This window comes from Streptomyces sp. NBC_01471 (assembly GCF_041438865.1).
Lineage (GTDB): Bacteria > Actinomycetota > Actinomycetes > Streptomycetales > Streptomycetaceae > Streptomyces.
This window is the reverse complement of record NZ_CP109450.1, coordinates 169,696-226,352: the sequence shown is the minus strand read 5'-3', so window position 1 is coordinate 226,352 and position 56,657 is coordinate 169,696. Positions and strand designations below refer to the sequence as shown.

Annotated in this window: 54 protein-coding genes and 2 pseudogenes (2 of these 56 only partly in view); 28 read left to right on the top strand and 28 right to left on the bottom strand. The window is 69.0% G+C overall.

The window, feature by feature from the left end; genetic code table 11:
* The 4 genes from OG285_RS01080 to OG285_RS01065 all read left to right on the top strand — a co-directional run.
* Positions 1-137: the 3' portion of a hypothetical protein gene (locus OG285_RS01080; protein ID WP_356835452.1), read on the top strand. It extends 88 nt beyond the left edge of the window; 137 of the gene's 225 nt are visible here — the last part of the coding sequence; its start codon lies off the left edge, out of view; it ends in the stop codon at positions 135-137.
* On the top strand, positions 121-1,248 hold the full coding sequence (locus OG285_RS01075; protein ID WP_371789841.1) for an FAD-dependent oxidoreductase: 1,128 nt from the start codon (positions 121-123) through the stop codon (positions 1,246-1,248). The genes OG285_RS01080 and OG285_RS01075 overlap by 17 nt, the downstream gene beginning before the upstream one ends.
* A 73-nt stretch (positions 1,249-1,321) precedes the next feature.
* A complete protein-coding gene (locus tag OG285_RS01070; protein ID WP_371789840.1) occupies positions 1,322-1,960 on the top strand; it encodes a TetR/AcrR family transcriptional regulator in 639 nt (212 codons plus the stop codon).
* A gap of 164 nt (positions 1,961-2,124) precedes the next feature.
* Positions 2,125-3,108, top strand: coding sequence for a DMT family transporter (locus OG285_RS01065; RefSeq protein WP_371789839.1), 984 nt, complete (start codon positions 2,125-2,127; stop codon positions 3,106-3,108).
* A gap of 70 nt (positions 3,109-3,178) precedes the next feature.
* Here the strand turns inward: OG285_RS01065 and OG285_RS01060 are convergent, their stop codons facing one another.
* From OG285_RS01060 to OG285_RS01015, 10 genes are all read right to left on the bottom strand, one after another.
* Positions 3,179-4,414 (bottom strand): amidohydrolase family protein, encoded by a 1,236-nt coding sequence (locus tag OG285_RS01060; RefSeq protein ID WP_356835460.1) that lies wholly within the window; start codon positions 4,412-4,414, stop codon positions 3,179-3,181.
* A 175-nt stretch (positions 4,415-4,589) separates the two neighbouring features.
* Positions 4,590-6,164 (bottom strand): phytoene desaturase family protein, encoded by a 1,575-nt coding sequence (locus OG285_RS01055; RefSeq protein ID WP_371789838.1) that lies wholly within the window; start codon positions 6,162-6,164, stop codon positions 4,590-4,592.
* Positions 6,165-6,556: 392 nt separating this feature from the next.
* Positions 6,557-7,405, bottom strand: a complete 849-nt coding sequence (locus tag OG285_RS01050) for an ABC transporter ATP-binding protein (protein WP_371789837.1) — start codon at positions 7,403-7,405, stop codon at positions 6,557-6,559.
* The gene (locus OG285_RS01045) at positions 7,402-8,400 is read right to left on the bottom strand and encodes an ABC transporter ATP-binding protein (RefSeq protein ID WP_371789836.1); all 999 of its coding nucleotides are present in this window, start codon (positions 8,398-8,400) and stop codon (positions 7,402-7,404) included. The genes OG285_RS01050 and OG285_RS01045 overlap by 4 nt, the downstream gene beginning before the upstream one ends.
* Complete coding sequence (locus OG285_RS01040; protein ID WP_356835468.1) at positions 8,397-9,317, bottom strand: ABC transporter permease; 921 nt, start codon at positions 9,315-9,317, stop codon at positions 8,397-8,399. Before OG285_RS01040 ends, OG285_RS01045 begins: the two co-directional genes overlap by 4 nt.
* Positions 9,302-10,243, bottom strand: coding sequence for an ABC transporter permease (locus tag OG285_RS01035; RefSeq protein ID WP_371789835.1), 942 nt, complete (start codon positions 10,241-10,243; stop codon positions 9,302-9,304). The genes OG285_RS01040 and OG285_RS01035 overlap by 16 nt, the downstream gene beginning before the upstream one ends.
* The gene (locus OG285_RS01030) at positions 10,240-11,919 is read right to left on the bottom strand and encodes an ABC transporter substrate-binding protein (protein ID WP_371789834.1); all 1,680 of its coding nucleotides are present in this window, start codon (positions 11,917-11,919) and stop codon (positions 10,240-10,242) included. Before OG285_RS01030 ends, OG285_RS01035 begins: the two co-directional genes overlap by 4 nt.
* Positions 11,920-12,830: 911 nt before the next feature.
* Positions 12,831-13,322, bottom strand: coding sequence for a transposase (locus OG285_RS01025; protein ID WP_371789833.1), 492 nt, complete (start codon positions 13,320-13,322; stop codon positions 12,831-12,833).
* Entirely contained in the window at positions 13,319-13,510 is a 192-nt protein-coding gene (locus OG285_RS01020; RefSeq protein WP_371793425.1) for a winged helix-turn-helix domain-containing protein, read from the bottom strand. The genes OG285_RS01025 and OG285_RS01020 overlap by 4 nt, the downstream gene beginning before the upstream one ends.
* 431 nt (positions 13,511-13,941) lie before the next feature.
* A complete protein-coding gene (locus OG285_RS01015) occupies positions 13,942-14,862 on the bottom strand; it encodes an NADP-dependent oxidoreductase (RefSeq protein ID WP_356835476.1) in 921 nt (306 codons plus the stop codon).
* Between the two features lie 83 nt (positions 14,863-14,945).
* Here OG285_RS01015 and OG285_RS01010 point away from each other — a divergent pair, with 83 nt between their 5' ends.
* Complete coding sequence (locus OG285_RS01010; RefSeq protein WP_371789832.1) at positions 14,946-15,515, top strand: TetR/AcrR family transcriptional regulator; 570 nt, start codon at positions 14,946-14,948, stop codon at positions 15,513-15,515.
* A 21-nt stretch (positions 15,516-15,536) separates the two neighbouring features.
* Here OG285_RS01010 and OG285_RS01005 read toward each other — a convergent pair.
* From OG285_RS01005 to OG285_RS00995, 3 genes and pseudogenes are all read right to left on the bottom strand, one after another.
* Positions 15,537-16,342 (bottom strand): annotated as a pseudogene (locus OG285_RS01005) (IS5 family transposase).
* A 286-nt stretch (positions 16,343-16,628) separates the two neighbouring features.
* Positions 16,629-17,684, bottom strand: coding sequence for a hypothetical protein (locus OG285_RS01000; protein ID WP_371789831.1), 1,056 nt, complete (start codon positions 17,682-17,684; stop codon positions 16,629-16,631).
* Between the two features lies 1 nt (position 17,685).
* Positions 17,686-17,838 carry a hypothetical protein gene (locus tag OG285_RS00995; RefSeq protein ID WP_371789830.1) on the bottom strand — a complete coding sequence of 51 codons (153 nt, stop codon included), beginning with the start codon at positions 17,836-17,838 and terminating at the stop codon, positions 17,686-17,688.
* Positions 17,839-18,858: 1,020 nt separating this feature from the next.
* On the opposite strand from OG285_RS00995, the gene OG285_RS00990 reads away from it, so the two are divergent.
* Entirely contained in the window at positions 18,859-19,950 is a 1,092-nt protein-coding gene (locus tag OG285_RS00990; RefSeq protein ID WP_371789829.1) for a polyprenyl synthetase family protein, read from the top strand.
* Between the two features lie 209 nt (positions 19,951-20,159).
* On the opposite strand, the gene OG285_RS00985 is transcribed toward OG285_RS00990, so the two are convergent.
* Positions 20,160-20,681, bottom strand: coding sequence for a TerD family protein (locus OG285_RS00985; protein ID WP_356835484.1), 522 nt, complete (start codon positions 20,679-20,681; stop codon positions 20,160-20,162).
* A gap of 129 nt (positions 20,682-20,810) precedes the next feature.
* Between OG285_RS00985 and OG285_RS00980 the strand changes: the two genes are divergently transcribed.
* A complete protein-coding gene (locus OG285_RS00980) occupies positions 20,811-20,978 on the top strand; it encodes a hypothetical protein (RefSeq protein WP_371789828.1) in 168 nt (55 codons plus the stop codon).
* A gap of 266 nt (positions 20,979-21,244) precedes the next feature.
* Here OG285_RS00980 and OG285_RS00975 read toward each other — a convergent pair whose 3' ends face one another.
* The 4 genes from OG285_RS00975 to OG285_RS00960 all read right to left on the bottom strand — a co-directional run bounded on the left by OG285_RS00975 (position 21,245) and on the right by OG285_RS00960 (position 26,303).
* Complete coding sequence (locus tag OG285_RS00975) at positions 21,245-22,453, bottom strand: glycoside hydrolase family 1 protein (protein WP_371789827.1); 1,209 nt, start codon at positions 22,451-22,453, stop codon at positions 21,245-21,247.
* A 33-nt stretch (positions 22,454-22,486) separates the two neighbouring features.
* Positions 22,487-23,845: an MFS transporter gene (locus OG285_RS00970; RefSeq protein ID WP_371789826.1), complete on the bottom strand. Its 1,359-nt coding sequence runs from the start codon at positions 23,843-23,845 to the stop codon at positions 22,487-22,489.
* A 98-nt stretch (positions 23,846-23,943) separates the two neighbouring features.
* The gene (locus OG285_RS00965) at positions 23,944-25,710 is read right to left on the bottom strand and encodes a sulfatase-like hydrolase/transferase (RefSeq protein ID WP_371789825.1); all 1,767 of its coding nucleotides are present in this window, start codon (positions 25,708-25,710) and stop codon (positions 23,944-23,946) included.
* Positions 25,707-26,303 (bottom strand): PadR family transcriptional regulator, encoded by a 597-nt coding sequence (locus OG285_RS00960; RefSeq protein WP_356835494.1) that lies wholly within the window; start codon positions 26,301-26,303, stop codon positions 25,707-25,709. The genes OG285_RS00965 and OG285_RS00960 overlap by 4 nt, the downstream gene beginning before the upstream one ends.
* A gap of 55 nt (positions 26,304-26,358) precedes the next feature.
* On the opposite strand from OG285_RS00960, the gene OG285_RS00955 reads away from it, so the two are divergent.
* Positions 26,359-27,300 carry a formylglycine-generating enzyme family protein gene (locus OG285_RS00955; protein ID WP_371789824.1) on the top strand — a complete coding sequence of 314 codons (942 nt, stop codon included), beginning with the start codon at positions 26,359-26,361 and terminating at the stop codon, positions 27,298-27,300.
* Here OG285_RS00955 and OG285_RS00950 read toward each other — a convergent pair.
* Entirely contained in the window at positions 27,275-27,868 is a 594-nt protein-coding gene (locus OG285_RS00950; protein WP_371789823.1) for a TetR/AcrR family transcriptional regulator, read from the bottom strand. The genes OG285_RS00955 and OG285_RS00950 overlap by 26 nt on opposite strands.
* 210 nt (positions 27,869-28,078) lie before the next feature.
* On the opposite strand from OG285_RS00950, the gene OG285_RS00945 reads away from it, so the two are divergent.
* The 4 genes and pseudogenes from OG285_RS00945 to OG285_RS00930 all read left to right on the top strand — a co-directional run bounded on the left by OG285_RS00945 (position 28,079) and on the right by OG285_RS00930 (position 33,553).
* The gene (locus tag OG285_RS00945; protein ID WP_371789822.1) at positions 28,079-29,293 is read left to right on the top strand and encodes an MFS transporter; all 1,215 of its coding nucleotides are present in this window, start codon (positions 28,079-28,081) and stop codon (positions 29,291-29,293) included.
* A gap of 85 nt (positions 29,294-29,378) precedes the next feature.
* Positions 29,379-31,667 carry a glycoside hydrolase family 3 C-terminal domain-containing protein gene (locus OG285_RS00940; protein ID WP_371789821.1) on the top strand — a complete coding sequence of 763 codons (2,289 nt, stop codon included), beginning with the start codon at positions 29,379-29,381 and terminating at the stop codon, positions 31,665-31,667.
* Positions 31,668-31,969: 302 nt separating this feature from the next.
* Positions 31,970-32,144 (top strand): annotated as a pseudogene (locus OG285_RS00935) (type III effector protein); the annotation flags it as partial.
* A 164-nt stretch (positions 32,145-32,308) separates the two neighbouring features.
* The gene (locus OG285_RS00930; protein ID WP_371789820.1) at positions 32,309-33,553 is read left to right on the top strand and encodes an aromatic acid exporter family protein; all 1,245 of its coding nucleotides are present in this window, start codon (positions 32,309-32,311) and stop codon (positions 33,551-33,553) included.
* A 144-nt stretch (positions 33,554-33,697) separates the two neighbouring features.
* Here OG285_RS00930 and OG285_RS00925 read toward each other — a convergent pair whose 3' ends face one another.
* Entirely contained in the window at positions 33,698-34,789 is a 1,092-nt protein-coding gene (locus OG285_RS00925) for a PP2C family protein-serine/threonine phosphatase (RefSeq protein ID WP_371789819.1), read from the bottom strand.
* A gap of 395 nt (positions 34,790-35,184) precedes the next feature.
* Between OG285_RS00925 and OG285_RS00920 the strand changes: the two genes are divergently transcribed.
* The 7 genes from OG285_RS00920 (at position 35,185) to OG285_RS00890 (ending at position 41,241) form a co-directional block, all read left to right on the top strand.
* Positions 35,185-35,340 (top strand): hypothetical protein, encoded by a 156-nt coding sequence (locus OG285_RS00920; protein ID WP_327299419.1) that lies wholly within the window; start codon positions 35,185-35,187, stop codon positions 35,338-35,340.
* A 719-nt stretch (positions 35,341-36,059) separates the two neighbouring features.
* Entirely contained in the window at positions 36,060-36,470 is a 411-nt protein-coding gene (locus OG285_RS00915) for a hypothetical protein (protein WP_356832810.1), read from the top strand.
* A gap of 1 nt (position 36,471) precedes the next feature.
* Entirely contained in the window at positions 36,472-37,317 is an 846-nt protein-coding gene (locus OG285_RS00910) for a hypothetical protein (protein ID WP_371789818.1), read from the top strand.
* A 101-nt stretch (positions 37,318-37,418) separates the two neighbouring features.
* A complete protein-coding gene (locus OG285_RS00905) occupies positions 37,419-37,562 on the top strand; it encodes a hypothetical protein (protein ID WP_371789817.1) in 144 nt (47 codons plus the stop codon).
* A 717-nt stretch (positions 37,563-38,279) separates the two neighbouring features.
* Positions 38,280-38,618, top strand: coding sequence for a MerR family transcriptional regulator (locus OG285_RS00900; RefSeq protein WP_371789816.1), 339 nt, complete (start codon positions 38,280-38,282; stop codon positions 38,616-38,618).
* A gap of 585 nt (positions 38,619-39,203) precedes the next feature.
* Complete coding sequence (locus OG285_RS00895) at positions 39,204-39,407, top strand: cold-shock protein (RefSeq protein WP_266854017.1); 204 nt, start codon at positions 39,204-39,206, stop codon at positions 39,405-39,407.
* A 319-nt stretch (positions 39,408-39,726) separates the two neighbouring features.
* Entirely contained in the window at positions 39,727-41,241 is a 1,515-nt protein-coding gene (locus tag OG285_RS00890) for a DEAD/DEAH box helicase (RefSeq protein WP_371789815.1), read from the top strand.
* Between the two features lie 36 nt (positions 41,242-41,277).
* On the opposite strand, the gene OG285_RS00885 is transcribed toward OG285_RS00890, so the two are convergent.
* Entirely contained in the window at positions 41,278-42,669 is a 1,392-nt protein-coding gene (locus OG285_RS00885) for an IS4 family transposase (protein ID WP_371789814.1), read from the bottom strand.
* Positions 42,670-42,797: 128 nt separating this feature from the next.
* On the opposite strand from OG285_RS00885, the gene OG285_RS00880 reads away from it, so the two are divergent.
* From OG285_RS00880 to OG285_RS00850, 7 genes are all read left to right on the top strand, one after another.
* Positions 42,798-43,202, top strand: a complete 405-nt coding sequence (locus OG285_RS00880) for a hypothetical protein (RefSeq protein ID WP_371789813.1) — start codon at positions 42,798-42,800, stop codon at positions 43,200-43,202.
* 50 nt (positions 43,203-43,252) lie between these two features.
* A complete protein-coding gene (locus OG285_RS00875; RefSeq protein ID WP_356832820.1) occupies positions 43,253-43,564 on the top strand; it encodes an SCO5918 family protein in 312 nt (103 codons plus the stop codon).
* Between the two features lie 175 nt (positions 43,565-43,739).
* A complete protein-coding gene (locus tag OG285_RS00870; protein WP_371789812.1) occupies positions 43,740-43,973 on the top strand; it encodes a hypothetical protein in 234 nt (77 codons plus the stop codon).
* Positions 43,974-45,185: 1,212 nt separating this feature from the next.
* Positions 45,186-45,386, top strand: coding sequence for a cold-shock protein (locus tag OG285_RS00865; protein WP_356832822.1), 201 nt, complete (start codon positions 45,186-45,188; stop codon positions 45,384-45,386).
* Between the two features lie 421 nt (positions 45,387-45,807).
* Positions 45,808-46,611, top strand: a complete 804-nt coding sequence (locus OG285_RS00860) for an alpha/beta fold hydrolase (RefSeq protein ID WP_371793424.1) — start codon at positions 45,808-45,810, stop codon at positions 46,609-46,611.
* Positions 46,611-47,888 (top strand): SpoIIE family protein phosphatase, encoded by a 1,278-nt coding sequence (locus OG285_RS00855; protein WP_356833085.1) that lies wholly within the window; start codon positions 46,611-46,613, stop codon positions 47,886-47,888. Before OG285_RS00860 ends, OG285_RS00855 begins: the two co-directional genes overlap by 1 nt.
* Complete coding sequence (locus OG285_RS00850) at positions 47,885-48,226, top strand: STAS domain-containing protein (RefSeq protein ID WP_371789811.1); 342 nt, start codon at positions 47,885-47,887, stop codon at positions 48,224-48,226. The genes OG285_RS00855 and OG285_RS00850 overlap by 4 nt, the downstream gene beginning before the upstream one ends.
* Before the next feature lie 467 nt (positions 48,227-48,693).
* Here OG285_RS00850 and OG285_RS00845 read toward each other — a convergent pair whose 3' ends face one another.
* On the bottom strand, positions 48,694-49,386 hold the full coding sequence (locus OG285_RS00845; protein ID WP_356832828.1) for a sigma-70 family RNA polymerase sigma factor: 693 nt from the start codon (positions 49,384-49,386) through the stop codon (positions 48,694-48,696).
* A 256-nt stretch (positions 49,387-49,642) separates the two neighbouring features.
* A complete protein-coding gene (locus tag OG285_RS00840; RefSeq protein ID WP_356832830.1) occupies positions 49,643-50,392 on the bottom strand; it encodes a hypothetical protein in 750 nt (249 codons plus the stop codon).
* Positions 50,393-50,962: 570 nt separating this feature from the next.
* Here OG285_RS00840 and OG285_RS00835 point away from each other — a divergent pair.
* Together OG285_RS00835 and OG285_RS00830 are read left to right on the top strand one after the other, a co-directional pair.
* Complete coding sequence (locus OG285_RS00835; RefSeq protein WP_371789810.1) at positions 50,963-51,574, top strand: DUF2975 domain-containing protein; 612 nt, start codon at positions 50,963-50,965, stop codon at positions 51,572-51,574.
* Complete coding sequence (locus OG285_RS00830; RefSeq protein WP_356832834.1) at positions 51,574-51,822, top strand: helix-turn-helix transcriptional regulator; 249 nt, start codon at positions 51,574-51,576, stop codon at positions 51,820-51,822. Before OG285_RS00835 ends, OG285_RS00830 begins: the two co-directional genes overlap by 1 nt.
* 129 nt (positions 51,823-51,951) lie before the next feature.
* Here the strand turns inward: OG285_RS00830 and OG285_RS00825 are convergent, their stop codons facing one another.
* The 5 genes from OG285_RS00825 to OG285_RS00805 form a co-directional block, all read right to left on the bottom strand.
* Positions 51,952-52,455, bottom strand: a complete 504-nt coding sequence (locus OG285_RS00825) for a copper chaperone PCu(A)C (RefSeq protein WP_371789809.1) — start codon at positions 52,453-52,455, stop codon at positions 51,952-51,954.
* Complete coding sequence (locus OG285_RS00820) at positions 52,452-54,764, bottom strand: heavy metal translocating P-type ATPase (RefSeq protein WP_371789808.1); 2,313 nt, start codon at positions 54,762-54,764, stop codon at positions 52,452-52,454. Before OG285_RS00820 ends, OG285_RS00825 begins: the two co-directional genes overlap by 4 nt.
* Positions 54,764-54,988 carry a hypothetical protein gene (locus tag OG285_RS00815; RefSeq protein ID WP_356832840.1) on the bottom strand — a complete coding sequence of 75 codons (225 nt, stop codon included), beginning with the start codon at positions 54,986-54,988 and terminating at the stop codon, positions 54,764-54,766. The genes OG285_RS00820 and OG285_RS00815 overlap by 1 nt, the downstream gene beginning before the upstream one ends.
* A gap of 152 nt (positions 54,989-55,140) precedes the next feature.
* A complete protein-coding gene (locus OG285_RS00810; RefSeq protein ID WP_356832842.1) occupies positions 55,141-55,809 on the bottom strand; it encodes a DUF5134 domain-containing protein in 669 nt (222 codons plus the stop codon).
* Positions 55,806-56,657, bottom strand: the 3' portion of a protein-coding gene (locus tag OG285_RS00805) for a PepSY-associated TM helix domain-containing protein (protein ID WP_371789807.1). 606 nt of this gene lie beyond the right edge of the window; only the last 852 of its 1,458 coding nucleotides appear in the window; its start codon lies beyond the right edge, outside the window — the gene reads right to left on this strand; it ends in the stop codon at positions 55,806-55,808. Before OG285_RS00805 ends, OG285_RS00810 begins: the two co-directional genes overlap by 4 nt.

Sequence of the window (56,657 nt, the reverse complement as noted above, 5' to 3'; positions counted from 1 at the left end):
AGTACGGCGCCACCCCGCGGGAGGCCGCCCCGGGCGTGGCCGATCGCAGCACGGGTGGGATCGGGGCCTGCTTCGGCCGGCCGGGCGAGCCCGCCGCGGCGCACACGGAGGGAGCCGGCCATGGCGACCCGCGCTGAACTCCTCGTGATCGGCGGTGGCCTGATGGGCGCCGCCACGGCCTGGGCCGCCTCACGCCGCGGGCTGTCGGTGGTCCTGCTGGAGCAGTTCGGCCCCGGGCACGCCCTGGGCAGCTCGCACGGCAGCTCCCGCATCGTACGGCGCGGCTACGAGGACGCGCTGTACACGGAGTTGACCGGGCGGTCGTTCGAGCTCTGGCGGGAACTGGAGCTGGACTCCGGCACGTCACTGCTGCGGATGCTCGGCAGCGTGGACTTCGGGACGCGCCCGTACGCCGCGTCGGTCGCCGCCCGGCTCGCCGCCGCGGGCGTGAAGCACGAGATACTCGGCGCGGACGAGGCGGAACGCCGCTGGCCGGGCATGCGCTTCCAGGGTCCGGTCGTCCACCACGCACAGGGCGGCACCATCGATGCCGCCTCGGCGGTGGCCGCGTTCATGGACGGCTCCGTACGGCGGGGCGCGGTCGTCCGCCACGGCACCGCCGTGACATCGCTGGAGAGGACGGAGGGTGGGGCCCTGGCCCACCTGGCCGACGGTGACACGGTCCTCGCCCGTCATGTGGTCGTCGCCGCCGGAGGGTGGACCGCGGAGCTGCTCGCGGGGCACGTCGAGCTGCCACCGCTGACCGTCACCCAGCAGGACACTTTTCACTTCCCGCGGTGGGATCCGGCCTCGCCGGCCTGGCCCAGCGTGCTTCATGAACAGGGTGCGGGGATCTACCACCTGGCGGGCGGACGGGACGGCGGCCCGGCCGACGACCGCAAGATCGGCGAGCACTACAGCGGCCGGAAGACGACAGCCGCCAACCGGGACGGCGTGATCACCCCGGAGTCCCGGGCGCGGGTCGTCGACTACGTCGAACGATGGCTGCCGGGGCTGCGAGCCACCCCCCGGACCGAGACCAGCTGCCTGTTCACCTTCACGCCGAGCGAGGACTTCCTGCTGGACCGGGCCGGGCCGTTCGTCGTCTGCTCACCCTGCTCCGGGCACGGGGCGAAATTCGCCCCGCTCATCGGCGAACTCACCACCGGTCTGGTGACCGGGGACGGGGCGGTTCCCGAGCGCTTCCGGCTCGCCGCCCACGTACCGCGCGTGCCCGGCGCGCGCTGAGTGGCCGACCGCTCCCGGCGGGCGGGTATCCCCTTCCTGACACGCCAGTCAGGAAGACCGGTATGGTGTCCCCGTGGTGCGCAAACAAGTTGTCCTGCGGCGAGAGGAAATCCTCGACGCGACGGTGGAGCAGATCAAGCAGCGCGGCATCGCGGCGACGCGCGTCGCGGATGTCGCGGCTGCGCTCGGTGTGAGCAGCGGCCTGCTCCACTATCACTTCGCGACGAAGGAAGCGCTGGTCGAGGAAGCCTTCTCCCATGCGGCACAGCGGGAGATGACGGCCCTGCGCGCCGCTGTCGCCCGCTCCGCGCCCGCCGTGACGCGCATGAAGGCGCTGCTGCGGCTGTACGCGCCGACGGGACAGGTAGCCGGATGGCGGCTGTGGATCGACGGCTGGTCGGCCGGCATGCGGGACACGGGGCTCCACGACGTGATGCGCACGATGGACGACGAATGGAAGTCCTCCATCAGCCGTCTGGTCCAGGAGGGCATGGACAGCGGTGAGTTCCGGTGCACCGACGCGCGGCACACGGCCTGGCGGATCACCCTCTTCCTGGACGGGCTCGCGGTGCAGCTCGTCGCCCGTCGCGGCGTCCTGGACAAGGCGGAGGCCGCGCGGTGGGTCCGCGAGCACGTCGCCGGGCAGCTCGGCATCGCCCCTGCGGACCTGGCGGCGCGCGCTGCCAAGTCGCGTCAGTCCGCCGCCTCCTGAGGCGCTGAGCGGACCGGACCCGGACTTCCTGGGAAGACCTGTCCTGAGATGTCGGACGGCTCGGCCATCGGCCACTTATTGACTGATGAATCAGTCAATATCTAGGCTACGGTGGGCCCGTCGGCGCCCAGAGCGCCGTCGTACCCGGGCAGAGGGGGGACACCGTGACCACCACTCAGCAGACAGACGTACGCAGCGGCCGTGCAGGCTCAGGGCGGCGCATCGCCATCGTCGCCCTGACCTGCGCCACCGCCGTCTGGGGCTGGAGCTATCTGGCAACGGCATGGCTGCTGCCCGAGATGAAGACGCCGAGCCTGGTCGCCGTCCGCTTCCTGCTCGCAGGCCTGATCATGGTCGCCGTACGCCCCCGCGCGCTCGGTTCGCTCGGCCGCCGCCACACACTGGCCGGACTGGGTCTCGCCCTCTTCCTGGCCTCCGGCACCCTCCTCCAGGTCGAGGGTCAGCACTTCATTCCGGCGTCCCAGTCCGGATTCCTCGTCTCGCTCTTCGTGGTCCTGACGCCGCTGGTGTCGCGGATCCTGTTCAGGACGAAGGTGACGAAGGGAGTGTGGGCCGGTGTGGTCGCCGCGACCGCGGGCCTGGCCGTGATCTCCTTCAACGGGGTCGCGCTGAGCCTCGGCAGCTGGCTGACCCTGGCCGCCGCACTGTCGTACTCGGTCCAGGTCGCGCTGCTGTCGGAGTACTCCACGCCCGACAAGGTCTACGGCCTGGCCACTCTGCAGATCCTCGGTACCGGGGTGATCGCCGCCTGCTGGGCGGTGCCCGCGGGGATCGACCTGCCGGACACCGCGGCGGGCTGGGGATGGCTCTCCTATTCCACACTGCTGGCGACGCTCGGCATGTACGGGGTGCAGACCTGGGCGCAGTCCCGTGTCAGCGCCGCCGGCGCGGCGGTCGTCCTGGCCTGCGAACCGCTGTTCGTGGCCGTCTTCAGCCTGCTTACCGGGGCCTCCCTGGCGGGCCGGACGATCACCGGCGGCATGCTGATCCTGGTGGCGATGTACCTCGTGGTCTCCGCCGACCGCCCGGCCCCGCCACCGTTCGCAGATCCTCTCGCGCTCCCCGAGCCTCGCACGGCCCTCCGCCACGAGGGGCCCCAGGATGCGCCGGGACCGCGCCAACCGTAGGAGTCCGTCCGCACCGACGCGGGCCGGGTCCGCCACGGAGCAATCCGCGGCGGACCCGGCCCGGCTGAGCTCAGTGCCCTTCCGTCAGCTCGTTCTTGACGACCTGTCCGCCCTTCATGACGAAGCGGACGTCCGTGAACGCCGACACGTCGCCGGACGTACCGGGGACGGCGATGAGGTCGGCGTACTTGCCCGGCGCGATCGAGCCGATACGGTCCTCCCGGCCCATGCACTCGGCACTGGTGAGCGTCGCCGCGCGCAGCGCCCCCATCGGCGTCATCCCGTACTCGCACATGGTGGCGAGCTGACGGGCCTGCATGCCGTGCGGGAAAGCTCCGGCGTCGGTACCGAAGCCGATCCTCACCCCGGCGCGCACCGCCTTGGCGAATGCCTCGCGCTGTGCGCCGGTGGCGTGGTCGTTCTTGGCCTGGGTCTCCTCGTCGAAGCCCGCGGCATCCGCGTTCTCCGCGAGCCAGTCGCTCCACCAGATGTCCGCGGAGAGATACGTGCCGTGCTGGAGCATGAGCTCGATGCCCTCGTCGTCGAGGTAACAGCCGTGCTCGATGGAGCGGACACCGGCCCGGACCGCCATTTTGATGCCCTCGGTCCCGTGCGCGTGGACGGCGACGTACGCGCCGTAGTAGGACGCCTCTTCGACCGCGGCCCGCATCTGCGCCTCCGTGAGCTCGGGGGCACCGGGGGCGGTGCCGGCGGCCATGACAGCGCCGGTACCGATCAGCTTGATCACGTCGGCGCCGCCGTGCAGGATCTCCCGGACCCGCTCGCGGGTGTCGTCCACGCCGCGCACGGAGCCGAAGCGGAACTCCCTGGGCAGCTGGACGTCGTGGGCGAGTCCCGTGATCATTCCGCCGCCGGTGGAGACGGTGACGTAGGCGCCGGCGACGGCCATGCGGGGGCCGAGGACGGTGCCGTTGTCGATGGCGTCCCGCAAGGCCGTGTCGACGAATGCCCGGTAGGCGCCGAGATCACGGACCGTGGTGAATCCGGCCAGCAGGGTGTCGCGCGCATGGCTGATCGAAGCGAACGCCTGCTGTGCGGCGGTCTGCTTGATCTCCTGCGCGGGGTCACCGCAGGCGGAGATGCCGATCAGATGGGTGTGCAGGTCGACCAGGCCGGGACTGAGCGTGGCCTCTCCCAGGTCGACGACCTCCACGCCCTCGGGGACCGGAGCCGCGGCGGGCTGCACCGCGGCGATGCGCTCCCCTTCCACCATGACGGTCCGGGCAGGCAGCACTTCACCTGCTTCGACATCGATCAGCCGGGCGCATCGCAGCGCGAGGGCCATCAGTCCTCCTCGACGGGTCGGGCTCGCAGCCGGGACACTCCCGGCTGCGCGAAGTGCACGTCCTGTCGCTCACAGGCGGTGCGTACGACGGGGACGGGGGAGGGGGAAAAGCCGTCCGGACAAGGACCGGGCTGCGGGCGGCTCCCCGCATGCCACCCCCAGTGTCAGGGCCGGCTCACTGCTCCAGCACGGCCATGGCCGCGTTGTGCCCGGGGATCCCGCTCACACCGCCGCCTCGCACGGCGCCTGCGCCGCAGAGCAGCACGTTCTTGTGCGCGGTCTCGACGCCCCAGCGGCCGGTGCTCCTGGACTCGTCGACGAACGGGAAGGCCAGCGACCGGTGGAAGATGTTCCCCCGGGGCAGCCGCAGCTCGCGCTCCAGGTCCAGGGGGCTCTTGGCCTCGACACATGGCCTGCCCTCACCGTCCAGCGCCAGGCAGTCGGCTATCGGCTCGTCCAGCACCGCGTCGAGCTCCGCGAGGGCGCCCTTGAGCAGGGCCTCCCTCGTCGCGTCGTTGTCCTCGGCGAACAGGTTCGCGGGCGCGTGGAGCCCGAACATCGTCAGTGTCTGATAGCCGCGCTCGACCAGTTCCGGGGCCAGGATGGTCGGGTCGGTGAGCGAATGGCAGTAGATCTCCGAGGGTGGCGCGGACGGCAGCGCGCCCGCGGCGGCCTCCCGGTAGGCCGCGTCCAACTGCCCGTAGCCCTCAGCGATGTGGAACGTGCCGGAGAACGCCTCGCGCGGGTCGATGGAGGTGTCGCGCAGCCGGGGCAGCCGGCGCAGCAGCATGTTGACCTTGAGCTGGGCGCCCTCGGCCCGTTCACCGGCCGCCTCGTCGCCGATGAGCTCCGCGAGGGCCTCGGGGGACGCGTTCACCAGGACCTTGCGGGCCGCGACGCTGCCCTCGCCGGCCGCGGTGCGGTAGGCGACCACGGAGTCCGGGTCTCCCGGATCGATGCGCAGGGCCTCGTGACCGGTGACGATCTCGGCCCCGGCCGCGCGGGCGGCGCGGGCCAGTGCGTCGGTGAAGGCGCCCATGCCTCCGACCGGGACGTCCCAGTCTCCCGTGCCCCCGCCGATGACGTGGTACAGGAAGCAGATGTTCTGCGCGAGTGACTCGTCGTGCGCGTTGCTGAACGTGCCGATGAGGGCGTCGGTCAGAACCACACCCCGCACCAGGTCGTCCCGGAAGCGCTCCTCGATCGTCACGCCCAGCGGCTGCTCGAAGAGCATGTTCCAGGCGGCTTCGTCGCCGATCCGGGCGCGCAGGGTGGCGCGAGTGGGCAGCGGCTCGGTGAGCGTGGGGAAGATACTGCGGGCGACGCTCCCGGTCGTGGCGTAGAAGTCCTCCCACGCCTGGAAGTCGGCATCGGATCCGGTGAGGGCGCGGAAGGAGGCGCGGGTGCGCTCCTTGCCTCCGCCGACGAACAGTCCGGTGGGCCTGCCGTCGCGAACCGTGGGCGTGTAGGAGGAGACCGAACGCTTCCGCACGGCGAAGTTCAGCCCGAGGTCGTCGACGATCTTCGACGGCAGAAGCGATACGAGGTACGAGTAGCGGGACAGGCGCGCGTCCACACCGGCGAACGCCCGCGTCGAGACGGCCGCGCCGCCGGTGACGTCGAGACGTTCGAGGACGAGCACGGAGCGCCCGGCCCGGGCGAGGTAGGCGGCGGCGACGAGCCCATTGTGACCACCACCGACGATGACGACGTCGTAGACGTCCTGGGAGACTTCGGCTTGTGCTGGCATGACTCTTGGTAACACGCTCTCGTCGTGCACCGCAAGCTATTCTGCGTTATTTCGCGGGAGTTGGTCGATTATCCTGACTCACCAGACAGGATAATGAGCGTCGCGGCACACCCAGAATATCGACACAACTCCAGTTCACAGCAGGTTTGTCGGATTCTGTGCGCAGCCTGAACCCGCATACAAGACCTGGTGACACGCAGAATTGCTGATTGACTCAACAGTCAGTACGAGCACGTTCAACAACCGGGCGCGCCTCTCCCTCCTGCTACGGAGCGTGTCCGTTGTCAGGGTTGGCGTGTGTGCCCGCGCGGACGCGCCACGGCGCCACGGCGCCACGGCGCCCGGGGTCCGTGGGCGCCGAGGCACCGCGCTTCACGCCGAGGCGCCCCGCTTCACACCGAAGCGTGGTCCTGACCGTCCGTCACAGCCGGGGCTGCGGCGGCCAGACGCCTGCCGATGCGCCGTTCCCGGGGCGAGATGGCGGGCACCGCGCCCAGCAGACGCCGGGTGTACTCGTGCTCGGGGCGGCTGGTGACCCGCTCCGCGCTGCCCCGTTCCACGACCGTGCCACGCAGCAGGACGTCGACCTCGTCGCTGATCCGGCGGACCACGTCGAGGTCGTGCGTGATGAACAAGTACGAGAGCCCGCGCCGCTGTTGGAGGTCGAGGAGCAGGTTGAGGATCTGCGCCTGGATGGAAACGTCGAGCGCGGAGGTGGGCTCGTCGCAGATGACCAGTTCGGGGTCGGTTGCCAGGGCACGCGCGATGCAGATGCGCTGCCGCTGGCCGCCCGAGAACCGGTGCGGCAGATCGCCGGGATCCACCCCCTCCATGCCGACGGAGTCCAGCAGTTCCCGGACCCGTCCGGCGCCGTCCCGGCGGTAGAGGCCGTGGGCGCGCAGCGGCTCCGCGACGACCTCGCCGATCGTCAGCCGGGGATCGATCGATTCGTACGGGTCCTGGAGGACCATACCGACACTGCGGCGGAACGCGTGCCGGGCGCGGCGGCCCCGGACCGTCTCGCCGCGGAAGCGTACGGTGCCGCTGTCCGCGCGTTCCAGGCCGACGATGACGCGGGCGAGGGTGGACTTCCCCGAGCCCGACTCCCCGACGACGCTGACCGTGCGGCCCGCCTCGATGCGCAGGTCCACGGCGTCCAGGGCGGTGTAGCGGCCGTAGCGCTTGGTGATGCCGGTCGCCTCCAGCAATGGCGCGTCCGCTGACGGCGAGTTTCCTTTCATCGGAGGGTCTCCAGTCGGTGACAGGCCGCGATGTGATCCGGGGCCAGCCGGCGCAGCTCGGGGAGGTCGACCCGGCAGCGGGCGTCGGCGAGCGGGCAGCGGGGGTGGAAGGGACAGCCGGGTGGAGTGCCGCCGACCGGCGGACTGCCCGAGATCGTGGTGAACGGCTCCTTGGACCCGGCGGTGCGGCCGCTGCGGAAGCACTGGAGCAGTGCTTCGGTGTACGGGTGGCGGGCGCCCTCGAAGAGGGTGAGTACATCGGTGTGCTCCACCAGCCGGCCACCGTAGAGCACGGCGACGTGGTCGGCGATCTCCGCCACGACCGACATGTCGTGGGTGATCCAGAGGACTGTGAGCCCGTACTCCTGCTGGAGCCGGCTGACCAGAGCAAGGATCTCGGCCTGCACCGTCACATCCAGCGCGGTCGTCGGCTCGTCGGCGATGAGCAGTTGAGGGTGGAAGGCCAGGGCCATCGCGATGATCACGCGCTGCCGCATACCGCCGGAGAGCGCGTGGGGGTAGAGCCGGGCCACCCGGTCGGGGTCCTGGATGCCGACATCCTCCAGGGCCTGGCGTGCCAGCAGTTCGGATTCGGCGCGCCCCGTCCCGTTGCGGACCTGGTGGACCTCCGCGATCTGCCGGCCCACACGGATCACGGGGTTGAGAGCCGCGGACGCGTCCTGAGCCAGGTAGGCGGCGGTGCGGCCCCGCGCCTCGCGCAACGCCGTCCCGTTCAGGGCGGTCAGTTCGACATCCCCGACCCGGACCGAGCCGCCGGTGATCCGCGCGCCCGCCGGGAGGATCCGGCCCGCGGCCAGGGCCAGCGTCGACTTGCCGGATCCGGACTCGCCGACGAGTGCCGTGGTGGTGCCGGCGGGCACCTGGAGTGAGACGTCCCGCAGGGCGTGGAAGTCGTCGTAGGCGACGCCGAGTCCGTCGATCGTGACGTCGCTGCCGAGACAGCGGAGGGCGGTCGACTCCGAGGTGGTGGTCATAGCGACTCCGATGCGGCACGGGGATCGATGGCGGTTCTGATGAGGTCCACCAGCAGGTTGGCCACCACGACGAGGGTCGCGGCGACGATCACCGTGCCGGTGAGCAGCGGACGGTCGAGTGCGGCGAACGCCTGTGTCTGCATCTGGCCGATACCTGGCCAGCCGAAGATCGTCTCGACGAAGACGACACCGGAGAGGAAGACCGCCACGTCCATGCCGAGCAGAGTCGTCACCGGGGACGCGGTGTTGCGCAGCACATGGCGGATGACGATGCGCCGGCGGCTGAGGCCCTTGGCAACCGCGGTGCGCACATAGGCGGAGGCGAGGGACTCGCGGGTGCTGTCCCGGACGACGTTCGCGTAGTAGGGAGCTCCCAGGACGCCGAGCGTCAGCGCCGGGAGCACGATCTGTGCCCCGCCGGTGCCGCCGTCGATCGGGAAGATCGGCAGCTTGTAGCCGAACAGGAGCAGCAGGAGGAAGCCCAGGGAGAACACCGGCATCGACAGCAAGCCGACGTTGACGCTCGCCAGCAGCCAGCTGCGCCGGGGCCGCAGGGCCTCCCACAGTCCCCACAGACCGCCGAGGACGAGCTCGACCACGAGGGCGGCGACGGCGAGGACGGCGGTGGCCGGGAGCCGTTCGAGGATCAGCGAGAGGACAGGGCGGTCGGTGGAGTAGGAGGTGCCCAGGTCGCCGGTGGCCACCGACGAGAGGTAGTGGCCGAGTTGGGACCAGAGCGGGTCGTCCAGGCGTAGCCGGTCGCGGATCTCGGCGAGAACCTGCGGGCCGGCCTTCGGCCCGGCGATGCTGCGGGCGGGGTCACCGGGGACGACGTACTGCAGGACGAAGGTGAGCAGGACCACCGCCGTGACGGTGAACAGGCCCAGCAGGATGCGTATGCCTATGCGTCGAGCCATGAGCGTCGCTCCGAGAGTGGGTTGCGGCGATTGAGCCCTTCGGCGATCAGAACGAAGGTCAGGACCGTCGCGATGACGAGGACGAGGGGAACGAACAGGGTGTGCGGGGAGTAGGTCATGCTGTCCGTACCGTCCGCGAGCATGTTGCCGAGCTCAGGGGTGGGCGGCTGGATGCCCGCTCCGAGGTACGACAGTCCGGCTCCGACGACCACAACGGCCGCGCCGTTGAGCGCCGCGACGTTCAGCAGGATGGTGGACAGGTGCGGCAGCACGTGGCGGCGCAAGGCGGTGTGGCGGCTCACGCCATGGGCGAGGGCGGCCTCGACGTACCCGCGGTTGCGCAACCGCACTGTCTCCCCGTGGACCAGGCGCGCGGTCCACGCCCAGTACAGGGCTGTGACGACGATGATGATGCCGGCGGTACCGCGGCCCACGATGCTCGCCAGCGCCAGGCCGGACAGCACGGTGGGGATGGACAGGAACACGTCGACGAGGCGCATCAGGCACTGCTCGATCCAGCCCCGGTAGAAGCCGGCGACGAGCCCCACCAGGGCGCCCAGGCCGACGGAGGTGACGTTGGCGACGAGGGCGATGATCAGGGTGGCCCGCAGCCCGTAGAGCGAACGGGCGAGCATGTCGCGGCCGATCGCGTCGGTACCGAGCGGGTGGCCGGGCGCGCCGACCCCGCTGGGCAGGCCGTGGGCGGTGAGGCTGTCGGTGTGGATCGTGTACGGCGATCCGGCCAGCGGGGCGAGCAGCGCCAGCAGGCACAGCACACCGAGCAGGCACAGCCCGGCGAGCCACAGCCGGCCGCCCCTGGCCCGGGCGGAGCGGGCCGTGCCGGTCACGGGCCCCGGGGTGTTGCTCCCGGGAGCGCGCGCCCCGGTGGGGGCGGGCGGCTGCGTGCCAATGGGAAGAGCGCTCATCGTTTCACCCACAGCCGGTCGTAGTAGGTCCCCGTCTCGCCGCGCAATTGGTAGTTGCGAATCTCCGGTGCACGCGCGGCAAGGAAGTTCATACTGCCGACGAAGACCCCGGCCGCGTCGCGGACGAGTTCGTCCTCGATCTCGGCGAGGACCGAGTTGGCGGCCTCCACGGTGGGCGCCTTCCGGGCTTTGACGGCGAGCGTGTCCACATGGCGGTTCGCGTAACCGGCGTAGTTGTAGGAAGCGTCCGAGGTGAAGTTAGAGGAGAGGAGTTCGAGGGCGCTGTTCAGGGTGACGTACATCTGCGACCCGTAGATGTCACCCTCGCCCTTGGAGGTGGCCAGCTCGAAGGCGGGCTGGCTCATTGCGTTCAGGCTGATCTCCACACCCACTGCCTCGAACTGCTGCTGGAGGACCTGCCCGAGCAGCGGCCAGGGATCCTGGGTGCCGTGCAGGAAATCCAGACGGAGCTTGCCGACCCCGGCCTGCTCAATGAGGGCGCGGGCCCGCTCCGGGTCGTGGGTGTAGGGCTTCGCCGTTCGCCGGTAGCGGTCGAGTCTCTTCGGGAAGGGCGCCCCCCACGGGTCCGCGAGGCCGAAGGTGAGCCGCATGAGCTGTTCCCGGTCGACCGCCCAGTTCAGGGCCTGCCGGACGCGCGGGTCGCGGAGCTCCTTGCGCTTGTGGTTGAGCGCCAGCCACTGCGTTCCGCGTACGGGGACGGGCTGTACGAACCGCTTGCGCATGGACGCGTCGGCGGTGAACTTGGCCGCCTGGCTGGCCACCAGCCCCTCACCGAGCACGTCGATCCTGCCGCCGCTGAGCTGGAGCGTCTGCAGCGGGTAGTCGATGCCCCACCGGTATTCCAGAGAATCGATGAGTGGACTGCCGCGCCAGAAATACTGGTCGAAGGGCTTGAAGACGGCCCGCCGGCTCTTGCTGTCGTAGCGGGTGATGCGCATCGGGCCGTTGCCGACCGGCGTGCGGCCGAACCGGGCGCCGAGACGCCGGACTTCCTCGGCGGGGAGGGCCGCGGTGTAGGGCATGCACAGCAAGGCGGAGAAGAGCACGTCGGGCTCGGTGAGCCGGACGCGCAGGGTGTGGGGGTCCGGTGCGGTGAGGCCGCGGATTTTCCGGGCCTTCCGCTGGTAGACCGCCTCGGCGCCTTCGATCCCGTAGAGATAACTCGACGCCCAGGACGCGAGCCCGGGGTCCATCAGGCGCGTCCAGGCGTAGATGTAGTCCCCGGCTGTTACCGCACGGCCGTTGTGGAAGCGCACGTCCCGGCGCAGGGGGATGGTGTACACCCTGCCGTCGTGGGAGACCTCGGGAAGTCCGGCCGCGGCGTTCGGGGCCGGACCCTTGTTCTGACCGGCGAACTGGTAGAGCGGCGCGTACAGCACCGTCGAGATGGCTTCCCAGCTGTGCAGGTCCCAGCCGATCGCCGGGTCGTAGGACTGCGCCTCGTTGGACCAGGCCGTGATCACCTTGCCGCCGCGCCGCGCACCGGCCGGTTCGCCCGGTCCGGGGGCCCATCGCGGCACGTCGGCCGGGGCGCCCGCGGGGGAGGAGGACGGGGACGGGCCGCCTCTGCAGCCGTTCAGCAGTATGGCGGCGGCTCCCACTGTTCCGGCGCCCAGGACCAGCCGTCGGGTCGGTTCGTCGTGCGGTCCGGCCATGGGAGTCCTCTCGTAGGGCCGACGTTGCGCGGGATGACCGAGCGGCAGGAAAGATCCTGGTGTCGGGTGTGGAGGTACTGCGTACGGTGGCTTCGCGAAGGGGATTCCTCCGTGGGCGGGGTCCCGGCCGGCGGCGGGGGCGCCGCGGAGGTCGGGGCGCCCGGGGAAACCCGCGTCGATCCCGGGGTGGGGGAGAGCGCCTCTCCCACCACCGCTGCGGACACGTCCTGCGACGTACCCTCCGGCACAGAGCCCACCGCGGCACGGCCGGTGGGATCGGCGACCGCCGCGTGCGGTCCCTCGGGTCCGCAGGCGGGGGGCCGCCACGCGCCGTCGATCCAGAAGTGCCGGCGCTCCGTGTCGAGGCGGCGTCTGATGTCGTGGGCGACCGGATGACCCATGGTCGTGCTCCTCAAAAGGCGACTGGGGTTCGGCGGGCAACCACGCGGCGGCCCCGTCAGGGCGGCCTGCGCTTGGCTGGTTTCGAACGGTAGGTCGCTACTGATTTGAGAGTCAATAGAGGCGGGGAAAAATTGCTGACTCCCGAATCAGCATTTGGGACGCCCGCCCGGTCCGGAGCCGGTGCGCCCGAGCTGTCGCACGTCGTCGAGCCTGTCAGCCGGTGCGCCCGGAGGTCCGTCGACGTTGTGCTCGGGAGCGGAACGGTTCGGGCCTCCCCTCTCTGCCCGCAACCGTGTTCCGTGCCCGCGGTCAGTGGGCCGACTGCCGCCACCGACGAGGCGAGGGCCACGGACACGGCGCTCCACGGCCCGCTCCACGGCACCCGGAGCGAACTGGTGCTCCGGCTCCGGCCCGTATCGAACCTGCCTGCCGACATTCCGGCCCGTGACTCGTGCGTCTCGCGAAACTGCGCCGGCGCGTCGAGCGCGACCACCGGGAACAAAGCGCTGCTACTGAGCTTTTCGTAAGTTCGGTGGGTGTGGTGGGTGGATGGTCAGGCCGGTATGGGCGAGGAATGACCATGGCGGTCGGGGGTTGGTGTTGATGCGGTGGATGCCTTGCCCGGTGGCGTCGGCGACATCGGCGAGGTGGTCGCCGATGAGATTGGCGAGTTCACGCTTCTTGAGCGAGGACCACAGCAGTTCCACCGGGTTCAGCTCGGGAGCGCAGGCGGGTAATCGTTCCAGGGTGAGCCAGTCGTGTTCGGCGACCCAGGCCCGCATCGCCCGGCTCCAGTGGGCGGACAGGTCGTCCCGGACCGCTCCCCGCGGCGGGGGTCGGTGGAGTGGTATCCGAAGGGCCCTGGCCATCGACGTGCGCTTCCAGTTCAGGCGGTGCCGCAGGAGCGGTGTCCGCCCTCGGGGCGAGTGGGTGCGGCGGATCTGAAGGAGCAGGGAGACGCCTGATTCATCGAGGAAGACGATCCAGGCACGTTTGTTCACGGCCCCTTTTTGATGCGCGGCCACTCGTGCGCGATCCAACGGGCGATCTCCGACTCGTCCCGCTCGACCGCCCGCCGCTCGGGCCGTTGCAGGCTCCATCCGAGCCGGCCGGTCAGCAGCCGCCACACCGACGCCCTCGACAACACCACCCCCGTTGCGCGGGTAACGACCGCACCGACTCTATCCAGGGTCTACAGGTCGGCCCTGAAACCATGAGCTCGGGCACCTTGCTTCAACGAGGCCCGGACTGTCTCGACCTGAGTGTCGTCCAGCTTGGGTGGGTGTCCGGTGGCTGCCCGTCGCCGGAGGGCCGAAGCACCGCCTTGCTCCCACACCCGCCGCCAACGACGCACACTCTCGGCACACACCCCACCGCCCTCGCGATCTCCGCCTTCGAGACGCCGTCCTCGAACAACTCGACTGCCGGAACACGACGCGCCTCCGCCAACTGAGGCCGCGACAAAGGAGGAAGAGAGAAGCCGGTAACCGAGGGGGAGGTTGATAAGCGACCCCGACAATCTCCCACCCACACGGCCACCACACCCACCGAACTTACGAGAAGATCAGTAGGGCTTGTTGCGAAAGTGGATCCTGGTCGCCGAGTCCACCTCGTGCCGGTTCACAGGGCGATCACGATTTTGCCGTGAACGTGCCTCTCGGCCTGCGTCGTCACGGCTTCGCGGATCTGCTCGACCGGGAAGGTCGCCGCGATCGGAACCGTGATCTCGCCGGCATGGATCGCATCGGTGATCCGTTCCAGGGCGCCCGGACCCGCGTCGAGGGCGCCCGCCTTGCTGACACCGGGCGGCGGGGCGGGGCCGTCGGCTACGACGGAGATCCGCTCGGGTGCCACGCCGAGCTTGAGGGCGGTCTCGGCCGCCTCCCTTCCGAACAGGTCGGTTGCGGCGGTGATCCCCTCGGGCGCCAGGGCCCGCACCCGGTCCGCCAGGCCAGGGCCGTACGCCACGGGTTCGGCGCCTAGGCCGCGCAGGAATCCGAACGTGCCCTCGGATGCGGTGCCGATCACCCGGGCACCCGCAAGCTTCGCCAGCTGCACGGCGAAGATGCCCACACCACCCGCCGCTCCACCGATCAGGAGGGTGTCTCCGGCGTGGAGTCCGATCGCGGCGAGCGCGGCGGAGGCCGTCAGGCCGGACACCGGAAGCGTGGCCGCCACCTCGTCGCCGATGCCATCCGGGATGGGCCACAGGTCTGCGGCGGGGGTCTTGACCAGCACGAAATCCGCGACGGACCGGCCGATCGCCGCCCCGTACACCCGGTCGCCGGTCGCGAATCCGGTGGCTTCGGCGCCCACCTCGTCCACCACTCCGGCGAAGTCGCTGCCGAATCCGGCCGGCAGCGTGAGGCCGAACCGCGCCGCCATGTCGGGCTGGGTGGTGATCTGCCAGTCCATCGGATTCAGCCCGGCGGCCGTGACCCGGACGCGGACCTCGTCCGGGGCGGCGTGTGGCTCGGGTATGTCCTGCAGTTCGAGTACTTCGGGACCGCCGAATTGCCGGTAACGGACAGCTTTACTCATCGGTGACCTCTCCTGGTCAGTGATGGGACTTGGTCTTATCGACCGTACACCATTGATGGGACCAAGTCCCGTACACTGTTTCCATGGCTCGCTGGCAACCCGACGCACCAGGACGACTCGCCGCCGCCGCCCTCGACCTCTTCGAGGAGCACGGCTACGAGAACACGACCGTGATCGAGATCGCGGAACGCGCGGGGCTCACCAAGAGCACGTTCTTCCGGTACTTCCCGGACAAGCGCGAGGTGCTCTTCGACAAGGGCACGGTGGCCGGTCTGCTCGTCGAAGGGATCGCCTCGGCGCCGCCGGAGTCCGGGCCGCTCGGCTCGCTGGCGGAGGCCCTCGATGCACTCGGCCGGACGTTCTTCACCGCCGACCGCCGCGAGTTCAGCGGCCGGCGCCAGGCCGTTCTGAACGCCAATACGGAACTGCGCGAACGTGAAGCCCTGAAGAGGATCGAGCTCACCGCCTCGATGATCGAGACCCTCAACCGCCGTGGAGTCCCGAGCCTGACCGCGCGTGTGGCCGCGCAACTGGGCACGCTCGCCTGGGAGATCGCCTACGACCAATGGATCGACACTGACAACAGCGAGGGCTTCGGCCCGCTGGCACGGCAGGCGCTCGCCGATGTACGCGCGGCCGGAGCCGCGCACTAGGGTCTGTCGTGAAAGTGCTGGTCACAGCCACTTGTTGATGGCTCCTACCAGCACTGTTGCCTCGTAACGCACGGCCAGCTTGTCGTATCTCGTGGCTACCGCGCGGTGGCGTTTCAGTCGGTCGATCCCGCACTCCACCGCGTGGTGTTCCGTGCAGTCCTCCTTGTCGAAGGTCGTGGTCGGCTGCCTCGGAAGCCGAGCTTCTTGCGGTTGCGGACCTGATCGGCCTTCTCCGGGATGGTGCATTCGATCCTGCGTCTGCGCAGCTAGGAGCGGTTCGCACGGGAGCCGTAGGCTCTGTCGGCTCGGACCCTGTCGGGCGTGGTCCGTGGCCGCCCCGGTCCTGTGCGGGGGACCCGGATGCGCTCCAGGACGGGCTGGAACTGCGGGCTGTCGTGCCGGTGGCCGGCTGTGATCAGCAGCGACAGCGGCTTCTGCCCCTGCTCGGTGTCGATCCCTCCGGGAGGTTCGCGCTGGGATCCCTTTTTCCGCACGCCGGCGGCCTGCTGATGGGCCCGGCGGACGGTCGAGTCGACGCTCACATCCCAGGTGATAAGGCCCTGCGCATCGGCCTGGACCTGCAGTTGCTCCAGGATCCGCTTCCAGGCACCATCGCGCTGCCATCTGCGGAACAGGTCGTAGATCCGGTCCCACAGACCGTACCGCTCGGGGACATCCCGCCACGGCGTGCCGGCCCGGGTCCGCCACCGTATCCCGTCGATCAGCTGCCGACGCGCCCACGTCCGCGGCCTCCCCTGCTTCTTCCCCACCGGCGGCAACGGCTCCAGCCGAGCCCACTGCCAGTCCGCCAGATCCCCACGCGCCACGACTTGATCATCTCAAGCCAAGATCCACTTTCACGACAGTCCTCGTTCGGTATCCACCGCGATGTCTGGGCCCGGCGCTCCGGACTGCCCGTGCTGAGCGCGTGCGGGACGGGCAGTCCGGTCGACACTCTGATCGGCCCCTCCTCGGCAGGCATCACCAAGCCTTCTCACGCACCTGCCCGCTTTCGGGAACAGGGCCCGCGAGCCACGCCGATCCGGTCTTGGAACTCTCAACGCCGCCGACGGCGTTGGATGTCGTCACCGCCGACCAGTACCCCGTGGTCGGCTAGGACCCCGTGGTGCTGAAATGGATCGGGCGCTCGATCATGTCGCGGTTGCGCCCCGTGGTGGGGGGCCACTGTTCGTACACCAGCATCGCGTCCTGACCGGACTGGCTGCTTGAGACGCCGATGATCTGTGCGTAGTTGATCTGCTTTGACGAGTCGGTGCCGAACAGGACCTTCGACGGGTCCCAGTGCACTCCGTCCGCGCTGGTCGTGATGTGCACGCCGGTGGTGTCCCCCCATGCCTGCCACACCATGACGTACCGGTTGAGGTAGGTGTTCCACGTGATGGAGTTTGTGGCCATGTTCGTCGACAGGCCAGGCAGCGCCTGCAGTTTCGGCGAGGCCGAGGCGGCCGGCATCGGGGTGCTGAACGTGCCCTGGTTCCAGCCCTTCCAGGTCCCCGGGGCGGCGTTGGGATCTGTCGATGCGAACCCCAGCCCGTGCCCGATCGCCAGCCACCGCTTGTTCACCTTGTCGTAGATCACGGAGTTCGCCTCGACTCCTCCGGAGGTGTGGGCGGAGGGCTTGGGTATCCCGATGATCTTTCCCTTCTTGGTCCAGGTGACGCCGTCGTCGGTGGACGTCGCGAGGCCAGTGGAGTTCCACTCGCCGTAGCTTCCGTCCGCGAATACGTGGTCCTCGGCATGGTAGAAGCCGTAGATGACACCCGCCGAATTGTTCGGATCCCGTTGTGCCGACGACAGCCATGCTCCGTTGCCGTCGAAGGACCCGCTGGTGCCCGAGCCCAGTACGGCCTTCGTGGGATTGATCGGGCCCATGGTGTCCAGGCTCTGCCCGGTGCTGCGGTAGTTGGCCCCGTCAACCCAGAACGTGATGTTCGTCGTGCCCTGGGCGTTGGGCAGGTAGGGGAAGGTCGAGTCGTTCGCGTACCAGTTCACCGGGTTGCTGGGGACAGGGACAACCTGCGGCGTCCCGAGCGTGGTGGCGATCACGGCCGGGGCAGGGTCACTCGCCGACGCTGTCACGGGGGCGAGCAGGGTCGCGGCCGCGGCCAGCAGCGGAAGGGCTCGTCGGGGTCGGCTGTTTACTCGCATGTCAGTTTTGCTCCTGCCCAGTAGCCGTGGTCGTTGCCGTAGCCCAGGTCGGTGCCGGCGCAAGCCGTCCGGCCGGCTTGTCGGCGAGGGTGGCAACATCGGTCTGCGTCGCCCTGGGCAGCACGGTGATCAGCAAGCTTCTCGTCGTTGTCATGGATCGCTCCTTCATGGGCTCGTCCAGTGCGTCCCGCACCAGGACCGCCACCCGCTGCCCTGAGTCGGGGCGCCGGCACGACCTGCCGGGCCCCATGCCTGCGGCGAGTTCCGCCGCTCGCGGAGCGGACCGGGGCCGGTCGCCCGTACCGAGCAGCGATGCCGGACCTGAACATCGGCAGGGGTGTCACGGATATCACGGCTGCCATGGCAGCCAAGTGGCTTTTGCTGTCCGGTGATTGGATCTGCCTACCCCCACTGACGCAGGTGTACCGCTCACGAAGCCGAGGCGGGGGCCGGGATGCCTTACGGCGGGAGAGAAGGCCCGGGACAGCCAGAAGTAGAGCACACGTGAGCGGCTCTTCGCCTGGAGCGGGCACCGGCTTCACCAGGTCCCGAATAGGGGCGGAAGAGCGCTTCCGCTCCGGGTACGACGGGCTTCTTCGCACGTCGGCGCGGGTCTCGACGGGCGCGGATGACTTGGTGGGGCGGGAGCACCTGCGTGCGGACGGCGGAGGCGGATCGATAAACCGCGCAATGGTGCTGAGCAGTGTGGTCCGCCCGGATCGCGGTCGGGTACTCGACGGGGCACTCACGCGGCGGCGGGACAGGAGGGGGATCCAGTGGCCATGCTGTTGTCTCCGGCGGAGGAGGCTCCGTTCCGATGAGCTGTCCATCTTGGCCTCTCACTGCGTTCCGCCCGGCACCAGTCGGGTGCTGACTTCGGTGTTCTGGTTCCTGCGGGAGTGCACGGCGTAGTCCCTCAGGTGTTCGCGCGTCGCGCGCTGGGGGTTCGCGCTCTGTAATCAGCGCCACGGACGGTAGACGATGGAATCGGCTCCTCCGTTACGGCGATGGGGTCGGTGCCCCGTGCTGTGTGGCGTGCCCCTGGCAGCACGGGGCACGCCATGTGTGGATGAACCCAGGGGCGTAACGAACCAGGTGCCAAACTAGTCGCTCGCCGCAGCCACCTGCTCTGTGCCTGCGGCCGGCGGATCCTCCCTGACCTGGAAGGTGCCGCATGATCATTCCATCCCCGCCGCGTTCGTCACCGGACTCCGCATGCGTGCCCGCAGCCGTCGAGACGCTGCTGTACGAGTTCCTCGACGAGCAGATCCACCAAGCAAGCGATCTTCCCGAACTCGCCCTGTTCGCAGACCTGTTACGCGACATGATCGCGGCTGGAGGCAAACGTATCCGCCCGGTGCTGTGTGTCGTCGGCTGGCAGGCGGTGAGCGATCGCGAGCCACCGCCGGCGGTCTGGCGGGTGGCAGCCTCGCTGGAGTTGTTCCACCTCTTCGCCCTGATCCACGACGACATCATGGACGCCTCAGAAACGCGACGCGGCGAACCCACCGCGCACCGCCGCCTCGCCGCTCGCCACCCCGGCCGAGACGACGCCCCCACCCTCGGCATCAACGCCGCCATCCTCCTGGGCGACCTCGCTCTGGGCTGGTCCTACGAACTCCTGCACATCGCCAGTCCCGACCCCACCGGCCTGCACCTCAACCGGGCCTGGCCGCTGCTGAACGCCCTGCGCACCGAGACGCTCGTTGGGCAGTACCTCGACCTCGTCAGCGCCGGACCGGTCTCCGCCGCCCCTCCCGATACCGTTGCCGCCCGGCGGGCCATCCGCTACAAGACCGCCAAGTACACCTGCGAGCGGCCACTGCAGCTCGGGGCGCATCTCGGCGGGGCCGGCCCGCACTTGCTGGCGGCCCTGTCCTCGTACGCCCTGCCGCTGGGCGAGGCGTTCCAACTGCGAGACGACCTGCTGGGGGTGTTCGGGGCCCCCGAGCGCACCGGAAAGTCCGTCCTGGACGACTTCCGCGAGGGCAAGAACACGGTGCTGGCCGCCACCGCGTACCAGCGCGCCACTCCAGCACAGGCGCGCGTCCTGCGGGACGGGCTCGGCAACCGGTCCCTGACTCCCGCGGAAGCCTCGCAGATGCGGCAGGTCCTCACCGACACCGGGGCGCACACCGCAGTCGAGACGCTGATCAGCCAGCGGCACGAGCAGGCGCTGGCCGCCCTCGATCACGCAGTGATGCGGCCTGAGGCCGCGGCCGCCCTGAGGGCGATGGCGGCGGCCGTGGTCACCCGGACCACCTGAGAGCACCCCTGCCAACCCCCTGCATACGGGAGATCAGCCAGCGACGATGACCCAGGATTCCGACACTTTGCCCGCCGCGTTGCTCGCCTTCTACTGCCCCCTCCTTGTACTCAAGGACGTCAGGTTGAGAAGAGATCAGTACCCCGGAACGGACCCTGGATTTCGAGACCAAGGGTGAACGTGGCGCACCCCGTTCACGTCAGGCGCCGTCACTCGGCGACCGTGCCCATCTCCGCCATGAAGTCCACCGGATTGCTGTCGAAGCCGCGGAGCATCTCGCGCAGCTCCCAGCCCGCCGAGCCGTCCCGGGTGAACTCCGCGACCGTTGCGGCAGTGGACCCCGCAAGCTGCGCGAAGTCGTCCACGAGGAGTTCCCGGTACCGCTCGACGACGACCACACCGGGGTTCGCGATCTCGCCGAAGGTGAGAGGCCCGGCGTTCTGGTGAATCGCCACCCCCACCACCACCCGGCCGTAGTCGGACGGTATCCGGTCGAACTCCAGGACCATCACTTCATCGAAGCCGAGGCCCTGGCCGGACTCGCTGTGCCGGCCCATGGTGATGGTGCCGTCCGGGGAGCGGCTCTCGGTGTGGACGACGTACACCGGCCGCCCCCACGGGTCGTCGGCGGAGTAGACCGCGCCGATGATGTCCAGATCGTGTGGTGCCTCCCCCAGCGGGCTCGGATCCCACCGGAGCCTTACCTCAACCTTGCCCAGTTCGCCGTTCACGCCGTCTTCCCTCTTGTCGCGTCACTGCGGGAGATCCCCCGCGTGATCAAGTATGGCCGCTGACGCTGCTCTTGACGCAAGGCCGGCGCGAACTCGGCGTGCGGCACAAGTGTCGCGAAGGCGACCAGCATGCTCAACGAGATCGACCAGCGGCTGTTGCTCGGGAGGGGGGCTCTTGAGGAAGTACGCCTGCATGTCGTGGACAAGGAGAACGGCGCGCGCGGCGTCAACCTTCCAGGCCATTGTGTTCCTGGGAAGGCCGCCTTCCTGAGGGAGGAAGTGGGAATTCATATCTGAGATTGCCGTGGTTTCCTCGTTTGGGGAGGAAATCGCCCCGTTTCCTACCGAAATTACCCGCTCCTCCCATGGATCCCACCAGGAGGAGGATCACGGTAGCGCAGCTCCCATGAGGAGTCCCGTCGTGGTGGTACCGCTTGCCAGAACTGCTGCTGCGACGACGGCGCTCGCTCCGTACGCGATTCCCCGATCCTGCTGACGGCTTTCGCCTTCCGTGAGCCCAGCCGCGAGCTGCCGTCGACGACCGGTACCGGGGCCCCGGTCCTCTACTCCGACCGAGGAGCGAGGGGCAGGGCCCGGGTGCGTCCGGTGGCGCCGAGCCATGCGGCGGAGGGCTTGGGGGTACGGACGAAGGTCTCGCGGTCGACGGCGATCAGTCCGAAGGTGGGTGCGTAGCGCCCCCACTCGTAGTTGTCGAGCGCGCTCCAGTGGAAGTAGCCGCGGACGTCGATGCCGTCGTCCATGGCGTCGGCGAGGGAGTCGAGGGCGCCGGCGGTGTAGTGGATACGCCGGGTGTCGTCGGCGGTGGCGATGCCGTTCTCGGTGACGATCAGGGGGACGCCGGGGGCGACGGCGGCACTGTGACGCAGCGCTTCCCCCAGGGCCCCGGGGTAGAACTCCCAGCCCATGAGGGTGTGTTCCGCCTCCGGCGGTACGGGCAGAGGGCCGTCGGGACCGATGCGAGTGCGGGTGTACGACTGCACGCCGAGCCAGTCGTCGTCGCGGGCCGCTTCGAGAAAGACGTCCTCACGGGGGTGGCGGAAGGCCGCTGCGACGTCCTGCGCCCCGGGCAGCGGCTGGTACACCTGGTTCGCGACGGACCATCCGCACAGTACGTGCGGAGCAAGGGACTTGACCGTCTCGACGGCACGGCCGTGGGCGCGTACGAGGGCCTCGGCGGTGGCGCCGTCCGGCGTTGTCAGCCCGAACGTCGGCAGTTGGTCCCCGGAGAAATGGGCCTTGTAGAGGGTGGCCATGGAGGCGAGCATGTTGGGCTCGTTGATGGTGCACACGTGGGTCACGCCGGTGGCGTAGACGGGCGCGGCGGCCGTGAGGAAACGGGCGAACAGTTCGTCCGACCCGGCGGCTTCCCATCCGCCACCCTCGGTGAACCACCTGGGGGCGGTGAAGTGGTGCAGCGTCACCAGAGGCCGCAGGCCACGTGCGTGCGCACCTTCGACCATGCGCCGGTAGTGGGCGATCGCGGCCTGGGAGAACTCACCGGGGGCGGGTTCGATGCGCGCCCACTCGATGCTGAACCGGTAGTCGGTGAAACCGAGGTGAGCCAGCAGGTCCATGTCTTCGGGCCAGCGGTGGTAGCTGTCGCAGGCGTCGCCGCTGGGCTCCTTGATGTAGGGGTTGCCCGTGTGCTCGAAGAGCCACCAGTCGCTGTTGGTGTTGTTGCCTTCGATCTGGTGCGCGGAGGTGGAAGCGCCCCAGAGGAAGCCGTCGGGGAGTCGTCGTGTGGATGTCATGAGCTGTTCTCGTTTCAGGGTGTCGGGTCGGGATCAGCGGGGTTCGGTCAGGGCGGCCCTGCGCCGGGCGTCCAGTTCCCGCTGTACGCGGGCGGTGTCGGCGGCGTACGGGCGATAGAGCAGGGTGAGGAAGAGGCCGTTGATCACCATGAGGATGACCAGGATCCACAGGAAGACCACTTGGAGCCCGACGGTGTCGGCGAGGAATCCCGCGCCCAGGCTGTAGCCGGCCCAGGCGAGCGCCTCGGCGACGGACACGTACAACGCGAAGGCACCGGCCCGGAGTTCGGGTGGGGTGATGGCCATGACCATCGGCCGGTTGACGCTCGGGTTGATGCCCTGTGCCGCGCCGAGCAGTGCGAAGAAGACGCCGTACACGAGGATGCTGTCGTAGTGGAACTGGCTGCCGAAGAAGGCGAAGACGGCGAAGGCGAACTGTGCCGTCTGGAGGACCGCGACCGGTCCGAAACGCGGACTGCGCCGGGAGGCCCAGTCGGCGGCGACCCCGCCCAGGAGGGTGCCGAGGAAGTAGCCGACGCCGAAAGGCAGGGTGACGAGTGTGGCCTTCTGGGTGCTGAATCCGTGCACGTCCACCAGGAAGACCACGCCGAAGGTGACCACCAGCAGGTGCCCGGACAGCAGGCGCGAGACGATCAGGATCACCAGGCTGCGGATCTTGAGGAGCGAGAACGCCTTGGCCCAGGTGAGTTCCGAGTGGGCTTCACGGGTGGCCTGGTCGAGGTCGGCGAGCTGCTCCTCGGCGGCGCCCCGGCCCGGGTCGCGGAACCAGATCAGCAGGGCGAGACCGAGCAGGATGTTGAACGTGCCGATGCCCCAAAGGCCCCAGTGCCAGCCCTCGTCCACGTCGGCGAGCTGCCCGCTGAGCGGCCCGATCACCGCGCTGACCAGTGAGATCGTTCCGTAGAGGATGCCGACGGCACGGCCGCGGGAGGAGCTGCCGAAGAGGTCGCCGATGATCTCGGTGATGATCGGGTTCGCGGCGGCGTAACCGGCCGCCAATATGGTGTACAGGATGATGAGTTGGGTGAAGTTCTGGGAGAAGCCGGCGGCCACTCCCCAGACGCCCCACAGGCCGGTGGCCACGCTGAGCACGCTCTTGCGCGACCAGCGCTGGGCGGCCCACACCCAGAACGGGCCGGTGAATGCGCCCACGATCTTGCTGGCCGCGGTGAGAATGCCCAGGGCGCCGAGCGAGACGCCGAGCGATTGCCTGATGAGCGGGAACAGGCTGTTGACCAGACCGGCCTCGGTGTTGTCGACGAGCATGGTGCCGCCGAGCAGGGAGAGCTGCCGGTAGCGGCCCCTGACCTGTGCGGGGGTTTGGCCGGTAACCATGCCGGGAGGCGCAGCGTCTTTGCTGAGCTCGGTCATCGTGCCTTCTCGATTCTGTGCGGCGAGGCAGCGAGCAGTAGGCCCGGGGGAGGGGCCGTGCGAGAGGGGCGTGCGGGGGAGGGGGCGCCTGCGCGGGGTCAGAGTTTCGCGAGGTCCTCGGCGACGCGGTGCAGCGCGTCGGACGGGAACAGCGCCCCGGCCGTCGCCGCGAGGTCGATCAGCGGTGTCGACCCGATCGTCTGGATCAGTTCGGAGTCCACGACGCCCGGAAGGTGGGTGCGCAGCACCTCGACGGCGAACGGGTCGGCGATGAGCGCCTGGAAAGGGGTGCGCAGCGAGAGCCGGCTCTCCGGGTAGTCCGCCATGCGGGGCAGCGGTTGTGTCGCCCGCTCGGCCTGGGCGCGCTGGGCCCGTACCAACAGGTGCGCGTCCGTGACTGGTCCGTGCTCGGGCAGCCCCAGGCGTGCGTACTGGCTGGGCGGTGCGTCGTTGGCCCGCATCAGCTCGGCCATCAGGGTCGCCATGCGCAGTTCGACCGCGTCGTCGAGGAGCGGGGTGCTCTGTTCGGGGTCGCTCTCCAGGTCGAAGAGGAGGGTGCCGTGGTGGTACGGGTTGATCAGGGTACGGGCCGGCACGCGCACCGTGCGGACGTTCTTGGTGAAGTCGAACGGTTCGGCCAGTTCCAGGCCGACGAGTTCGGCGGGTGAGAACCGCCCCCTCATGTGCGTCGGCATCAATGTGTGCTCGTACAAAGGGGAGTTGTCCGGCGAGGCGGGCGCGCGCATGTACACGTGGCGCCCGTCGGTGACGTTGACGTGTCCGCCGTGGATGCCGAAGAGGCCGGCCTCACGCACGGGTGCGTCGGCGGCCATCGGCAGCGGTGCGCCCTGCATGTCGCGCGGGCGCTCGACGCCGAAGAATTCGAGGAGGGTGGGGGCGAGGTCGATGGTCTGCACGAGCGCCTCCCGGCGCGCGCCTGCGGCAGCCGTGCGCGGGTCCCAGGCGAACAGGGGGAGGTGGACCAGTTCGTTGAACCAGGGCTGGACGCTCTTGCCCCACCAGCCCTTCTCGCCGAGCAGCAGCCCATGGTCGGTGTTGACGATCAGCAGGGTGTCGTCCCACAGCTCCAGTTCGTCCATGGTGTCCAGGACGCGTCCCAGCGAGTGGTCGCACATGGAGAGCAGCGCCCCGTACTCCATCCGCCCGTGGTGGACCTGTTCGTCGGTCTCCACCACGCGCTTGTAGTCGGGCCAGTCGAAGTGCGGGCCTTCGTAGTCGTGCGGATAGAGGTCCTTGTAGCGCTGCGGGCTGAAGAAGGGTTCGTGCGGGTCGAAGGTCTCGATCTGGACGAACCACCGGTCGGCGTCCTTGTTCGCCGCGACGAATTCGAGGCCGGCGTCGAAGGTGAGGGTCTGCGGGTGCCGGTCCTCGGTGGCTGTGTGCTGCCGGTTGACCCAGTCCTGCCGGTAGCCGGGTCCGAACCGCACCTGCTTGAGGTTCTCGGGCATCGGCGGGTCCGCCACCTGCCCCTTCCACGGGTCGCCCTCCTGCCCGCGGAAGAACTCCCAGGTGTGGTAGCGGCCGTGGTAGGTCGCGCCGCCGTCCTCCCAGTAGTGCGGGTGATCGCTGACCAGGTGGGTGTAGACGCCGTTCCGCTTGAGCAGTTCCGGCATCGAGTCGTCGAACGGCTCCAGCGGGCCCCAGCTGCGGTGCAGGAAGTTGTGCCGCCCGGTGTGGATCTCGCGGCGGGCCGGCATGCACGGCATCGAACCGGCGTATGCGTTGTCGAAGGTGACGGCACCCTCGGAGAGGCGGGCGAAGTTCGGGGCGTGCGTCCAGTCGCCCCCGTACGGCGGCAGCATATGACGGTTGAGGCTGTCGAACATGACCATGATGGCCTTCATCGGGCGGGCTCCTCGCTGGTCGTGCGGTCGTCGTTACGGTTTCCGGTCAGCCGGTGCAGGGTCTGCTCCAGCCAGTCGACCCAGGTGTCCATCGCCCTCGCGCCCAGCAGGTGCAGCGACTCCTGGACCTCCCGGTCCAGCTCCTGATCGAGGCCGGGCAACGGGTCCTCGTAGTGCAGGGTCCGGTCGCGGTGGCGGTTCTTGGCGATCTGCGCGCGGCGGTAGTCGAGTTCGGTGCGGAGCAGGCTGATCGCGGTGTCCTTGTCCAGTGGGGCGGACACGCTGAAGCGGGCGGTGAAATCGATGTCCTGGAGGCGGGTCGAGGGCTCGTACGGCCCACGCACCCAGTCCATCAGCGCGTCGTGCCCGCTCTCGGTCAGCCGGTAGACCTTCGCGTCCGGGCGGCCCTCGCGTGCGTCGATCTCGTGCCGCACCCAGCCCTCCGCCTCCAGCTGGGCGAGTTTTCGGTAGATCTGGCTGTGATGCGCCTTCGCCCACACGAACTGACCCTCGGTCTCCAGCCACTTGCGCAGGTCGTAACCGCTGTAGGGGCGGCGAGCCAGCAGGCCCAGCAGCACGTACTCAAACTTCACCGAGACGACTCCCTATGTGTGTTCTCACCTATGTGCGTATTCATATACTCGGGGCATGGAGACGTCAATGGAATGCTGCGCATCCGTTCCCCGGTCCGGTGCTCCGGGGCCCCTCCCCACGCCGGCTGCGGAACCTCCCGTGCATGAGCAAGTCGCCCTGGAGGGAGGGCAGTTCCGGATGGGTGACGCCTTCGATGAGGGGTATCCGGGGGACGGTGAACGTCCTGTGCACACGGTGCGTGTCGCGCCGTTCGGTATCGACGCCACGACCGTCACCGTGGCGATGTTCGGGGCCTTTGCCGAGGAGAGCGGGTATGTCACCGTGGCCGAGCGGGAGGGAAGCTCGGCCGTCTTCCACCTGGCGGTCGCCGCCGATCGGGCCGATGTCGTACGGTCCGACCCGGCCGTCCCGTGGTGGCTGGAGGTGCGGGGTGCGGACTGGCGGCACCCGCACGGCCGCCTTTCCACCGCCGAACACGACCACCCCGTCGTGCATGTGTCCTGGGACGATGCCGTCGCCTACTGCACGTGGGCGGACCGCAGGCTGCCGACCGAGGCGGAGTGGGAGTACGCGGCCCGGGGCGGCCTCGATGGGCGGCGCTTTGCCTGGGGCGACGAATTGCTTCCGAGCGGCGAGTGGCGGTGCAACATCTGGCAGGGCCGCTTCCCGTACGAGAACACGGGCGCCGACGGACATCTCGCGACCGCGCCCGTCCGCAGCTACCCGCCCAACGGCTTCGGCCTGTACGAGGTGGCCGGGAACGTGTGGGAGTGGTGCGCCGACCGGTTCGCGCCGGACTACTACGCACATTCGCCCGCCGTTGATCCCGAAGGCCCGGAGGGTGGCGACCGGCGGGTGATGCGCGGCGGCTCGTACCTGTGCCACCACTCCTACTGCCACCGCTACCGGGTGGCGGCCCGCTCGGCCAACACCCCCGGGTCCAGCAGCGGGAACTGCGGGTTCCGGACCGTCAGCCGGCGGCCTTCGGGGCGGTGAGGGCGCACCACACCCGGCGTACGTGCTCGGCCATGTCGATCGCGGGATCGCTCAGCCACTGGACCATGATGCCGTCCGATGCTGCGACGATCGCCGAGGCCGTGAAGCCCGGGTCGAGCCCGGGGGAGATCCGGCCGGCGGCCTCCTCGGACGCGAGATGCTCGGCGATGGTGGCGCGCAGCAGGGCGAACCGCTCCCGGAAATAGGCGTGCGCGGGGTGGGCGGGGTCCGTCGACGCGGCGACCAGGGTGATGTACAGCCGGGCGCGGGCCGCGTCAGTGGCGTTCGCCGTAAGTGCCAGGGCCAGGAATTCACCGGGGTCGCGCACAGCCTCCGGGGCCCGGTACCGGGTTTCGGCCGCACGGTCGCTCGCCCGCAGCACCTCGGTGAGGAGATGATCCTTGGAGTCGAAGTAGTGCATCAGGCCCGTGAGGCTGATGTCGCTCTCCTTGGCGACTGCACGCAGCGTGGTGTTCCGCTCGCCCTCCCGGCCGAAGATCTCCAGGGTGACCCGGAGGATCTCCTCTCTCTTGGCGACGCCCTTGGCGTACGAGCTCTGCGCTTTCACGGGGCCAGCCTATGTGCCGCAGCGAATTCGGGGCCGGTCGACCCTTGCCCTCAAAAACAGTACGACGTACTGTTTTCAAACATCCGCACGATCCCGCACGATCCGCAGCCGGTGCACACCGTTGTGTCCGGACGAGAGAAGGTCCCGCCCGTGCAAGGACCCGTTGAGAGATCCGCGGCCCCGCCCGTCGCTCCGGGCGCCGGCCCGACCGTGAGCGGTCGGCCGCTGCGGCGCATGATGGTCTGCGCGGGACCCGCCACTCTGAGCATCGCCCTGGTCTGGGGCGCCGTGCCCGGCATTCTGCTGGCCCTCCAGATCCAGCGCACCGTCGGCGAGGGTGCCAAGGTCGGCTCCCTGGCGCTGGTCACCACCGTCGGCGCGATCGTCGCCATGGTGGCGCAGCCCGTCGCCGGTGCGGTGTCCGACCGGACCCGGACGCGGTTCGGCCGCCGCGCACCCTGGATCGCGGCCGGTGCACTGACCGGCGGCACCGCGCTGGTCGCCATGGCGTTCATGAGTTCCGTGCCTGCGATCCTGGCCGCCTGGTGCTTCGTGCAGCTCGGTTACAACTTCGCGATGGCCCCGCTGTCCGCAGTGATGCCCGACCGGGTGCCGGTCGCCAGGCGTGGCCAGTACTCGGCGGTGCTCGGGCTCAGTTCGATGTGCGGATCACTGTTCGGGCAGATCCTGGGTTCCGTACTGGAGGCCCGCATCACTCTGGCGTACGTACTGCTGGCAGCCTTCTCGGCCGTCGCGACGGCGGTGTTCGTCACCCTCAACCCGGACCGGTCCAGCCGGGGCTTGCCGCAAGAGCCGTTCCGCGCACGCGAGTTTTTGCGGGGCCTGTTGCCCAATCCGCGTAAACACCCCGACTTCTTCTGGGTCTTCGTCGGCCGGCTCTGCACCTTCCAGTCGTACTTCCTGGTCATCGGGTACAAGCTCTACATCCTCCAGGACTACATCGGCCTCGGGGACGGGGCGATCGGCAAGGTGCCCGCCCTCGCCGTCGCGGGAGTCGCCGGAATACTCCCGGCCACACTGATCTGCGGCCCGCTCTCGGACCGGCTCGGCAGACGCAAACCCTTCGTCGTCGCCTCGGCCTCCCTCATCGGCTGCGCCATGCTCGTCCCGCCGGCCGCGCCCACCCTGACCGGGATGCTCGTGATGGCGTTCCTGGTGGGGGCCGGCTTCGGCTGTTTCCAGGGCGTGGACACCGCCCTCATCTCCCAAGTACTGCCTTCCCACGAGTCGTTCGCCCGCGACCTCGGCGTCATCAACATCGCCGCCGCCCTGCCGCAGGCGCTCGCACCGGCCGTCGCCGCGGCCGTCGTCCTCGGGCTTGGATACCAGGCTCTGTTCCCCGCAGCGGCGATCTTCGGGGTGCTCGGCGCGATCGCGGTCCTGCGGGTCCGCAGCGTGCGCTGACAGCCCCGGCTTCCCTTGGGAACTCCCGACTTCCCTTCAGAACACGCAATCAGAACACGCAATCAGGACACGCAAGGAGCACACAGTGACCGACCCCACGGCAGCCACCACCCCCGAAGAAGCGGTGGCCCGGCTGAGCCTCGAAGAGAAGGCCACCCTGACGACCGGGGCGAGCTGGTGGATCACCGAGAGCTTCCCGCACGCGGACGTCCCGGAGTTCCGCCTCGCCGACGGACCGCACGGACTGCGCCGGCAGAAGGACGACCGGGTCGACCAACTCGGCATCATCGACAGCGCCCCGGCCACCTGTTTCCCGCCCGCCGTCACCCTGGCGAGCAGTTGGGACACCGCTCTCGCCGAACGCGTCGGCCGGGCGCTGGGCCGCGAGTCGCTCGCCCACGGCGTGCACGTACTCCTCGGCCCCGGCGTCAACATCAAGCGCAGCCCCCTGTGCGGGCGCAACTTCGAGTACTTCTCCGAGGACCCGCTGCTCAGCGGCGTCCTCGGCACCGCCTGGGTGAACGGCGTCCAGTCGCAGGGCGTCGGCACCTCCCTCAAGCACTTCGCCGCCAACAATCAGGAGAGCGACCGCATGACGGTCAGCTCCGACATCGACACCCGCACCCTGCGCGAGATCTACCTCCCCGCCTTCCGCCGCGTGGTCACCGAGGCCAAGCCCTGGACCGTCATGTGCGCCTACAACCGCCTCAACGGCGTGCACTCCTCGGAGAACCACTGGCTCCTCACCGAACTGCTGCGCGGCGAATGGGGCTACGAAGGCGTCGTCGTCTCGGACTGGGGCGCCGTCGTCGACCGGGCCCGTTCCCTCGCCGCCGGACTCGACCTCGAAATGCCCTCGTCCTCGGGATTCGGTCCCGCCCGGCTGGTCTCGGCGGTGGCCTCCGGCGAAATCGACGAGAAGGCCCTCGACGTCAGCGCCGCACGCGTCGTCGCACTCGCCCGCAGGGCGGTACTGCACGCCGACCCGGACGCCTCCTACGACCAGGAGGCCCACCACGCCCTCGCCCGCGAGGCCGCCGCCCGCGGTGCCGTACTCCTGAAGAACGAGGGCGGGCTGCTCCCCCTCGACCCGGCCACCGACACACGCATCGCGGTACTCGGCGAGTTCGCCCGTACGCCCCGCTACCAGGGTGCGGGCAGCTCGCGTGTCACCCCGACCCGGCTGGACGATGCGCTCAGCGCGATCACCGCCGCCGCGCCCGGCGCGCGTATCGGCTTCGCGCCCGGCTTCCCCGTCGACAACCCGGACGGCGACGTGACCGGTCTGCACGAGGAAGCCGTACGCGCCGCCCGCGAAGCCGACGTGGCCATCCTCTTCCTCGGCCTCCCGCCGAGCTTCGAGTCGGAGGGATACGACCGCGACCACATCGAACTCCCGGTCGAACAAACAGAGTTGCTCGCCGCAGTAACGGCAGCCAACCCGAACACGGTCGTGGTTCTCGCCAACGGCAGCGTCGTCCGCCTCTCCGGCTGGATCGACGACGTACCGGCCGTCCTGGAAGGCTGGCTGGCCGGCCAGGCCGGCGGCTCCGCCACCGCGGACCTGCTCTTCGGCCACGCCAACCCGTCCGGCCGCCTCACCGAAACCGTCCCGCTGCGCCTCGCCGACACCCCTGCCCACCTCGACTGGCCGGGCGAGAGGAGCCATGCGCGGTACAGCGAGGGACTGTTCGTCGGTTACCGCCACTACGACGCCCGCGAGATGGAGGTCTCGTACCCCTTCGGGCACGGCCTGTCGTACACGACCTTCGAGCAGACCGGTCTGCGGGTGGCCCAGGACGCCACCGGGCTCGACGTCACCGTGACGGTCACGAACACCGGTCCGCGCGCCGGGCACGAGGTGGTGCAGGTGTACGTGGGTGCACTGAGCTCACAAGTGCGCCGTCCTGTAAGGGAGTTGAAGGCGTTCGCCACAGTTTTTCTCGCCCCGGGGGACACCCGCGATGTCACTCTTCGCGTAGCCCGCACGGATCTCGCGTACTTCGACATCGGCCTCGACGCCTGGCTCGTCGAAGGACTCGAATACCGTATCGACGTAGGTGCCTCCAGCCGCGACATCCGCCTCAGCGCGACGGTCACGGTCGAGGGAGACCCGTACGCCGCCCTCTTGGACGCCGACTCGACCATCGGCGAGTGGCGCGCGCACCCGGTCGGCGGACCCGCTGTCGACCGTCTTCTTGAGCGCGTACGGGAAACCATGCGCGACGCGTACCCGAAGGAGGGCAGCCACCGCTACCGGATGATCGCGAACATGAGGCTCAGTCAGCTCGCGAAACTGCCCATCGTCCCGCTGGACTTCGCCGACGTGGACAACCTGCTGGCAGAGGTGCGGAGGGCTCCGCGGCGGAGCTGACCAGCGGGGGCCCTATGGGTTTCGTCAAGGTGGCGAGTGAGCTTGCTGGCGGGCTGGGTGGAGGGGGATGAGGTGGAGGCGTCAGCCGACGGGTCGAAGGCGCGGGCCGTCGAAGCGTGGCGGCACGTGTATGACCAGCTCGCTGCGGTTCGGCAGCGGCGTCTCCCGACCGCCGGTGAGGACTGCGGCAAGGGCGCCTGGTGGGCGGTCCCTGGCCAATCGGCGTTCGACACGTGCCGGCTCGCCCCGCAGCGCCGGGGAGACGGACCGGACGGTCGCACGGGCTGAGCTGGTGGCAGCCCCGGTACCCGCGCGTGCGCCCCGGGGCCCCGGCAGCACCGGCGAACAACGCGTGCAGGCCACCCAGGGCCGCCGGGCCGCACCGTTACCGCCGGGGCCCGGGACAACGTCGCCGACCTGCGACAGCTCTCCGGTCAGATCACCGCACTCACCGACCTCCCCGTCTCGGCGCACACACGACAGGCCGGCAGCGACGGCCGCTGAAAGCGGGGTGCTGGCCTCCATGCCTGTTCAACTGGGTGAGGTCGTCGTGCGGGTTGCTCACATATGGGTGCGGACGGGGGAGCGGGGTAGCCGGGGACCGGGAACCGAGTGGACACGGCGTTGGTCAGGAGATGGGAATGGCACAGTCAGCGGCATCGCCCCCAAGGGCCCGGGCAGCGGCGCAGGGCCGGTCCGCCCGGGTGAGGCAGTGGCTGCGGCGGGCAGCGGGTTCGGACGGTCACGAGCGGCACACCCTGGAACTGATCGGGAAGAGCACCCTCGCCGCCACCATCTCCTGGCTGATCGCCTACGACGTGATGCACGCGGTGTCCCCGGCCTTCGCCCCGTTCTCCGCGATCCTGATCATGCAGGTCACGGTGTACCAGTCGGTGACGCAGGCGCTGCGCTACGTCGGAGCCGTGTCAGCAGGTGTGGCGCTGCAGGCCGCGCTCGGCCTGCTGGCCGGCCCCGATCTGCTGACGTTCGCTCTGGTGGCCCTGGTCGCGCTGAGTATCGGCCGGTGGCGGCCACTGGGTTCCCAGGGCCCCCAGGTAGCCACAGCGGCCCTCTTTGCCTTCTCTACTTACGTATCCGCGTCCAGTTCGGGACAGGCACTCACGCAGCTCGGCCAGATCATCCTGCTCGTCTTCATCGGATGCGGCGTGGGCGTCCTCGTCAACCTGCTTGTACTGCCGCCGCTGCGCTACCGCAGCGCCGAATACGGGATCCACACCCTTGCCCAGTCGCTGTGCGACCTGATCAGCGACATCTACCCCGCCCTGAAGGAAGAGGAGGGACTGGAGAAGGAACGCACCGCGCACTGGCGCCGGCGCGCCGCATCCCTGGGCTCCATCGTCGCTCAGGCCCAGTCGTCGGTGAACACCGCGCGGGAGAGCATCTACTACAACCCCCGCCAGCTGTTCCGCCGCAAACACGGCCACCACGTCACCTTCGACGGCTACCAGGCAGTGGTCGACGCACTGGAGCGCGTGTCCTACCAGGTCGCGTCGATGACCCGCAGCCTCGACCAGGAGCAGGATGAGGACGAGCGCACCGGTCAGGAACAACGCCGCTTCTACCACGCCTACGGTGACCTGCTGGCCTCCCTCGCCCACATCACCGGCCTCTTCATCGAAATCGACGAAGACCGCCTCACGGACCAGGCCAAGCAACTGTGCAAGGCCGCGAGCGAGGCCCAGGAGGTCTATCAACAGCTTGCCAAGGATGCGCAGGCCGGCTCGCTGCGTATCAGCGACCCGTCGTACCCCTACGGCATTCTCCTGGCGGAAGCAGCCCGGCTGATGCACGAATTCCAGTACACCTGCGACATCCTGCAGCACGGCGTCGATCATCGCGCACAGCAGAAGTCCTCGCGCCGCTGAGAACTGCACAGTGCGGGCAGTGGCCGGAGCGCATTCCAGGAGTAGGCCGATATTCTCCGCATCGGCTGCTCCTGCCGCCGGCTCTCACGCTCTGCTCTCCCGGAACAGTCCCCTGTCCAGCGGCTCGGAAGAGCGGCTCGAAGTTCAATGCCAGTCCAGGACCATGACGGTGGCGTCGTCCTGCAGCTCGCCGTTATTGGCGTCCAGCGCCGCTTGGGTGAGGGCCAGCGCGGCCTCTCGGGGATGGAGTTCCTGCGAGTTCCTCAAAATGCCGGCCAGGTCGACGGTCGCGGCGCCGCGTTCGAGCAGACCGTCGGTGAACATGACCAGACGGTCACCAGGGAGAAGTTCCAGGATCTGAACCCGGAAAGTGTGAGGAAGGAGCAGGCCGAACGGTGAGTCGACCGCCAGGCAGAGTTCCTCAACACGTCCGGCACGAACCCTGAGCGGCCAGGGGTGGCCGGCGTTGACGAGCTGGGTGTGTCCGTCGCGGAGATCGATACGTACGAGTTGGCCCGTGGCGTGTCCGGCGTCGTAGTCAAGAAGAGCCCGGTCGGCTTGGCGGGCCTGTTCGGCGATGTCCGCGCCGGCGCGGCGGGCACCGCGCAGAGCGCCCATCAGAATGGTGGCGATCATGGAGGCGTTGATGTCGTGTCCCATGGGATCGGTCATCGACAAGTGGAGAGTGTCCCGGTCGAGGGTGAAGTCGAAGGTGTCACCGCTGATGGACGCGGCAGGCTCCAGGGAACTGGAGAGAGCGAATTCGGCCGTTTCGCAGGACAGTGACGTAGGCAGCAGCTGGTGCTGGATCTCCGCGGCAAGACTGAGGCGCGCGGTCCGTTTGCCCCAGGTGTAAAGGTCGGTGAAGCGCTGATTGGTGATCACGATATAAGCCAGCGCGCGGGCAGCTTCCTCCACTGCCCGCAGCACCCGCCCCCCTGGGGAAGTGGGCAGGGTCAGCTCCAGCAGTCCGATGGCGTCTCCGCGGTTCGTGACCGGAGCAATCACCCGAACCCCGCGTGCGACCACTTCCTGATGAGGCCGTTGATTACGCACCACCTGCTCATAGTCGCTGCCGAACAAGTCAATGCGTTCAGCCTCGAATCCGGACTCGACGCTCCCGACGGTCGTCAGCCGGACCACCGCCTTCCCGGTGAAGTCCACGATGAGGAACGACACCGACTCGGCGCCGAAGTGTCTGCGCAGGTCATCGGCGACCACATCGACCGATTCCACCGGTGTTGCCTCCTCTGCCGCTCTCAGCAGTCCGGGAAGCGGGTCCTCCTCAGCCATGACGCCTTACGCCTCTCTTCTTCCTTTTCGCTTGGCACTCCTCAGCAGTATCTGCAATACCCGTCGGAGTTCCGGGACCCTGGGCCGGAACCAGGCGCACTGGTGGGCGGCGGCCGATGAAGCGCCAGATCGCCGATATCAGCGTCCCGTCGTGGCCCCTGCGGCATCCCGCCGGGGGAGGCTGCCCGGCGATGGACGAGTTCCAGCATGCCTGTGACGTTCTGCGGCACGGTATGGACCGTGCCGCAGAACAGCAGTCCTCGTGCTGAGAACAGAAACGCACAAAATGGGTGCATTATTGACTTAGGAAATGGGCGCTCCGTGATCGGAGGTTCGTGGTGATCATTCTCGGAGTCATTCTCCTCATCGTCGGTCTGGTGACCGGGCTGGGCATTCTGTGGACCATCGGAATCATCCTGGCGGTAATCGGGGCGGCCCTCTGGGTTCTGGGCGCGGTGGGCCGTGCGGTCGGAGGACGCCGGCACTACTGGTGAACGAGGTCGAATGTCGCCCACCGGGACTCGGTGCGCAGAGCGCACCTCGGTGGAGCGTCGCGCGTGAGTGCGCCCTCTGGTTGTCAGTTCCAGGGGCCTGTGACCGCAGTAGCCGATGACCTCGAAGTGTCTGTGCAGGCTGACTTGTCCGTAGACAAATTCGAGGGGTTCGGTCAAGCCCCGTAAGAGCGTGCGAGGGCGCAGTCTTCCATTTGCGAAGCCCCGGGCCGGCTCGGTGAGCCGGCCCGGGGCTTTTTGGGAGGCTTGGACGGTCAGTCGTGCCCATGTGTGCTGTCGGAGGCTCCCCCGAAGAGACGTGCGACAGAGCGGAAGGGCAGGGGCACTCATGGTGGCCGGGCACAATGCAGAACTCGTCGCTGTCCGTTCGGTGGTGGACACGGTCGGTTCCGCTTCGCTGTCGGCATTCCAGTGACACTCGTACGAGGAGAACTGGAGTAGACCGGCGAGCGGGCGGCCGAACGGCTCGTCCGCATCGAGGCCAGGGCGCTTGATCAGGTGTTTCAGCTCAGTCGGCTCTGTAGCTCCGGGGTGTCCTGAGGGGCGGGGTGCGGCCGGTTGCCGAACGGACACCGGCGGTAGCAGGTGTTCTTCTTCGGGTGAGAGCCGTTTCGGTTCCTGCCTCGGTGGTTCCGGGGGGCCGGTTGATTCCTAGCCGGATCCAGTGGGCCCACCCTTATCTCCCGACAGGGGTTTCCTCCATGAAGCTTCACCACATCGCTGTCGCCTCCTTCGCCGCCGCTGCCCTGGTGGCCGGGGGCGTGGCACAGGCTGACACCGGCACTCCCGCTACGGCTCCGGTACGGGCGGGGCGCGTCCTGCCTGATCCCGTGGCCTGCGCGGCCTCGACCACCGCCGCCGCGGCAGCCGTGGCCAACGCGGCGGCAGCTGCCGACGTCGCCAAATCCGACGCGGCGACCGCGGCGGCTGCGGCCAAGGCGGTGGCGGCAGCCATTGCGGCCAGCGACGCTCCCGACGCCCTCGCGAAAACAGCCGCCACCGCCACAGCCGCCACGGCAGCGGCGGTCACTTCCGCGAACGCGACCGTCGCGGCGACCACTACGGCGGCAGCAGCCACCAAGGCGGCCGTCACCGCATGCGCGGCATCCTGATATGCAACAAGCCCGCACTGTCCCGGCCTTCGTCGTGGCCTTCGTGCTGACCGGGGCCACGGCCGCGCTCACGCCCTTCACGGCACAGGCAGCGGCTGCCTGCACGGAGACCGCGCTCATCTCCGCCATCAACGCGGCCAACAACGCCGGCGGTGGCAACGTGGTCCTCGCGTCCCACTGCACCTACACCATCGCCACGTCCCACAGCAGCGACGCTGACGGTCCGAACGCCCTGCCGGTCATCACCACCGCCATCACCCTGACGGGCGACACCGACACCATCACCCGCTCAACGGCCCCCGGTACAGCGGCCTTCCGCATCGCCAAAGTCGCCGCCACCGGCAGCCTCACACTCAAGGGCAACACCACTCTGAACAACGGCAAGGCCGCCACGAACGGAGGCGGCATCCTCAACTACGGAGCCGTCACTCTCACTGCCAGCGCCCTGACCGGCAACACTGCCCAGGGCAGAGGCGGCGCGCTCGCGAACACGAACATCACGGCCCCGGCCAAGGGCGCGGCGGCGACCTTCACAAACAGCAGCGTCTCCGGCAACTCCGCCACCGACCAGGGCGGAGGCATCTACAACGGGACCCGTGGCTCGCTGACCACCACCAGCAGCGCCATCAAGAACAACACCTCCATGGCCACGGGTGGTGGCATCGCAGCCGTCAACTCGACGGCGACCACTCTGACCAGCACCCCGGTCTCCGCCAATCACGCCCAAACAGCCGGAGGTGTCTACCGCCAGAACGGCACCATCACTCTCACTACCTCCCCCATCAGCGGCAACACCCCCAACAACTGTGTGAGCAGCGCCCCTTCGGTACCGGGCTGCACCGCCTGAGCCACGCCCAGGACTGGCCCGACCGCTTGGCCCTTCCGACTGCCCGGGAGGTCACGCCGGGCAGGCTCCGGCTGTGGCGTGCGTCCTGAGGGGTCATCCGCATGACCAGACGGGACAGCTGCGGCATTCGTGGCGTCGAGACCTGCGTCACGGCCAGGTCGGAGTGGGGGAGCCTGGCTGGAGCGGCGCCGCCACGCACCCGTCCCGTGACCGAGGCCGACTATCTCTCCACCTGGGCCTCGTAAATCTATGACGGCCGGAGTAGACATTGGGCGCTGGTGTGGTTATGGTTTCTCTCGTAACCCAGAGAGACAGCAGGGCCCGGCAGAGATGAACTGCTGGGCAGCGGTATCCGCAGTTGCAGTTCGCAGGACGGTGCGGTGGTGGAGTTTCGAAGCCAGGTTTGTTGCAGGACGGCGACGGGACTGACGACCGGACCGGGTAGCCCGCAGTGATCAGGGGCCGCCGAGAGCAGTACCGCAGTTCACGCAGTGGCAGGACCCGCAAGTGCGTTACCCAGCAGTGAGTTGGTTGAGCAGTACCTCGGTGAAGGCGTCGGCTGCGGGCGCGCGCACCGGGAAGTTCGGCAGTGGGGTTCCAAGCCAGAGCAGACGCAGGACGGGCGACGGGGCTGGCTGTCGAAGAGTGGCGCTGTCACAGGCCACAGAGCAGCAGTATCAGCAGTAGGTAAGTGATTGTTTCCAGAGGGAAGAACGGAGGAATCAGGCGCCATCAGGATCGCCCGGGCGGAGTGTTGAGCCCGGGTACCGCAGGACATCGATAGTGAGGTGGTCTCCGGTCAAGCAACCGCGATCCCCGCAATCCACGCCCTCTCCCGGGCGTGCACGCGGAAACAGAAGGCCGGCGCAGTACCAGGGTCGGCAGATGGTGTAGCAGTTCCTTCGGGGCCCGGGTGCCATACGGCACTCGGGCCCCTCCACGCGTTCCATAGAGAGGTGCAAATGACAGCAGACGACTCGTTCGGCCGTCTCGATGACGATGACTATCCCGCTTACACGATGGGCCGGGCCGCCGAGATGCTCGGTACCACGCAGGGCTTTCTCCGCGCTGTCGGTGAAGCCCGCCTCATCACCCCGCTGCGCTCCGAAGGCGGCCACCGTCGCTACTCCCGCTACCAGCTGCGTATCGCCGCCCGAGCGCGGGAACTCGTCGACCAGGGCACTCCCATCGAGGCCGCCTGCCGCATCGTCATCCTCGAAGACCAGCTCGAAGAGGCCCAGCGCATCAACGCCGAATACCGTCGCGGCTCTGAGTCGGAGAACCGGACGACCACAGGCTGAGGCGCAGAGTCCCCACGCCCGACCATCACGGCCCGCACATTGGAGCGTGCAGCTGTCCCGCCAGGCTGCTCATCGACTGGTGCGCCACAAACGGTGGGCGGCGGCCGGCAGGCGTTGGCGGTGGGATCCGGGCGCTTGCGACAGGCCGCGCAGCAGCAGCGCTGCGCGGCCTTGATCTACTTCGGTACCGGCATACGGGCTGATGGGCCGCGGTCCGGACAGGGGGGGCGCCCCAGCGACGGTTATGCCCTCTGAGCCGTAATGCACGAGCGCTCTTGTTGGAACGTTGCGTTACGGGTGGGTCAATATCTATGACCGCGAGACGAGAGTTCAATGTGTCGCGCGGGCAGTGTGTTTACCACAGCGAACAGAGCGGATTTGTTAATCGTACGCAGGTCACTACCGCATGCTACTGTCGATCTCAGTTGCAGTCGTGGTTCCCAAAAACTTCAACGCTTCCACTGGAATTTTGAGCTGTAGGAAGCGTTTTGTATTTCCGGCTATCCTCCGGGCGGGGCATCATCGCGGCGACCCGGTATCCGTTGCTTGCGGGTCCCGGCGTACTGCCCCACAAGGAGATATGACATGGCGTCTGGCACTGTGAAGTGGTTCAACGCGGCCAAGGGTTTCGGTTTCATCGAGCAGGACGGTGGCGGCGACGACGTGTTCGCGCACTTTTCGAACATCGCCGCCCAAGGCTTCCGTGAGCTGCTCGAAGGCCAGAAGGTGACCTTCGACATCGCGGCGGGCCAGAAGGGCCCGACGGCCGAGAACATCGTTCCCGTCTGACGCCGACGCGTACTTCGTAGCTGGGGCCCGCATCCCTCGGGGTGCGGGCCCCAGCTACGGGCATTTCCTGAGGCTCCCCCTGTGCGGCAACGGTGCCCGCGAATCCCTCCTCAGGAATGCGGACCTCTCTGTAACCGTACCCGTAGACGTCCTGAATTTCCTATCGGCATGACGTCGCCTTTGTAGCGCCTGCACTCGCGCCGGATTCGCCGCAGGTCAGATTTGATTTCACATTTCGTTCGGTTCGTTCTTGTAATTCCCCGCGCTGTTGTTCTGCTGCGAGAATTCCTTGATACGTGCCGTGTCAAGGAAGGTTCCAATGAACCCCTCACGTACGAACAACCGCTCCTCCAGCCGTCGTACCGGCGGCCCCGCCGTTGGCTCCGATGCCGGTTCGCAGCGGAGCAACCGCTCCGGCTCGCCCGCCTCGCGGCGTTCCGCAGGGCCGAGCCGCCAGGGCGGCCACGGCCGGCGGCCCTCGGCGGCCTCGGGCGAGTTCGCTCTGCCGAAGACGGTCACCCCCGCGCTGCCCGCCGTCGAGGCGTTCGCTGATCTGGACATGCCCGAGCGGCTGCTGGCCGCACTGACCGCGCAAGGCATGCGCATCCCGTTCCCGATCCAGGGCGCGACCCTGCCCAACACCCTCGCGGGCCGTGACGTCCTCGGTCGGGGGCGCACCGGTTCAGGCAAGACCCTCGCCTTCGGCCTGGCCCTGCTCGCCCGCACCGCCGGACAGCGCGCCGAGCCCTGCCAGCCGCTCGCCCTGGTTCTCGTGCCGACGCGTGAGCTGGCGCAGCAGGTGACTGACGCTCTCACCCCCTACGCCCGCTCGGTCAGGCTGCGCCTGACCACTGTCGTCGGCGGAATGCCGATCAGCCGGCAGGTCAGCGCACTGCGCCGTGGAGCCGAAGTCGTCGTGGCGACGCCGGGACGACTCAAGGACCTCATCGACCGGGGTGACTGCCGGCTGAACCAGGTCGCGATCACGGTCCTGGACGAGGCCGACCAGATGGCCGACATGGGATTCATGCCCCAGGTCACCGCGCTCCTGGACCAGGTACGCCCCGAGGGCCAGCGGATGCTGTTCTCCGCCACCCTCGACCGCAACGTCGACCTCCTGGTCCGCCGCTACCTCACCGACCCCGTGGTCCACTCCGTCGACCCGTCCGCAGGCGCGGTCACCACGATGGAGCACCACGTCCTGCAGGTCCACGGCGCCGACAAGCACCGCACGACCACGGAGATCGCCGCGCGCGAAGGCCGGGTGATCATGTTCCTGGACACCAAGCACGCCGTCGACCGGCTCACCCAGGACCTGCTGAACAGCGGGGTGCGGGCCGCGGCTCTGCACGGCGGGAAGTCACAGCCGCAGCGCACCCGGACGCTGGCCCAGTTCAAGACCGGGCATGTCACCGTGCTCGTCGCGACGAACGTCGCGGCGCGCGGTATCCACGTCGACAACCTCGACCTCGTCGTCAACGTCGATCCGCCGACCGACCACAAGGACTACCTCCACCGCGGCGGCCGCACCGCGCGGGCCGGCGAGTCCGGCCGTGTGGTCACCCTGGTCACCCCCAGCCAGCGCCGCGACATGACCCGCCTCATGGCGGCCGCAGGCATCGTTCCCCAGACCACCCCGGTCCGCTCCGGGGAAGAAGCGCTCAGCCGGATCACCGGAGCCCAGACACCCTCCGGCATTCCTGTGACGATCACCGCGCCGGTGGCCGCACGGCGTGAGCGCACCCGCAGCACGGCCTCCCGCGGCCGGCGCAGCCCCGCATCAGCTGCCCGGCGCACGATCGTGCGGCAGTCGTCCTTCGACGCGGCGGCCTAGAACCAACGCCGTTCAGTTAGGGCGGGGCCTGGGGTGTCAAGGGCTGCTCGTGAGCATGTTGATGCTGATGGTGGCTTTGTAGGTGGTCCGGTCAATGGCGGGTCCGCGTGCGTTGTATTTGGAGATTGCTCGTTTGACGATGCGGTCTTTTGTGCGGACCCGCCGGGTGGGCAGGAGGTGGGCCAGGACGTGACGGCCTATGGTGCCGACGAGATCGATGTCGGTGCCGGTGATGATGCCGGCGGCCAGGACGAGCTGGTCCCGGGCGGTGGCGAGGGCGGTGAAGAAGCCGGCCCTGTCGGGGTCGGTGCCCGGGATGCTGTCGGTGGCGTCGGTCATCGCGGTCCGCAGTGCCTGGTAGGCGGTGAGCAGGGACCAGACCTCCTGCTCGATGCCGTCCGGGGTGCGGGCCCGCAGGACGCGTCCGCCCAGCATCGTGGACTTCAGCTCCGCGTAGGCGGTCTCGATCTCCCAGCGTTCGTGGTAGAGCCGGACGAGTTCACCGGCCGGGTGGGTGTCAGGGTCGGTGAGGGTGGTCAGCAGCCGGTAATGGCCCGTGCGTGTGCCCTGGGCGGTGCGGATACTGATCTCGGCCTCGATGACACGCACGGTCAGCGGACCGATCCGGGTCAGTGTCGAGCCGTCACGGCAGCGGACCAACGGTGGCAGCTTCCGGTTCGTCTTGCAGCGCACGAGCAGATCGGCGCCGGTGGCGGCCAGCTGGTTCAGCAATGCGGCGGAGGCGAAGTTCCGGTCGCCCAGCAGCAGCATCCCAGCCCGCAGGTCCACCGCCAGGCGGCGGGCGTACTCCAGTTCGCCGGTCGTGGCCGGACCGAACACGGCCCCGATCACCGACCGGGTCCCGCAGGCCACCAGCGCGGCCAGACGCAGTTGCGGGTAGCCCGAGATCCCGTTGCCGAGCCGCTGCCGGGTGAACACCGCAAGGTTGGCCGGGCAGTCCGGGACCGACAGAAGGGTGCCGTCGACTGCCACGACCCTCAGACCTCGCCATCGCCCGGCGGCAGCGGTCGTGGCCGCAGGCCCACTCACCAGGTCGAACAGGGCTTTCATCGGTGCCGGCCCCAGCCGTTGGCGGGCCTGGCGAAGAGCGCTGCCACTGGGCCGGACTGGTGCCAGGCTCGCCAGCCCGGCGCATAACCGGTCGAAAACCTGCTGATAGCCCAGCCCGTTGAAGAGTGCCGCGGCCAGCAGCAGGTAGACCGTGACCCGCGCCGGCACCAGCCGGACCCTGCGCTGCACCGCACCGGTCTGTTCCAGCACTTCATCGACCATCTCGAACGGAACGATCCGGGTCAGCTCACCGATATGCCCCGGTGCGAACACCCCTGCCGCTACCCCGACGGTCCTTGATATGGCAGCCTGTTCCAACAGCGGAGCTCCTGTGGTGAGGATGTCTTGGAGTGACATCCCTCTTCTACAGCAGCTCCGCTGCCTCGTTCACCAGCCTTGACGAACGACTTCCACGCCTAACTGAACGGCGTTGGGCCTAGAACCCCTTGATCAGGAAACTGGCCCATCTCTGCAGGAGGCACATCTTGGCACTGGTTCAGATGCAACCCCGCCCTGCGAGCGCCGCAGCCGTGCACGGGACGGCGGCCGACGCCACGGACACCGCTGGACTGCGGGTCTGTGACGACATGACCATCGAGGTGGCCCTGTCGGTCATGGCCAGCGCCCGCGCCGGGCACCTGCTCGTCTGCGACAACGACGGCCTGTGTACGCAACTGGTCACCCAGGCCCAGCTCGCTGCGGTCCGTGACAGTTCCGCGTATACGGACCGGGTTCAGCTACGCGACATGCCCGACCCCCGCGGCCCGTTCACCTCACCCGTGACCACGGTCGCCGAAACCAAGCACGCAGTGGGCGGCCGCCGGCTCGCTGCCCTGCCGACCGTCGACGAGCAGGTCAGCGCTCCGGGCATCCTCGCCCTTGCCCGCTGAACCGCCTCACCGCGGCAGGACCATCCCCTTCTTTCCCCCTGTGAGGCATCATGCGCTGCGTCATCGCCCGTTTCCCGTTCGACCTCACCAAGAGCGGCGTCCTGGAATCCATGAAGGGCGTCAAGCCCGAACAGGTCATCGGCGAGTCCGTGATCATCGGCCGCCGCACCTACCCGATCAAGCAGGTCGGGCAGGTCATCACACGCCAGGACCGCCGCGATTTCAGCGCCGGTGAAATCCTCCGGGCCATGACTCAGCTCGGCTTCACCTGCCCCGGCTTTCCCCGCACCACCGCGCCCAAGAGCGCCGCCAGCCCGTTCCAGCGGGCTTCCACGATGCTCGGCGCCCCTGCCGCCGTCTGACCGACCGGCAGGTGCGAGCCGCCACCAGAACCACAGTGAGGGTCCGCCCGGCAGGTGCCGGCCGGACCCTCACCGCGTGCCCGGCCCCACCGCTCTCTGAAGGTCCTCAGGCCAGTTCCGAGGAGGCCGAGGCCGCCCTGCTGATGCTGCGCGAACTGTCCGAAAAGCTCACCGGGTGGGAGCCCGGACCGGCCAGATCAGCGCCCTCACCTACCTCCTCACCCGGGCGCACACACTCCAGGCGAATCTTGCCCAGGCCCTCGCCGGTAACGGCGCCGCCATCCTCATCAACCCGCTCGCTGACACCCGCACCCATCTCTCGGCCAACCGCCCAGACCTCGCCGCCCACATCGACACCATCACCCACAACGCCGACCGGCTCCGCCAGGCCGGCAGGGACGACTGCTGAATCAGCAGAGCTCTTCAAGCCCGTACGCACCGAGCCGGTCGAGGGAAGCACACCGCCCCCCCGGTCCTCCCTGCTGGGACGGTGCACCTCGCACGACCTCGCGTCGAGGCCGACTATCTCCCCATGGACGCATACGGAAATCTGTATCGGCCGAAGTAGACATTGAGGCTCGGTCTGGTTATGGTTTCTCTCGCGGCCCCGGGAGACGGCAGGGCCTGGCAGGGATGAACTGCCGGGTAGCAGTATCTGCGGTTGCAGGTGACTGGACGGTGCGGTGGCGGAGTGTCGAAGCCAGGGTTGTTGCAGGACGGCGACGGGGCTGGCTGTCGAAGAGTGGCGCTCTCGCAGGCCACAGAGCAGTACGTAGGAGAGCAGTACCACCAGTGGGTAAGTGATTGATCCCAGAGGGAGGAACGGAGGAACCAGGCGCCATCGGGATCGCCCGGGCGGAGTGTTGGGCCCGGGTACCGCAGGACATCGTTAGTGAGGTGGTCTCCGGTCAAGCAACCGCGATCCCCGCAACCCCGACAACTTCCAGGCCGGGTCAGCGGAAGCAGAGGGCCGGCGCAGTACCAGGGCCGGCCGATGGCGTAGCAGTTCCTTAGGGGCCCGGGTGCCATACGGCACCAGGGCCCCTCCGTACGCTCCACAGAGAGGTGGCAGCCAGGAGAGGCCCGGCGCATCACCTCTCTCTGGTGCCGGGCGACCCGACGTGGGGCGCTGTCGACAGCCCTCATCATTCGGGAGCCACCGGGTGAGACGGCCCCATGCCGGGAAGGGCTTCCGCCGCCCGGTCCTGATCCGGGTCGAGGGTCGGCGTACGGAACATCAAGGCCGGTGTCGGGTGTAAAGGCTCGTATCACGCCATCGTGTCAGCCAACTTTTTTCGCGAACCGTGAACACATGGTTCTTCTTCAACGTTGCACTCCGGGGGAGGCAATAGCTATGACCGCGATGTGAGGGTTAAGGGCGCCGCGCCGGGAGCGTTCTTATTGCAACGAACGGATGGAATCATTTATTACATCCATGAATGCTTTGGCATGCTACTGTCGACCGCAGTTGCAGTTGTGGTTCCCCAAGCGCCTCTGACGGTACATTTGCCGCTGGACGCGCTTTTGCATTTCCGGTGACTTACCGGTCGGGGAATCATTGCGGCGTCCCGGTATCCGTAAATTACAGGGTCCCGGCACACTGTCCCAAAGGAGATACGTCATGGCATCTGGCATCGTGAAGTGGTTCAACCCAGCCAAGGGCTTCGGCTTCATCGAGCAGGATGGCGGCGCCGACGTCTTCGCCCACTTCTCCAACATCGCCGCCCAAGGCTACCGTGAGCTGCTTGAGGGTCAGAAGGTCACCTTCGATATCGTGCCGAACCAAAAGGGCCTGACCGCAGAGAACATTATTCCCACCTGACACAGCACTTGATGATGCTGGTGCGGGCGCCTTCCTGAGGGGTCACCGGCACCCGGGCTCCGTTTCAGAGGGCGCAAGCCGCCCCAAAGACATACGCACCTAATTCTTGACATCTGATCCATATGACGCCATCCATTTAAGCATCCACATCTACATCTACACCGAATTCACCACAATACAGATTTTAATTCGCATTCCATTACGGCCCGTTCTTGTGATCACCCGCACATCCCCTCCGCTGCGGGGCCTTCCTTGATGCGTGCCGTATCAAGAAAGGTCCCGCATGAACCCCTCGCCTATGAACGATCGTGACTCACACACCCGCGGCGGGACCGGCGGCCCCGCTTTCGGCACTGGCGCCGGTTCGGTCCGGGGCGGCCGCTCCGGACCGCCCGCCCCGAGCGATGGAGAACCGCAGGGCGTGGATGTCCGGCGCAGAAATAACGTCACCGTCACCGGCCGTGCGGACGGGCCGGTGCTCCTGCTTGTGCACGGGTTCGGCTGTGATCAGAACATGTGGCGGCTGGTCGTCCCGGCGCTGGCGAAGGAGTACCGGGTGGTGCTCTTCGACTACGTGGGCTCAGGTCGCTCGGATGCTTCGGCCTGGAGTGAGCAGCGGTACAGCTCGCTGGGCGGGTACGCCCGGGACATCGTGGAGGTCTGCGAAGAGCTGGACCTGCGGGATGTGGCGCTGGTGGGGCATTCGGTCAGTGCCATGGCCGGGGTGCTCGCGGCGGCCCAGGCGCCGGGGCGGATCTCCCGGCTGGTGATGATCGCTCCTTCCCCCCGCTACATCGATGACGACGGCTACCGCGGCGGGTTCAGCGCCGAGGACATCGATGAGCTGCTGGAGTCGCTGGAGTCGAACTACCTGGGATGGTCGGCGGCGATGGCCCCGGTGATCATGGGTAACGCGGACCGGCCGGAACTCGGTGACGAGTTGACCACGTCGTTCTGCGCGACCGACCCGGCGATCGCGCGGGTCTTCGCCCGCACCACGTTCCTGTCCGACAGCCGCAAGGACCTTCTCAGCGTGGCAATACCGACGCTGATACTGGAATGCGAGCAGGATGCGATCGCCCCGCGAGAGGTGGGCGCCTACGTCCACGCCGCGATCCCCGGCAGCCGACTGGTCACGCTGGACGCGACGGGGCACTGCCCACAGCTGAGCGCTCCGCAAGCCACCGCTGAGGCGATCACCGACTTTGTCAACGTGGCCCCGTGATGGGCCCCACCGATCAGGATCCGGGCCGGGAGCAAGACGTGGACGCCACTGACGTGGCCTTCTCCGCCCTGTTGGAGGACAGTGCGGAGGAGCTGTACGAGCAGGCTCCGTGCGGCTACCTGTCGACGCTGATGGACGGCACGATCGCGAAGATCAACACCACCTTGCTGGAATGGCTGGGCCTCTCCCGGCAGCAGGTGGTGGGCCGGATGCGGTTTCCTGATCTGCTCACTGTGGGTGGCAAGCTCTACCACGAGACGCACTTCGCCCCGCTGCTGCAGATGAACGGCGAGGCCAGCGGTATCGCCCTGGACATCAAAGCCGACGGTGGGCAGCGGATGCCGGTGCTTGTCACCTCCAAGGTGAAGACCAGCGACGCCGGGGAGCCGATGCTCATCCGCACCACGATCTTCGACGCCCGCGACCGCCGCGCCTACGAGACCGAGCTGCTGCGCGAACGCCGGGCAGCCGAAGAAGCGCGCCTGCAGGCCGAGGCCGACCGCCAACGCCTCCAGGAAGCTCTCGCCGTCCTCCAGCAAAGCCTGCTGCCCGCCGAGTTGCCCACGGTTCCGGGCCTGGAGGCAAGTTCCTACTACCACATCGCCTCCCCGGATCTCCTCGGCGGAGACTTCTACGACTTGTTCCCCCTGGGTGCGGACCGGTGGGCGTTTTTCCTCGGCGACGTGTGCGGCAAAGGTCCCCAGGCTGCCGCGGTCACCTCCCTGACCCGCTACACCCTGCGGGCGGCCGCCCTGCACGACCCAGACCCCGTCACCGTGTTGACCACTCTGAACACCGTGCTGCATGAGCGGTACGCCAGCGGCGAGGCCCGCTACTGCACCGCCGTATTCGGCGTCCTTCGCGTCGGCAGTGACGGCGTCAGCGTCCACCTGGCCTCCGGCGGCCACCCCTCCGCGCTGATCCAGCGTGCCGACGGCAGCGCGCACTTCCTGCCCACCCCCGGCGGCATGCTCATCGGCGCCCTGCCCCAGGCACAGTTCATACCCGCGAGCGCCCAGCTCGCCCCCGGCGATACCCTGCTCCTCTATACAGACGGTCTGACCGAGGCGAGGGTCGGCCCGGAACGTGACCTCTATGGTGAGGATGCCTTGCACGCCTTCACCGCTGCCCTGGCCCCGGCCGGCCCCGCGTCCCTGATTGCCGCTCTGACCGGGCTGCTCACCAGCTTCGGCGACGGACTCGACGACGACACCGCGCTCCTGGCCCTCGGCATGCCTGTCCCGCTTTCCGTCCCTGCGAGTGAAGACCGGATATGAGCCTGCTGACCGTCACTGCCCGATCCGCCGCCACCGGGCCCGTGCTGGAGGTCGCCGGTGAGCTTGACCATATGACGGCACCCGATCTCCGCCGGGCTGTGCACCACCTGGCCCTGGTCGCCGGGCAATTGCTGGTTCTCGATCTGACCAACCTGGAGTTCTGCGACTCCAGCGGTATCTCGGCTCTGCTGGCGGCACGCAACCTGGCCACAGAACACGGCGTCGGCACAGCCCTGGCCGCGGTCCCGGCCCACATCACCCGGATCCTGCGTATCACGGGCCTGGACCGGGTCTTCACCCTCCACCCCGACGCATCAACAGCCACCGACCCCAACTGACAGGGCACGGGTCCCAGTGCCCTGGTCCGGTGACGGGCTGTCCGGTGAGAACCTGATACGAAAGGCAGCTCGCAGGACCGGGTATACAAACCGGGCGTTCGCTGACGCCTGCCGCAGAACCGAAGGCCGCCAGGGATCGCGACCGGATCCAGCGCGGTCAACGCCCTCGCCCCGATGAGTCTCAGGATCAGTCACACATCGCTGTCGGGCTGTTCGGGCGTTCCAAGCGCCACCGGGACGGCAACGAGCTTCACGTCGTCCACGTTGAGGAGAAACGAGGCTCGGCGGACCCAGCCTGAGTACCGCGCTTCATCGCGGGTGGTCGCCGGGGGCGGGCGTTTCGGCTCCATGTTCCTCCGGTTACGGTGACCAGGCGGGCGGCGGTCTTGTGGTGGCCTTCTTGGCCCGGGAGGTGCGGGGGCGCCGCGGGTGCCGTTCCCGGTCGGGGAACGGCACCCGCGGTTGGGTCAGGCGGCCGCCGCCGGCAGGGGTCGTCGGGCGTCGCCGGATGTCTCGCTCTCGGTGAGCTGGGCGGTCAGGGTGGCACGTGCGCGGGCCACCCGGGAGCGCACCGTGCCCACCGGGCATCCGGCCGCCCGCGCGGCCTCCGCGTAGGGCATGCCGAGGAGTTGAGTGAGGACGAACGCCTCACGCCGCTCGTAGGGAAGTGCTGCGAGAAGTTCCTGGAGTGCCACTCCCTCCTCGAAGCCTGGCAGGCCGATTGGCTGGGCTCGTTCGACGGTGAGGCGCCAGTCGTCGGTGCCGGCCGGCCGGGGCCGTGCCGCCGCCCTGCGGAAGTCGTCGATGACGGCTCGGCGGGCGATGGCCAGGAGCCAGGTGCGAGCCGAGGACCGTCCCTCGAAGCGGTGCAGGGTGCGCAGGGCCCGCAGGAAGGTGTCCTGAGCGAGGTCCTCGGCGAGTTGCGGGTCGGCTGAGAGATGGGCGACGTAACGCACGACGTCGCGGTGCAGAGCCCGCACGAACGCCTCGGCTGCCGCCGGGTCGCCGGCACGCGCGGCCAGGGCCCAGCCGGTGGACGCGGCGTCGTCGGGCCGGGATCCCACAGGATGCGGAGTCTTCACCGGCTCGGTGGTCTGCACAGGCTGTGCGTGGTGCTGCTCACGTGGCCCGCTGCGGGCTGTGGGCGGGGTGGTTTTCATCGCCTGGTGTCCTTTGCGGATCGTTCCGAAACCGCGCTGCTCCGTCCCGTCGCGTGCTGCTGCGTGGACGCATGCTCGGCGCGCACGGCAGAGCGCGGGAGGAAGGGAAGCCGGGGTTCCGGTGAGGGGGCACCCGTGCCCGATGGCCCGGGTGTGCCCGAAGGAGGGGGCGGCGCGCCGTGCGGGCACGGCGGCGGGCGGCCGGTCGCGTGACCGGTCGCGCGTGCATACGTCCTTCGGGATGCCTGCCGCTGATTCAGACAGCGGCGAGGCACCCGGGCGGGCCGCGTGGGTCCAGGTCGCGGGTGCACAACAGGCCCCGAGGAAGCCGGTCGCTGAGGCCCCGGCGAGCCCAGGTACGAGGACGCGAGGGCGGTGCCGGGGCGGTGAGCGGGATCTGGAGCGGAGCCAGCACCCACGCGGCCACGGACCGCAGAATCTGGAACGCCGCCCGCTCGCCTCGCGCCAGCCACACGCCGCACACCAGTGCGGCCAGCAGATGCGCGGCGAGCATGCCGGACGAGGACATTCCGGCCATGTCGTGGCCCATGTGCCCCATGTGCCCCATGGAGGCCATGTGGTCCATGGAACCCGCGCGGCTCATATGGGCTGTGTGCCCCATGTCATTCATGGACACCACATGGTCCATGTGGGCCGTGGGGTCCATACCCGGCATCCGGCCGCCGGCCGCGCCGGTGGCGTACGACCCCGTGACCTCCAGCGGTGACGTACGTGCTGGTATGGGGGCGACGAGGGTCTGTACCGTCGCGAAGGCGCTGTGCAGGATTGCCTGGGTCGTGACGGCGAGGCCGGCCACGAGCCAGATGCCGCGCTCCCGCGCAGCGGCCCACCAGCTCGGGACCGCGACCGCCAGGAAGCCGGCGGCGATGGCCCAGAGGGGCAGGGGAGTCTCGGACATCAGGACGTGGCCGGTGGCGGCGAGAGTGACGGAGACCGCGGCGAACATCGCCGCTCGTACCGCGCGTCCGACCCGTCCCGCCTCCATGGGCCCTCATCCTCCCATCGTGGGACGGAGTTGGGGACGCCAGGGTGTTCCTGGGTGTCCGTCTCGTTGCCGGCGCCGGATACGCATGCGACGTCCGCAGAACACGGCATATGCGCCGGTGTACGTGCCAGGGCGAAGACCATGCAGGGGCGGGCGCGGGGCCGGAGAGGTGACTTGGTCTACGGCTCGCGTGGCAGCGGTCGTCCATGAGTTCGGGAGGCATCCGGCTGGGCTGCCCGGATGGTTGATGTTCACGGCTTCCGGCAGCGCGTCGGACCTTGCGCAGGCCGCAGCGCTGCGCAGGGGTTGAAGGGTGGCGGAGTTGTCGAGGGCGCCGCGGTGTGCGATTCGGTGATGCCCGTTGGGCCGGGGTGAGGCGCCGGGTGGCGTTGGAGCACGGTGGCGGTGCGGGGGAGGGGTTGACCGCTGCCGCACTCACTCTTATCGTTCCTCGATAACATCGATATTCGATATGGGGGGCGGTTGCTGATGTCCGCTGAGGTGCAGGGTTCCAAGGGGGCCGAGCTTCCGGGTCCACCGCCGTCACATGGCGACCATGCGGAGGCCAGGTTGCTGGAACCGGTCGCCACTGTGGTCCGGGGCGTCTACCGACTGTTCCTCGTGGGCCTTGTCTTCGGCACCGTGGGGCCATTGCTCGGCACCAACCTGCGCATGATGTGGAGTGATCCGCACGTCTGTGCCGAGTCCCGTTCGGACTTCAGCACGGACGGGTTTACCGGCAGGTTCCGGCCCCATGCGGGGGCCGGTGTCATGGTCCGCCCGTCCTACTGCACTGATCACGCCAGCGGTGCCCAGCAGTTGTTCGACTTCCTCGGTGGCTTCCCCTCGTGGCTGCTGATCCTGGGCGTCCTTTTCCTGCTCAACCGCTTGATCCAGGGCGCGTCCAGCGAAGGTGTCTTCACCGTACGGACGGTGAAGCACTTGCGAGTCGCCGGCTGGTGGCTGTTGCTGGGCTGCCTGGTCGTAGAGTTGGTGGAAGCCGGCGCGCACGCTGCGCTGCTGGCAACCCTGGCCCGGGACTACCCCTTCACTGCGGACAGTTGGCTGGGGGCCTGGCAGCCGCCCTGTGCGCTCGTCTTCACGGCCCTGGGCATTCTCACGTTCGCTCGCGTCATGCGTGCCGGGGTGGCCATGCGGGAGGATCTGGAAGGGACGGTGTGATGGCCCCGGACGACAACGACAGCCACGCGATCGAGGTTCACCTCGACCGTATGCTCAGCGCCCGCGGCATGACTCTCGCGGAGCTTGCCTCCCGGGTCGGCGTGACCAATGTGAACCTGTCCATCCTGAAGAATGGCCGGGCCCGCGCGATCCGCTTCACCACGTTGACCCGCATCTGCGAGGTTCTCGACTGCCAGCCAGGCGATCTGCTCACGTACCGAGGTGCCGAGGACAAGCCGCGGCCGTAGGCAGCACCCATCGGCCGGCGGTGCCATCGACACACAAACGCTGTCGGCGAAACGGAGCCGGAGGCGGAGGCGCATGCGGGCTCGGTCACGGAACAGTTCGGGCCGGATGCCGGCATGGACAGCGCCGTGTCACGCGGTGTTGTGGCCAGGTCGCACGACGGTCGCCAGCGCGGTGACGGGCTTGGCATGTTCGAAGCGCAGGGTGAAGGGAATGTGCTCTCCCTCCTGCCAGTCGCTGTTCGGGCGGACTGTCACGTCGATGCCGGCCGGGGCCATGGTGAGGCCTTCCCCGGCCGGAACCGTCGCGGTGGCAACAGGCCGCCGGTAGGCCCCGGAGGGGGTCATCCGGTGCTGGCTCAGGGCGGGCGGTGCTGCCGCGCGCGGCGAGGTGACGGAGAGGAGACGGTCGGCCGAGCCACCGGTGTTGGTGATGGTGAAGAAGGCGGCGGTCTCCGGTGTCGTACCGAGCCGGAGGAAGGCGTGGCCTTGCGTGACGGCGATGCGCGGGGGCCTGCCCGCGTTGCCGTGTGTGGTCCAGGCGCTGAGCCCGGCGAGGGCGAGCCCGCACGCGACAACGGGCGCACCGACAGCGGTCAGCGAAGCACGCAACCGGGCGGGCAGGAGGTTCTTCACGATCCGTTACTTCCTGACGGGGCGAGAGTCACAGCACCCCTGGGGGAGCGGGAGCGGCGGGCCGGAGCGGGAGCGGGCTGCCAGCGGCGCAGCCGCAGACTGTTCAGGACGACGAGGACGGAACTGAGGGACATGGCTGCGGCGGCGAGCATCGGGTTGAGCAGGCCGACCATCGCGAGGGGGAGGGTGACTGCGTTGTAGCCGAAGGCCCACAGGAGGTTGCCCCGGATGGTGGCGAGGGTGCGGCGGGCGAGCCGCACGGCGTCGGCGAGGGCCTCGATGTCATCACGTACGAGGGTCACGTCGGCGGCACCGATGGCGACGTCGGTGCCGGTGCCCATCGCGATGCCGAGGTCGGCGCCGGCGAGTGCGGCCGCGTCGTTGACGCCGTCTCCGACGACCGCGACCCGCAGTCCCTTCTCCCGCAGTTCGCGGACGAGCGCCGCCTTCCGCTCGGGAGTACAGCATGCGTGCACCTCGTCGATACCCAGTGCGGAGGCGACGGCGCGGGCGGGGGCCTCCTGGTCGCCTGTGGCGAGGACGGGGCGCACGCCGAGGCGGCGCAGCCGGTCCACGGCGTGGTAGCTGCCCGGCCGTACGACGTCGCCCAGGGCCACGACTGCCTCGGCTCGTCCTTCGACGTGCACCACGACAGGGGTGTGCGCGGCATCCAGGGATGCGGTGAGCGCGGCGTCGAGCGCGGCCGGAAGCTCTCCGTTCGGCGCACGTACCTCCACGAGGGTGCCGTCGATACGGCCCCGGACGCCGCTGCCGGGCGTGGCCGCGAAGTCGGTGAGCGCATCGGACCGCACGGCCTCCGGCCCGAGGACGCGCCGGGCGTGCGCGACGATCGCGCGCCCGAGGGGATGCTCCGAGCCGCTCTCGACGGCAGCGGCCAGGCGCAGGGCCTCGTCACCCGCGAGGCCGTCCTCGCGGACCGTCATCCGGGCCACGCCGAGGTGGCCGGAGGTGAGGGTGCCGGTTTTGTCGAGGACGACGGTGTCGATCTGCCGCAGGGATTCGAGTGCTTGGGGGCCGTTGACCAGGACGCCGAGTTGCGCGCCGCGTCCGGTGGCGGCCATGAGGGCGGTGGGGGTGGCGAGTCCGAGTGCGCAGGGACAGGCGACGACGAGGACGGCCACGCACGCTGTGACCGCGGGCTGCGCGTCGGCTCCGGCCCCGAGCCAGAAGCCGAGGACTGTGACGGCGAGGGTCAGCACGACGGGGACGAAGACCCCGGCCACGGTGTCGGCGAGCCGCTGGGCGCGGGCCTTCCCGGCCTGAGCCTCGGTCACCAGCCATGTGATGCGGGCGAGCTGGGTTTCGGCGCCGACAGCGGCGGCCCGTACAAGGAGCAGGCCGCCGGCGTTGACCGAGCCACCCGTGACCGCCGAGCCAGGCGAGACCTCCACGGGGCGCGTCTCGCCCGTCACGAGGGAGAGGTCGACCGCGGAAGCGCCTTCGATGACCACGCCGTCGGTGGCGACCCGCTCCCCGGGACGTACGACGAAGACCTGGCCCACAGCCAGTTGTTCGGCCGGTACGCGACGCTCGGCACCGCCCTCGCGTACCGTCACCTCTTTCACCCCGAGCTCGGCCAGCGAGCGCAGGGCCGCGGTGGTGGCCCGGCGGGCGCGGGCCTCCAGATGGCGGCCGAGGAGCACGAAGAGCGGGACGCCGACTGCCGCCTCCAGGTACACGTGGGCGACGCCGGGGGACCCGGTGGGCAGCAGGGTGAACGGCATCCGCGTGTCCGGCTCGCCGGCCCCGCCCAGGAAGAGGGCGTACGCGGACCACGAGAAAGAGGCCAGCACGCCGAGCGACACGAGGGTGTCCATCGTCGCGGCGCCGTGCCGCAGTCCGCGCAACGCCCGCTGGTGGAAGGGGAAGGCACCCCAGGACGCCACCGGCGCGGTCAGCGCGAAGCACAGCCACTGCCAGTTGCGAAACTGCAGCGAGGGCGCCATCGAGATCACCATCACAGGGACAGCAAGCAGTGCCGTCACCACGAGCCGCTGCGGCAGAGTCCGTCCTCGCTGTCCGTCCTCCTCCATGTGGTCACGCCCGGAGCGGAGTTCAGGGATGGTGGCGCTGTATCCGGCCTTCTCGACCGCCTCGACCAGTGGTGCGGTACCGAGGTCCGCCGGGTACTGGACACGAGCGCGTCCGGTGGCGAGGTTGACGGTGGCGGTGACACCTTCCAGCGCCGAGAGCTTCTTCTCCACCCTGCGTACGCAGGCGGCGCAGGTCATCCCTCCCACCACCAGGTCCGTCGTGACCAGGGACCGTGGCGTGGTCTCCGGTGCCATCAGTGCCCACCCCCGTGCCCCGTACCGCCCATGTCCCCCATGCCCGGGTCGTCGTCGTGGTGGGATACCCCGCGCATGTCCGGGGCGACCGGACCGGCGAGGTTCCCCACCCCGTACGACACGGCGAAGACGGCCACCAGCAGCAACAGGAAGCCCGAGAGCACTGCGTAGGGGCTGGAGGGGACGGGACGCCGTCCCGGGGAGTGCGTCACGGGGTGGTCCATGGAAGTGGCTCCGGCGGGGTGTGGGGGCCGCGAGTGAACGGACCGCGGCTGTACGGACCAGAGGTCGGCCCGCGAGGGGCGCCAGTTCCCCCGCCCGCGAGTGACCTGAGTCACATGGTGAACATCCGTCCCTCTCGTCCCGTCAGTGCCCCTCACACCATGACGACGAACATCACCGCCATCCCCAGGGCCATCGCCCCGTGGCAGCCCAGGTCGAGCGCGCCCCGGGTGGCGTCGGAGGCTACACCGTCCGCGTCCGGGCGGGACGCGAACCGCCCGGTGTCGAAGCCCCGGGTCAGCCACCACAGAGCCAGCACCAACAGGACGAACGCGAGGACTCCGGCGCTCCACCGGTCTCCTGCGCCGCTCAGCCCCATCGCGCCTGTCGCACCCGAGCCGGACATGTCCATCCCCGGCATGTCCTCCATCGCGTGGCCACCGCCTCCCATCGAGCCCATGGACGTGCCCCAGGCCATCGCCGCCACCATCCACGCCATCGCCCCGGTCATCACCACGTGCGGCAGGACACTCACCAGGGCCCGGCCCCGGACCAGCTCGCCCGGCCAGGCCACGGCGGCTATGAGGAACCAGGCGCCGGCAAGCGAGAAGAACACCACCTGGGGCACGACGAGCAGGTCCATCCCCCAGGGCCACGCCATCGCGACCATGGCGAAGGCCATGACCGCGTGCAGCATGTGTGAGAGCCGCGCCACCCACGGGTGCCCCGCGTGCGAGGGGGCAAGGGCACGCCAGAGTCCGTAGGCGGCGAGCGCGCAGAAGAGCAGAGTCATGATCCAGCGCAGTCCGGTGGCGGCGATCATCGCGCGGTCTCCTTACGGCGGCGCACGGCCGCCACCACGAGGTCCCCGAGCAGGAAGCAGACAAGGGGCAGTCCGAAAAGAGGCAGGTAATAGGCGAGAACCGCGACCACGACCACGAGCGGCGCCATGACCCGGCCGGGTACCCGACGCCAGGTCCCGCGTGCCGGGGTGCGGCCCGGCCGCAGTCCGGTGGCCCGGACGGGCCTGCGCAGCCACCACATGCGGTAGCCCCACAGCACCATGCCGATCAGGGCGATGGCGATCAGCGCCAGCACGATCTGGTTGGCGAGCCCGAAGAGGAGGCCCATGTGGGCGTCGACGCCCCAGCGGGTGAGTTTCGCGAGCAGGGGATAGTCGTCGAAGCGAAGCGTCTCGGTGACCTTGCCCGTCGCAGGATCGACCGCGATCGAGTCCTGCCGCTCGGGCCAGTGCCGGGTGTTCTCCTTGACGACGTATGCGCTCTTGCCGTCGGTGGGCGGTGTGAGGACAAGCTTGCCGCGCAGTCCGGCCTCATCGGCTGTACGGGCCACGGCATCGATACCGACGTCCTTGCCGGTCGTCCCGGAACCGGACCGCGATCCGCTCCCCTCGTGGTGACCGGTCATGGTGGAGACGGCGGGCGTGCTGCCGCCCAGCGAGTCCTGGATCTTTCCGATGTTCGCCCCCGCATGCGCCGACCACGTCAGCCCCGTGGCGGACAGTGCCAAGAACCCGACGGACACCCACAGGCCGACCACGCCGTGCCAGGACAGTGTGCGTCCCCGGCCCGTGGGGCCCCGGTGGGCGACGAACAACTTGCGCAACCGCTGCCGGGTACGGGGCGCGCCGATCCACAGGGCGAGGCCACC

Coding starts and splice junctions, on each gene's coding strand:
- OG285_RS00845 (WP_356832828.1), bottom strand. CDS start 49,386: ATGAAAACCACCCCGCCCACAGCCCGCAGCGGGCCACGTGAGCAGCAC.
- OG285_RS01045 (WP_371789836.1), bottom strand. CDS start 8,400: ATGACCACCACCTCGGAGTCGACCGCCCTCCGCTGTCTCGGCAGCGAC.
- OG285_RS00965 (WP_371789825.1), bottom strand. CDS start 25,710: ATGAAGGCCATCATGGTCATGTTCGACAGCCTCAACCGTCATATGCTG.
- OG285_RS01035 (WP_371789835.1), bottom strand. CDS start 10,243: ATGAGCGCTCTTCCCATTGGCACGCAGCCGCCCGCCCCCACCGGGGCG.
- OG285_RS00890 (WP_371789815.1), top strand. CDS start 39,727: ATGAACCCCTCACGTACGAACAACCGCTCCTCCAGCCGTCGTACCGGC.
- OG285_RS01075 (WP_371789841.1), top strand. CDS start 121: ATGGCGACCCGCGCTGAACTCCTCGTGATCGGCGGTGGCCTGATGGGC.
- OG285_RS00990 (WP_371789829.1), top strand. CDS start 18,859: ATGATCATTCCATCCCCGCCGCGTTCGTCACCGGACTCCGCATGCGTG.
- OG285_RS00915 (WP_356832810.1), top strand. CDS start 36,060: ATGAAGCTTCACCACATCGCTGTCGCCTCCTTCGCCGCCGCTGCCCTG.
- OG285_RS01040 (WP_356835468.1), bottom strand. CDS start 9,317: ATGGCTCGACGCATAGGCATACGCATCCTGCTGGGCCTGTTCACCGTC.
- OG285_RS00900 (WP_371789816.1), top strand. CDS start 38,280: ATGACAGCAGACGACTCGTTCGGCCGTCTCGATGACGATGACTATCCC.
- OG285_RS01055 (WP_371789838.1), bottom strand. CDS start 6,164: ATGCCAGCACAAGCCGAAGTCTCCCAGGACGTCTACGACGTCGTCATC.
- OG285_RS00980 (WP_371789828.1), top strand. CDS start 20,811: ATGCTCAACGAGATCGACCAGCGGCTGTTGCTCGGGAGGGGGGCTCTT.
- OG285_RS00955 (WP_371789824.1), top strand. CDS start 26,359: ATGGAGACGTCAATGGAATGCTGCGCATCCGTTCCCCGGTCCGGTGCT.
- OG285_RS00905 (WP_371789817.1), top strand. CDS start 37,419: ATGACCAGACGGGACAGCTGCGGCATTCGTGGCGTCGAGACCTGCGTC.
- OG285_RS00895 (WP_266854017.1), top strand. CDS start 39,204: ATGGCGTCTGGCACTGTGAAGTGGTTCAACGCGGCCAAGGGTTTCGGT.
- OG285_RS00830 (WP_356832834.1), top strand. CDS start 51,574: ATGGCCCCGGACGACAACGACAGCCACGCGATCGAGGTTCACCTCGAC.
- OG285_RS01015 (WP_356835476.1), bottom strand. CDS start 14,862: ATGAGTAAAGCTGTCCGTTACCGGCAATTCGGCGGTCCCGAAGTACTC.
- OG285_RS00850 (WP_371789811.1), top strand. CDS start 47,885: ATGAGCCTGCTGACCGTCACTGCCCGATCCGCCGCCACCGGGCCCGTG.
- OG285_RS01060 (WP_356835460.1), bottom strand. CDS start 4,414: ATGGCCCTCGCGCTGCGATGCGCCCGGCTGATCGATGTCGAAGCAGGT.
- OG285_RS00810 (WP_356832842.1), bottom strand. CDS start 55,809: ATGATCGCCGCCACCGGACTGCGCTGGATCATGACTCTGCTCTTCTGC.
- OG285_RS00855 (WP_356833085.1), top strand. CDS start 46,611: ATGGGCCCCACCGATCAGGATCCGGGCCGGGAGCAAGACGTGGACGCC.
- OG285_RS00930 (WP_371789820.1), top strand. CDS start 32,309: ATGGCACAGTCAGCGGCATCGCCCCCAAGGGCCCGGGCAGCGGCGCAG.
- OG285_RS00885 (WP_371789814.1), bottom strand. CDS start 42,669: ATGTCACTCCAAGACATCCTCACCACAGGAGCTCCGCTGTTGGAACAG.
- OG285_RS00875 (WP_356832820.1), top strand. CDS start 43,253: ATGCGCTGCGTCATCGCCCGTTTCCCGTTCGACCTCACCAAGAGCGGC.
- OG285_RS01000 (WP_371789831.1), bottom strand. CDS start 17,684: ATGCGAGTAAACAGCCGACCCCGACGAGCCCTTCCGCTGCTGGCCGCG.
- OG285_RS00970 (WP_371789826.1), bottom strand. CDS start 23,845: ATGACCGAGCTCAGCAAAGACGCTGCGCCTCCCGGCATGGTTACCGGC.
- OG285_RS01030 (WP_371789834.1), bottom strand. CDS start 11,919: ATGGCCGGACCGCACGACGAACCGACCCGACGGCTGGTCCTGGGCGCC.
- OG285_RS00865 (WP_356832822.1), top strand. CDS start 45,186: ATGGCATCTGGCATCGTGAAGTGGTTCAACCCAGCCAAGGGCTTCGGC.
- OG285_RS00815 (WP_356832840.1), bottom strand. CDS start 54,988: ATGGACCACCCCGTGACGCACTCCCCGGGACGGCGTCCCGTCCCCTCC.
- OG285_RS00840 (WP_356832830.1), bottom strand. CDS start 50,392: ATGGAGGCGGGACGGGTCGGACGCGCGGTACGAGCGGCGATGTTCGCC.
- OG285_RS00820 (WP_371789808.1), bottom strand. CDS start 54,764: ATGGCACCGGAGACCACGCCACGGTCCCTGGTCACGACGGACCTGGTG.
- OG285_RS01010 (WP_371789832.1), top strand. CDS start 14,946: ATGGCTCGCTGGCAACCCGACGCACCAGGACGACTCGCCGCCGCCGCC.
- OG285_RS00910 (WP_371789818.1), top strand. CDS start 36,472: ATGCAACAAGCCCGCACTGTCCCGGCCTTCGTCGTGGCCTTCGTGCTG.
- OG285_RS00995 (WP_371789830.1), bottom strand. CDS start 17,838: ATGACAACGACGAGAAGCTTGCTGATCACCGTGCTGCCCAGGGCGACG.
- OG285_RS00975 (WP_371789827.1), bottom strand. CDS start 22,453: ATGACATCCACACGACGACTCCCCGACGGCTTCCTCTGGGGCGCTTCC.
- OG285_RS01050 (WP_371789837.1), bottom strand. CDS start 7,405: ATGAAAGGAAACTCGCCGTCAGCGGACGCGCCATTGCTGGAGGCGACC.